The 54992-nt window shown below is 70.9% G+C and carries 55 protein-coding genes (1 of these 55 cut by a window edge); 35 read left to right on the top strand and 20 right to left on the bottom strand.

All coding sequences use genetic code 11. The annotated features are described in order from the left end of the window. Positions 1-710: 710 nt before the first annotated feature. The 7 genes from ACZ7M2_RS35770 (at position 711) to ACZ7M2_RS35740 (ending at position 10426) form a co-directional block, all read left to right on the top strand. The gene (locus ACZ7M2_RS35770; RefSeq protein WP_403694696.1) at positions 711-1568 is read left to right on the top strand and encodes a TrmH family RNA methyltransferase; all 858 of its coding nucleotides are present in this window, start codon (positions 711-713) and stop codon (positions 1566-1568) included. Positions 1569-1621: 53 nt separating this feature from the next. Further along, positions 1622-2842, top strand: coding sequence for a sensor histidine kinase (locus tag ACZ7M2_RS35765; protein WP_471598805.1), 1221 nt, complete (start codon positions 1622-1624; stop codon positions 2840-2842). Positions 2843-3022: 180 nt separating this feature from the next. Continuing rightward, on the top strand, positions 3023-4147 hold the full coding sequence (gene pheS / locus ACZ7M2_RS35760; protein WP_352047978.1) for a phenylalanine--tRNA ligase subunit alpha: 1125 nt from the start codon (positions 3023-3025) through the stop codon (positions 4145-4147). Beyond that, entirely contained in the window at positions 4147-6651 is a 2505-nt protein-coding gene (gene pheT / locus ACZ7M2_RS35755; RefSeq protein WP_471598804.1) for a phenylalanine--tRNA ligase subunit beta, read from the top strand. Before pheS ends, pheT begins: the two co-directional genes overlap by 1 nt. Positions 6652-7200: 549 nt before the next feature. Further along, positions 7201-8154 (top strand): PP2C family protein-serine/threonine phosphatase, encoded by a 954-nt coding sequence (locus ACZ7M2_RS35750; protein WP_471598830.1) that lies wholly within the window; start codon positions 7201-7203, stop codon positions 8152-8154. A gap of 248 nt (positions 8155-8402) precedes the next feature. Then, positions 8403-9743, top strand: a complete 1341-nt coding sequence (locus tag ACZ7M2_RS35745; protein ID WP_352047976.1) for a transcriptional regulator — start codon at positions 8403-8405, stop codon at positions 9741-9743. Between the two features lie 107 nt (positions 9744-9850). Next, positions 9851-10426, top strand: coding sequence for an NUDIX hydrolase (locus ACZ7M2_RS35740; protein WP_067365642.1), 576 nt, complete (start codon positions 9851-9853; stop codon positions 10424-10426). On the opposite strand, the gene ACZ7M2_RS35735 is transcribed toward ACZ7M2_RS35740, so the two are convergent. Continuing rightward, positions 10423-10680, bottom strand: coding sequence for a hypothetical protein (locus tag ACZ7M2_RS35735; protein ID WP_054236124.1), 258 nt, complete (start codon positions 10678-10680; stop codon positions 10423-10425). The two genes, ACZ7M2_RS35740 and ACZ7M2_RS35735, sit on opposite strands and share 4 nt — an antisense overlap. A 225-nt stretch (positions 10681-10905) precedes the next feature. After that, complete coding sequence (locus ACZ7M2_RS35730; RefSeq protein WP_352047975.1) at positions 10906-11766, bottom strand: 3-hydroxybutyryl-CoA dehydrogenase; 861 nt, start codon at positions 11764-11766, stop codon at positions 10906-10908. Between the two features lie 238 nt (positions 11767-12004). Here ACZ7M2_RS35730 and ACZ7M2_RS35725 point away from each other — a divergent pair, with 238 nt between their 5' ends. Continuing rightward, complete coding sequence (locus ACZ7M2_RS35725; protein ID WP_471598829.1) at positions 12005-13291, top strand: glycoside hydrolase family 10-like protein; 1287 nt, start codon at positions 12005-12007, stop codon at positions 13289-13291. 43 nt (positions 13292-13334) lie between these two features. Here the strand turns inward: ACZ7M2_RS35725 and ACZ7M2_RS35720 are convergent, their stop codons facing one another. Beyond that, the gene (locus tag ACZ7M2_RS35720) at positions 13335-13526 is read right to left on the bottom strand and encodes a DUF1918 domain-containing protein (RefSeq protein WP_067365648.1); all 192 of its coding nucleotides are present in this window, start codon (positions 13524-13526) and stop codon (positions 13335-13337) included. A gap of 44 nt (positions 13527-13570) precedes the next feature. After that, positions 13571-14509, bottom strand: coding sequence for a DMT family transporter (locus ACZ7M2_RS35715; RefSeq protein WP_471598803.1), 939 nt, complete (start codon positions 14507-14509; stop codon positions 13571-13573). Between ACZ7M2_RS35715 and ACZ7M2_RS35710 the strand changes: the two genes are divergently transcribed. The 3 genes from ACZ7M2_RS35710 to ACZ7M2_RS35700 all read left to right on the top strand — a co-directional run bounded on the left by ACZ7M2_RS35710 (position 14412) and on the right by ACZ7M2_RS35700 (position 16960). Continuing rightward, a complete protein-coding gene (locus ACZ7M2_RS35710; protein WP_471598802.1) occupies positions 14412-15944 on the top strand; it encodes an aminotransferase-like domain-containing protein in 1533 nt (510 codons plus the stop codon). The genes ACZ7M2_RS35715 and ACZ7M2_RS35710 overlap by 98 nt on opposite strands. Before the next feature lie 74 nt (positions 15945-16018). Next, positions 16019-16231, top strand: coding sequence for a carotenoid oxygenase family protein (locus tag ACZ7M2_RS35705; protein WP_471598801.1), 213 nt, complete (start codon positions 16019-16021; stop codon positions 16229-16231). Positions 16232-16375: 144 nt separating this feature from the next. Next, on the top strand, positions 16376-16960 hold the full coding sequence (locus ACZ7M2_RS35700; protein ID WP_471598800.1) for a histidine phosphatase family protein: 585 nt from the start codon (positions 16376-16378) through the stop codon (positions 16958-16960). On the opposite strand, the gene ACZ7M2_RS35695 is transcribed toward ACZ7M2_RS35700, so the two are convergent. Beyond that, complete coding sequence (locus ACZ7M2_RS35695) at positions 16957-17424, bottom strand: DUF6314 family protein (protein ID WP_471598799.1); 468 nt, start codon at positions 17422-17424, stop codon at positions 16957-16959. The genes ACZ7M2_RS35700 and ACZ7M2_RS35695 overlap by 4 nt on opposite strands. A 154-nt stretch (positions 17425-17578) precedes the next feature. Between ACZ7M2_RS35695 and ACZ7M2_RS35690 the strand changes: the two genes are divergently transcribed. Beyond that, the gene (locus ACZ7M2_RS35690; RefSeq protein WP_471598798.1) at positions 17579-20056 is read left to right on the top strand and encodes an alpha-L-arabinofuranosidase C-terminal domain-containing protein; all 2478 of its coding nucleotides are present in this window, start codon (positions 17579-17581) and stop codon (positions 20054-20056) included. Here ACZ7M2_RS35690 and ACZ7M2_RS35685 read toward each other — a convergent pair. The 3 genes from ACZ7M2_RS35685 to ACZ7M2_RS35675 form a co-directional block, all read right to left on the bottom strand. Continuing rightward, entirely contained in the window at positions 20043-20486 is a 444-nt protein-coding gene (locus ACZ7M2_RS35685; protein ID WP_067365679.1) for a carboxymuconolactone decarboxylase family protein, read from the bottom strand. The genes ACZ7M2_RS35690 and ACZ7M2_RS35685 overlap by 14 nt on opposite strands. Next, positions 20483-20896, bottom strand: a complete 414-nt coding sequence (locus ACZ7M2_RS35680; RefSeq protein WP_471598797.1) for a MerR family transcriptional regulator — start codon at positions 20894-20896, stop codon at positions 20483-20485. Before ACZ7M2_RS35680 ends, ACZ7M2_RS35685 begins: the two co-directional genes overlap by 4 nt. A gap of 113 nt (positions 20897-21009) precedes the next feature. Then, a complete protein-coding gene (locus ACZ7M2_RS35675) occupies positions 21010-21807 on the bottom strand; it encodes a LysR family substrate-binding domain-containing protein (protein ID WP_471598796.1) in 798 nt (265 codons plus the stop codon). Positions 21808-21864: 57 nt separating this feature from the next. Here ACZ7M2_RS35675 and ACZ7M2_RS35670 point away from each other — a divergent pair, with 57 nt between their 5' ends. After that, the gene (locus tag ACZ7M2_RS35670) at positions 21865-22293 is read left to right on the top strand and encodes a DUF5997 family protein (protein ID WP_471598795.1); all 429 of its coding nucleotides are present in this window, start codon (positions 21865-21867) and stop codon (positions 22291-22293) included. Between the two features lie 196 nt (positions 22294-22489). Here the strand turns inward: ACZ7M2_RS35670 and ACZ7M2_RS35665 are convergent, their stop codons facing one another. Next, complete coding sequence (locus tag ACZ7M2_RS35665; RefSeq protein WP_471598794.1) at positions 22490-23233, bottom strand: VOC family protein; 744 nt, start codon at positions 23231-23233, stop codon at positions 22490-22492. Between the two features lie 93 nt (positions 23234-23326). Here ACZ7M2_RS35665 and argC point away from each other — a divergent pair, with 93 nt between their 5' ends. The 5 genes from argC to ACZ7M2_RS35640 are packed head-to-tail and all read left to right on the top strand — an operon-like array spanning position 23327 to position 28169. Further along, on the top strand, positions 23327-24355 hold the full coding sequence (gene argC, locus ACZ7M2_RS35660) for an N-acetyl-gamma-glutamyl-phosphate reductase (protein ID WP_099923716.1): 1029 nt from the start codon (positions 23327-23329) through the stop codon (positions 24353-24355). Continuing rightward, complete coding sequence (gene argJ, locus ACZ7M2_RS35655) at positions 24352-25503, top strand: bifunctional glutamate N-acetyltransferase/amino-acid acetyltransferase ArgJ (protein WP_471598793.1); 1152 nt, start codon at positions 24352-24354, stop codon at positions 25501-25503. Before argC ends, argJ begins: the two co-directional genes overlap by 4 nt. After that, the gene (gene argB / locus ACZ7M2_RS35650; RefSeq protein WP_471598792.1) at positions 25500-26420 is read left to right on the top strand and encodes an acetylglutamate kinase; all 921 of its coding nucleotides are present in this window, start codon (positions 25500-25502) and stop codon (positions 26418-26420) included. The genes argJ and argB overlap by 4 nt, the downstream gene beginning before the upstream one ends. Continuing rightward, the gene (locus ACZ7M2_RS35645; protein WP_471598791.1) at positions 26417-27622 is read left to right on the top strand and encodes an acetylornithine transaminase; all 1206 of its coding nucleotides are present in this window, start codon (positions 26417-26419) and stop codon (positions 27620-27622) included. Before argB ends, ACZ7M2_RS35645 begins: the two co-directional genes overlap by 4 nt. A gap of 10 nt (positions 27623-27632) precedes the next feature. Continuing rightward, the gene (locus tag ACZ7M2_RS35640; protein ID WP_101406180.1) at positions 27633-28169 is read left to right on the top strand and encodes an arginine repressor; all 537 of its coding nucleotides are present in this window, start codon (positions 27633-27635) and stop codon (positions 28167-28169) included. A gap of 96 nt (positions 28170-28265) precedes the next feature. On the opposite strand, the gene ACZ7M2_RS35635 is transcribed toward ACZ7M2_RS35640, so the two are convergent. From ACZ7M2_RS35635 to ACZ7M2_RS35615, 5 genes are all read right to left on the bottom strand, one after another. Further along, positions 28266-29003, bottom strand: coding sequence for an FAD:protein FMN transferase (locus ACZ7M2_RS35635; protein ID WP_471598828.1), 738 nt, complete (start codon positions 29001-29003; stop codon positions 28266-28268). Between the two features lie 43 nt (positions 29004-29046). After that, positions 29047-29871 carry an FMN-binding protein gene (locus tag ACZ7M2_RS35630; protein ID WP_471598790.1) on the bottom strand — a complete coding sequence of 275 codons (825 nt, stop codon included), beginning with the start codon at positions 29869-29871 and terminating at the stop codon, positions 29047-29049. A 19-nt stretch (positions 29872-29890) separates the two neighbouring features. Further along, complete coding sequence (locus ACZ7M2_RS35625) at positions 29891-31270, bottom strand: ferredoxin reductase family protein (RefSeq protein ID WP_471598789.1); 1380 nt, start codon at positions 31268-31270, stop codon at positions 29891-29893. Between the two features lie 81 nt (positions 31271-31351). Continuing rightward, on the bottom strand, positions 31352-31855 hold the full coding sequence (locus ACZ7M2_RS35620) for an FMN-binding protein (RefSeq protein WP_471598788.1): 504 nt from the start codon (positions 31853-31855) through the stop codon (positions 31352-31354). Positions 31856-31862: 7 nt separating this feature from the next. Then, positions 31863-33233 (bottom strand): ferredoxin reductase family protein, encoded by a 1371-nt coding sequence (locus ACZ7M2_RS35615; RefSeq protein ID WP_471598787.1) that lies wholly within the window; start codon positions 33231-33233, stop codon positions 31863-31865. Between the two features lie 184 nt (positions 33234-33417). On the opposite strand from ACZ7M2_RS35615, the gene ACZ7M2_RS35610 reads away from it, so the two are divergent. After that, a complete protein-coding gene (locus tag ACZ7M2_RS35610) occupies positions 33418-34170 on the top strand; it encodes a response regulator transcription factor (protein ID WP_190169750.1) in 753 nt (250 codons plus the stop codon). Beyond that, complete coding sequence (locus ACZ7M2_RS35605; protein ID WP_471598786.1) at positions 34167-35687, top strand: sensor histidine kinase; 1521 nt, start codon at positions 34167-34169, stop codon at positions 35685-35687. Before ACZ7M2_RS35610 ends, ACZ7M2_RS35605 begins: the two co-directional genes overlap by 4 nt. On the opposite strand, the gene ACZ7M2_RS35600 is transcribed toward ACZ7M2_RS35605, so the two are convergent. The 3 genes from ACZ7M2_RS35600 to ACZ7M2_RS35590 all read right to left on the bottom strand — a co-directional run bounded on the left by ACZ7M2_RS35600 (position 35684) and on the right by ACZ7M2_RS35590 (position 37965). Beyond that, a complete protein-coding gene (locus ACZ7M2_RS35600) occupies positions 35684-36373 on the bottom strand; it encodes a L,D-transpeptidase family protein (RefSeq protein WP_471598785.1) in 690 nt (229 codons plus the stop codon). The genes ACZ7M2_RS35605 and ACZ7M2_RS35600 overlap by 4 nt on opposite strands. A 3-nt stretch (positions 36374-36376) precedes the next feature. Next, positions 36377-36964, bottom strand: a complete 588-nt coding sequence (locus ACZ7M2_RS35595) for a pyridoxamine 5'-phosphate oxidase family protein (protein ID WP_351429833.1) — start codon at positions 36962-36964, stop codon at positions 36377-36379. A 134-nt stretch (positions 36965-37098) separates the two neighbouring features. Further along, positions 37099-37965 carry a hypothetical protein gene (locus ACZ7M2_RS35590; RefSeq protein ID WP_471598784.1) on the bottom strand — a complete coding sequence of 289 codons (867 nt, stop codon included), beginning with the start codon at positions 37963-37965 and terminating at the stop codon, positions 37099-37101. 308 nt (positions 37966-38273) lie between these two features. Here ACZ7M2_RS35590 and ACZ7M2_RS35585 point away from each other — a divergent pair, with 308 nt between their 5' ends. The 5 genes from ACZ7M2_RS35585 to ACZ7M2_RS35565 all read left to right on the top strand — a co-directional run bounded on the left by ACZ7M2_RS35585 (position 38274) and on the right by ACZ7M2_RS35565 (position 44377). Further along, entirely contained in the window at positions 38274-39467 is a 1194-nt protein-coding gene (locus ACZ7M2_RS35585; RefSeq protein WP_471598783.1) for an argininosuccinate synthase, read from the top strand. A gap of 133 nt (positions 39468-39600) precedes the next feature. Then, entirely contained in the window at positions 39601-41034 is a 1434-nt protein-coding gene (gene argH, locus ACZ7M2_RS35580) for an argininosuccinate lyase (protein ID WP_471598782.1), read from the top strand. Positions 41035-41188: 154 nt separating this feature from the next. Then, positions 41189-42160 (top strand): aldo/keto reductase, encoded by a 972-nt coding sequence (locus tag ACZ7M2_RS35575; RefSeq protein WP_471598781.1) that lies wholly within the window; start codon positions 41189-41191, stop codon positions 42158-42160. Positions 42161-42290: 130 nt separating this feature from the next. Continuing rightward, positions 42291-42836 carry a TetR/AcrR family transcriptional regulator gene (locus ACZ7M2_RS35570; protein ID WP_180293076.1) on the top strand — a complete coding sequence of 182 codons (546 nt, stop codon included), beginning with the start codon at positions 42291-42293 and terminating at the stop codon, positions 42834-42836. Positions 42837-42838: 2 nt separating this feature from the next. After that, on the top strand, positions 42839-44377 hold the full coding sequence (locus tag ACZ7M2_RS35565) for an MFS transporter (protein ID WP_471598780.1): 1539 nt from the start codon (positions 42839-42841) through the stop codon (positions 44375-44377). Between the two features lie 69 nt (positions 44378-44446). Here ACZ7M2_RS35565 and ACZ7M2_RS35560 read toward each other — a convergent pair whose 3' ends face one another. Then, on the bottom strand, positions 44447-45118 hold the full coding sequence (locus ACZ7M2_RS35560) for a lysophospholipid acyltransferase family protein (protein ID WP_351698901.1): 672 nt from the start codon (positions 45116-45118) through the stop codon (positions 44447-44449). Between the two features lie 297 nt (positions 45119-45415). On the opposite strand from ACZ7M2_RS35560, the gene ACZ7M2_RS35555 reads away from it, so the two are divergent. The 4 genes from ACZ7M2_RS35555 (at position 45416) to ACZ7M2_RS35540 (ending at position 48171) form a co-directional block, all read left to right on the top strand. Continuing rightward, positions 45416-45640, top strand: coding sequence for a hypothetical protein (locus ACZ7M2_RS35555; protein WP_471598779.1), 225 nt, complete (start codon positions 45416-45418; stop codon positions 45638-45640). A gap of 198 nt (positions 45641-45838) precedes the next feature. Beyond that, positions 45839-47041, top strand: a complete 1203-nt coding sequence (locus ACZ7M2_RS35550) for a glycerophosphodiester phosphodiesterase (protein WP_471598778.1) — start codon at positions 45839-45841, stop codon at positions 47039-47041. A gap of 73 nt (positions 47042-47114) precedes the next feature. Continuing rightward, entirely contained in the window at positions 47115-47621 is a 507-nt protein-coding gene (locus ACZ7M2_RS35545) for a sigma-70 family RNA polymerase sigma factor (RefSeq protein ID WP_471598777.1), read from the top strand. A 46-nt stretch (positions 47622-47667) separates the two neighbouring features. Next, positions 47668-48171, top strand: a complete 504-nt coding sequence (locus tag ACZ7M2_RS35540) for a GNAT family N-acetyltransferase (protein ID WP_095855737.1) — start codon at positions 47668-47670, stop codon at positions 48169-48171. Positions 48172-48214: 43 nt separating this feature from the next. On the opposite strand, the gene ACZ7M2_RS35535 is transcribed toward ACZ7M2_RS35540, so the two are convergent. Both ACZ7M2_RS35535 and ACZ7M2_RS35530 read right to left on the bottom strand, forming a co-directional pair. Beyond that, complete coding sequence (locus ACZ7M2_RS35535) at positions 48215-48589, bottom strand: hypothetical protein (RefSeq protein ID WP_097288849.1); 375 nt, start codon at positions 48587-48589, stop codon at positions 48215-48217. Between the two features lie 100 nt (positions 48590-48689). Continuing rightward, complete coding sequence (locus tag ACZ7M2_RS35530) at positions 48690-49049, bottom strand: hypothetical protein (protein WP_471598776.1); 360 nt, start codon at positions 49047-49049, stop codon at positions 48690-48692. Between the two features lie 68 nt (positions 49050-49117). Between ACZ7M2_RS35530 and ACZ7M2_RS35525 the strand changes: the two genes are divergently transcribed. The 6 genes from ACZ7M2_RS35525 to cbiE form a co-directional block, all read left to right on the top strand. Next, positions 49118-49765, top strand: a complete 648-nt coding sequence (locus ACZ7M2_RS35525; protein WP_471598775.1) for an HAD family hydrolase — start codon at positions 49118-49120, stop codon at positions 49763-49765. A gap of 374 nt (positions 49766-50139) precedes the next feature. Further along, positions 50140-51183, top strand: coding sequence for a methionine ABC transporter ATP-binding protein (locus tag ACZ7M2_RS35520; protein ID WP_471598774.1), 1044 nt, complete (start codon positions 50140-50142; stop codon positions 51181-51183). Further along, positions 51180-51917, top strand: a complete 738-nt coding sequence (locus tag ACZ7M2_RS35515; protein WP_471598773.1) for a methionine ABC transporter permease — start codon at positions 51180-51182, stop codon at positions 51915-51917. The genes ACZ7M2_RS35520 and ACZ7M2_RS35515 overlap by 4 nt, the downstream gene beginning before the upstream one ends. Positions 51918-52017: 100 nt before the next feature. Then, entirely contained in the window at positions 52018-52848 is an 831-nt protein-coding gene (locus tag ACZ7M2_RS35510) for a MetQ/NlpA family ABC transporter substrate-binding protein (protein WP_099940355.1), read from the top strand. A 164-nt stretch (positions 52849-53012) separates the two neighbouring features. Then, positions 53013-53651 carry a GNAT family N-acetyltransferase gene (locus ACZ7M2_RS35505; protein ID WP_352047940.1) on the top strand — a complete coding sequence of 213 codons (639 nt, stop codon included), beginning with the start codon at positions 53013-53015 and terminating at the stop codon, positions 53649-53651. Between the two features lie 175 nt (positions 53652-53826). Then, a protein-coding gene (cbiE, locus tag ACZ7M2_RS35500; protein ID WP_099923739.1) for a precorrin-6y C5,15-methyltransferase (decarboxylating) subunit CbiE crosses the window boundary here: on the top strand, positions 53827-54992 show its 5' portion. Its footprint extends 46 nt past the window's final position; only the first 1166 of its 1212 coding nucleotides appear in the window; the start codon lies at positions 53827-53829; its stop codon lies off the right edge, out of view.

Raw genomic sequence — 54992 nt, 5'->3', positions numbered from 1 at the left:
TCGCAACGCCGAAGCCCTCCGGCCGGGCAGCCGGTCGGCGACGGGGTCGCGCCCCGACGGACGCCTGGCCTCCGTCCCGGCCGGCGCCCGGTCTCCGGCGGGACACCCAGCCGTTTGGTTCCGGGTCTGCTGGTGGGGCTCTGTCTCGGCGGACGCCCGGTCTCCGGCGGGACACCCGACCCGTCGGCCCTGGGCCCGGCGGTGGGGTTCCGTTTCGGCGGAATGTGGCCTTGGGTCTACGGCGGGGACTGCCAGCTGGTTGGTTCCGGGTCCGGTGGTGGGGTTTCGCCTCGGCCGGTGTCTGGTCTCCGGCGGGACACCCGACCCGTCGGCCCCGGGGCTCCGTTTCGGCGGATGTGGCCTTCGGCCTCCGGCGGGGACAAGCCGGTTGGTCCCGGGCCCGCTTCGTCCTGGTGGACGGGGTGTGCCGGGGATGGTGTGCTCTGTCGGCGCTCGGCTGGGCCGAGAGTCCGGCACCGCTCGTCGTACCTCGGCCGGACCGGGCGTCCGAGGCCGCCGGGATCGCGGTCAGCGGACGACGGCCGGTGACGGCAGGCGGCTCGTCGGCCCGGTTCCCGAAACCCGGACCCGGAATCAGGCCCGGCCGCGGTCGGCATGGACACACAGACCCCGTTCTCGTCGTCTTCTCCGAGGGGACCCGGCCCCGCCCCACCCCAAGCCGACCCTCCGCAACCCCCTGAGGTGACCCCATGCCCGCCGACCCCGAGCTGATCTCCCCGCGCTCGCCGCGCGTAGCCGCCGCGCGGCGGCTCGCCCGGCGGAACTTCCGCGGCAAGGAACGGCTGTTCCTCGCCGAGGGACCGCAGGCCGTGCGCGAGGCGGCGGCGCACCGCGTCGACGAGGCGGCCACGCTCGTCGAACTGTTCGCGACCGTCGAGGCCGCGGAGCGCTACGCCGACATCGTCGGGGACGCCCGGGCCGCCGGAGCCCGGGTGCACCTCGCCGACGAGGAGGTGATCGCCGACATCTCGACCACCGTCACTCCGCAGGGGCTCGTCGGGATCTGCCGGTTCCTCGACACCCCCTTCGAGGAGATCCTCGCGGCCCGCCCCAAGCTCGTCGCCGTGCTCGCGCACGTGCGCGACCCCGGGAACGCCGGCACGGTGCTGCGGTGCGCCGACGCCGCCGGCGCCGAGGCCGTCGTACTCACCGACGCGTCCGTCGACCTGTACAACCCCAAGGCCGTACGGGCCTCGGTCGGTTCCCTCTTTCACCTGCCGGTGGCCGTCGGTGTGCCCGTGGAGGCAGCCGTGCAGGGTCTCAAGGACGCCGGCGTACGGATCCTCGCCGCCGACGGAGCGGGTGAGGACGACCTCGACGACGAGCTCGACAAGGGGACCATGGGCGGCCCCACCGCCTGGGTGTTCGGCAATGAGGCCTGGGGGCTCCCGGAGGAGACGCGCGCGCTGGCGGACGCCGTCGTGCGCGTACCGATCCACGGAAAGGCCGAGAGTCTGAACCTCGCGACGGCCGCCGCCGTATGTCTCTACGCGTCCGCCCGTGCACAGCGCGCCTCCGGAGGGTGCCGCTCCGTCACCGACAGCTAGTAGGGTGACGGGCTCGGGGGCCCACTGCGCCAGACGAGAGGTGGGGTACGGGGATGGGTGTCGGCACGAGCGGTGCGAAGAGCGCACCGCGCGCACGGGACGTGCGCGACACACCCGCGCTCCCGCGCGCCGGTCAGCACGACGATCGACTCGACGCCGATCATGACGCCGATCACGGCGTCGGCCTCGGTTCGCAACCGGGGGACGAACTCGGCATCGACCCCGACGACCTGCCCGACGGACTCGTCATCGCCGACGAGAACGGCCGGGTCATCCGCTTCAACGCCGCCGCCGCCCGCATCACCGCCGTCCCCGCCGCCGCCGCCCTCGGACGCCACCTGGAGTCGGCCCTTCCCCTGGAGGACCTCGAAGGCCGTCGCTGGTGGCAGCTGACCGACCCGTACGGCGGCCTCGCGATCCGCGTCGGACAGCCCGAGCGGAATCTGCTGCTCCCCGGGGGACGTGAAGTGCTCGTCTCCGCGCGCTACGTACGCACCGCGCCCACCGGGCCCGTCCGCCGCGTCGTCGTCTCGCTGCGCGACACCGAGGCCCGCCGCCGCACCGAGCGCAGTCACGCCGAGCTGATCGCCACGGTCGCCCACGAGCTGCGCTCCCCGCTCACCTCGGTCAAGGGCTTCACCGCCACCCTGCTCGCCAAGTGGGAACGCTTCACCGACGACCAGAAGAAACTCATGCTGGAGACCGTCGACGCCGACGCCAACCGGGTCACCCGGCTCATCGCCGAACTGCTCGACATCTCCCGCATCGACTCCGGCCGACTGGAAGTGCGCCGCCAGCCCGTCGACATCGGCGCCGCCGTCGGCCGCCACATCCAGGCGTACGTCACCTCGGGCCAGCCCGCCGACCGCTTCCTGCTGCGCCTCGAACAGCCCCTGCCGCCCCTGTGGGCCGACCCGGACAAGATCGACCAGGTGCTGAGCAACCTGCTCGAAAACGCGGTGCGGCACGGCGAGGGAACCGTCACTATTGACGTCACGCCCTCGGCGTCCCCGCGCGAGCGTGAGGACGGCGAGAACGCGGCCACGTCGGTCACCGTGAGCGACGAGGGCACCGGCATCCCGGAGGAGTCCATGAACCGCGTCTTCACCCGCTTCTGGCGGGGCAGCAAGCGCGGCGGCACGGGCCTCGGGCTGTACATCGTCAAGGGCATCGTCGAGGCCCACGGCGGCACCATCACGGTCGGCCGCGCCCCCGGCGGCGGTGCCGAGTTCCGATTTACGTTGCCCGTGGGCACCCCGGCGTACCTGCTGTAACGCCGAAGAGGCCCCACGGGCGCGGTCGTACCGGAGCCACCCCTCGGACTGCGCGTCCGAGGTCGGCTCCCACCCCGTTAGACTCGGCCTTTGGCACCTTTGCGTCCCCGTTTCAGGGACCATGCGTCCCCCGAGTCGGGACGGGGACCATCCGCCAGCCAACCGGAAGCACGGGAAGAGATGTCGGCACCGAATAAGTCGTACGACCCTGTAGAGGTCGAGGCCTTGAAACCGGAAGAGATCGAGCGCATGCGGGACGAGGCGCTCGCCGCCTTCGCCGCCGCCGGTGACCTCGACGCGCTCCAGGAGGCCAAGGTCGCCCACACCGGCGGCACCTCGCCGCTGGCCCTCGCCAACCGCGAGATCGGCGCCCTGCCCCCGCATGCCAAGGCAGCCGCGGGCAAGCTCGTCGGCCAGGCCCGGGGCGCGGTGAACAAGGCCCTCGGCGCCCGCCAGGCCGAGCTGGAGGCCGAGCGCGACGCCCGGGTACTGGTCGAGGAGGCGGTGGACGTCACGCTGCCGTACGACCGCGTACCCGCCGGCGCCCGCCACCCGCTGACGACCATGATGGAGCGCGTCGCGGACGTCTTCGTGTCCATGGGATACGAGATCGCCGAGGGCCCCGAGGTCGAGGCGGAGTGGTTCAACTTCGACGCCCTGAACTTCACGCCCGACCACCCGGCCCGGCAGATGCAGGACACCTTCTTCGTCGAGGGCCCGACGGGCGATCACGGCGAGTCCGGTGTCGTGCTGCGCACCCACACCTCGCCCGTGCAGGCCCGCGCCATGCTGGACCGTGAGCCGCCCGTCTACGTCGTCTGTCCCGGCCGGGTGTTCCGCACGGACGAGCTGGACGCCACGCACACCCCGGTCTTCCACCAGATCGAGCTCCTCGCCGTGGACGAGGGCCTGACCATGGCCGACCTCAAGGGCACCCTGGACCACATGGTCCAGTCGCTCTTCGGCGCCGACATGAAGACCCGGCTGCGCCCGAACTACTTCCCCTTCACCGAGCCGTCCGCCGAGATGGACATGCTCTGCTACGTCTGCAAGGGCGAGTCCGTCGGCAACCCCGACCGCCCCTGCCGGACCTGCTCCTCCGAGGGCTGGATCGAGCTGGGCGGCTGCGGCATGGTCAACCCGCGGGTGCTGGTCGCCTGTGGCGTCGACCCGCAGAAGTACAGCGGATTCGCCTTCGGGTTCGGCATCGAGCGGATGCTGATGTTCCGCCACAACGTCGAAGACATGCGAGACATGGTCGAGGGTGACGTCCGGTTCACCCGGCCGTTCGGGATGGAGATCTGATGCGGGTCCCGCTTTCTTGGCTGCGGGAGTACGTCGACCTGCCGGCGACGGAGACCGGCCGCGACGTCCAGGCCAAGCTCATTTCGGCAGGCCTCGAGGTCGAGACCGTCGAGCAGCTCGGCGCCGACCTCAAGGGTCCCCTGGTCGTCGGCCAGGTGCAGTCCATCGAGGAGCTGGAGGGCTTCAAGAAGCCCATCCGCTTCTGCCTCGTCGACGTCGGCACCGCCAACGGCACCGGCGAGCTCCAGGAGATCGTCTGCGGTGCCCGCAACTTCGCCGTCGGTGACAAGGTCGTCGTGGTCCTGCCCGGCGCCGTGCTGCCCGGCAACTTCGCGATCGCCGCGCGCGAGACGTACGGCAAGACCTCGCACGGCATGATCTGCTCCGGCGACGAGCTGGGCATGGGCGACGACGGCAGCGGCGGCATCATCGTCCTGCCGCCGGAGGTCGAGGTCGCCACCGACGCGATCGAGCTGCTCCAGCTCGTCGACGAGGTCCTCGACATCGCCGTCACGCCCGACCGCGGCTACGCCCTGTCGCTGCGCGGTGTGGCCCGAGAGGCTGCCATCGCCTACGGCCTGCCGCTGCTCGACCCCGCGCTGCTCGACGTACCGGCCCCGAACGCGTTCGGCTACCCGGTCCGGGTCTCCGACCCGATGGGCTGCGACCGCTTCACCGCGCGGACGGTGACGGGCCTCGACCCCGAGACCCTCTCGCCGATCTGGCTGCGCCGCCGCCTCCAGAAGGCGGGCATGCGCCCGATCTCGCTCGCCGTCGACATCACCAACTACGTGATGCTGGAGCTCGGCCAGCCCCTGCACGCGTACGACCGCACCCGCGTCCAGGGCGCGATCGGTGTGCGCCGGGCCGAGCAGGGCGAGAGGCTCACCACCCTCGACGGCGTCACGCGCACGCTGGACGCCGAGGACCTGGTCATCACCGACGACCGTGGCGCCATCGGCCTCGCGGGCGTCATGGGCGGCGCGAACACGGAGATCGACGACACCGAGGGCACCACCACCGAGGTCGTCATCGAGGCCGCGCACTTCGACGCGCTCTCGATCGCCCGCACCGCCCGCCGTCACAAGCTGGCCTCCGAGGCGTCCAAGCGCTTCGAGCGCGGCGTCGACCCGCAGGCCGCCTCGGCCGCCGCCCAGCGCACGGTCGACCTCCTCGTCCTCCTCGCCGGCGGCACCGCCGACGCCGGGGTCACCGAGGTCATCGCGCCCTCCGCGCCGCACAGCATCACCATCCCGGCGAACCACCCGGACAAGGTGGCCGGTGTCGACTACGGCCGCGAGACCGTCGTCCGCCGCCTCCAGCAGGTCGGCTGCGACGTCTACGGGCAGGACGAGCTGATCGTCACCGTGCCGTCCTGGCGGCCCGACCTGACGGACCCGAACGACCTGGCCGAAGAGGTCATCCGGCTCGAGGGCTACGAGAACCTGCCCTCGACCCTGCCGAAGCCCCCCGCGGGCCTGGGTCTGACCGGCAGGCAGCGGCTGCAGCGCCGGATCGGCCGCGCGCTGGCCGGCGCCGGATACGTCGAGGCGCTGAACTACCCGTTCATCGGCGAGCACGTCTTCGACCAGCTCGGCCTGGCCGCCGACGACCCGAAGCGCAAGGTCGTCAAGCTGGTCAACCCGCTCTCCGACGAGGAGCCCGCACTCCGTACGACGCTGCTGCCGGGCCTGCTGCACGCCCTGCGCCGCAACGACGGCCGCGGCAGCCACGACCTGGCGCTCTTCGAGACCGGGCTCGTCTTCCAGCCGCAGGACGAACTGCGCGTCGCGGGCCGCCTGCCCGTCGACCGCCGTCCCACCGACGAGGAGATCGCGTCCCTCACGGCCGCGCTCCCCGTCCAGCCCCGGCACGCCGCCGTCGTCCTCGCGGGCGCCCGCGAGCAGGCCGGCTGGTGGGGCAAGGGCCGCCCGGCCGACTGGGCCGACGCGATCGAGGCCGCGCGCTCGCTGGCCCGCGAGGCGGGGGCCGAACTCCTCGTCCGTGCCGGGCAGTACGGGCCGTGGCACCCGGGTCGCTGCGCCGAACTGGCCGTCGCCGTCGACGGCCAGGAGAAGGTCATCGGGTACGCCGGTGAGCTGCACCCCGGTGTCCTGAAGACCCTGGGTCTGCCCGCGCGCACCTGTGCGATGGAGCTCGACCTGGACGCGCTGGAGCAGGCGAGCGCGGGCCTCCCCAAGGGCCCGAAGGTCTCGACCTTCCCGGTCGCCACCCAGGACGTGGCTCTGGTCGTCGACAAGACCGTCCCGCACGTGGACGTCGAGGCGGCGCTGCGTGAGGGCGCGGGTGAACTCCTTGAGTCCATCCGGCTGTTCGACGTCTATGAGAACAGTGAGCAGCTCGGCGAGGGCAAGAAGTCCCTGGCCTACGCGCTGCGGTTCCGCGCCGACGACCGGACGCTGACCGTCGACGAGGCCTCCGCGGCGCGTGACGTGGCCGTGGCGCTCGCCGCTGAGCGCACGGGAGCGGTGTTGCGGAGCTAGCTCCGCACGGCAGTGCCGGGGAACTGCGGGTCGTCCTTCGGCCGCGCGGATGGCGTGGCTGGGCGCGCAGTTCCCCGCGCCCCTTTGGGGCGCGCGTCCCCTGGCCCACCTGCATAAATGCGGTTGTCCGAAGCTGTGTCACTCATTCGGGTGGCAAGTCGGGGCGATCTGGCCCGATCGGGGCATACGGTCGACAGAATCGGACCGGCCTCTTGAAGGTCGTCTGCGCTGTCAGGGCCTATTGGGGGGCCAATCGGCATGATCCGTATCAAGGCTGGGGCTCCCCGCAGGGCGACGTCCCGGACGAATTCGCGGGGGCCGGCCCGAGTGGGCCTCCGGGCGCGACCCCGGGGGAGTGGTCTGCGGGCCGGGCTCGTCCGGGCGGTGAGCCGGGGCGGACCGCGCGTGCGACTGGCCCGGACGGTCCACGGCGGCGGTCCGCCGGACGGCCTCGACCGGACGGTGCGCCGGGCCGAGCGGCGGACCCTGCGGCGGGTACTGAGCCTGGGGCTGCCGACCGCCTGGGGTGCGATCGCCATCACGTACAGAATGACCTGCCCGCTCGCCCAGCGGGACGGCCTCGAGGCGCGGATCGTCACCAGCGCCGTCTTCTTCGCCGTCGGCACCGGGCTGATCCTCCACGTCAGACGGGCGCTGCTGCGGGAGCTGAGGCAGATCCGCAAGGTCGCGGGCGCCGCCCAGAGCGTGCTGCTGCGACCGCTGCCTCCGCGCATCGACGGCCTCAACATCGCCGCTGCCCAGCTCTCCGCCGACCATGGCGCGAACATCGGTGGTGACCTGTACGAGGTGATCGCCACCGAGCACGGTGTACGGGTCGTCATGGGCGACGTGCGCGGACACGGCCTCGGCGCCATCGCAACCGTCGCCGCCGTCCTCGGCAGCTTCCGCGAGGCCGTGCACGACGAACCCGAACTCGCCTGTGTGCTCCGGCGGCTGGAACGGGCCCTGGCCCGGCATCTGCGCGAGCGGGCGCGCGCCGAACACCCCTCGGCGGGCCCGGAACCCGACAGCCCGGTCGCCGAGGAGTTCGTCACCGTACTTCTTCTGGAGATCCGCGGTGACGGCGAGGTCTACGCCCTCAACTGCGGTCACCCGTCGCCGTACCGGCTCGCCGCCGGTCGCGTGGAACCACTCACGGGAGCCGAACCGCTGCCCCCGCTCGGCCCGTTCCCGCTCCCCGCCGAACTGGCGGCCAGCCTCTGCTGCCGACTCCTCCCCGGCGAGGCCCTGTTCCTGCACACCGATGGAGTGGAGGACGCCCGCGACGCCCACGGCTGCTTCTTCCCCTTGCCCGCCACGCTCGCCGAGGCCGTCCGTACCCAGCCCGTCTCCCCGCAGACCGTTCTCAGGGCGGTCTTCACCCGCCTGTTGCGCCACACCGGTGGCAGACCGTCGGACGACGTGGCCGTACTGATCCTCTGCAACGACCGCAGCCGAGTCCCGACACAGCAGGGCCGCACCGTTGCCCGGCACATCAGGTGAACGCCGGATCCCGCAGTGACGCCGCGCAACCGGCGGGGCCGAGCCGCCGCACTGTACGAGGGGGAGCCGGCGGCCCGGCCGGCCTCTTGCGAGGCATTTCAGTCAACCGGTAAGGAACTCTGCGCGACAGTGTGCACACGGTACGGATACGGGCATTCGGTTCACACCCCGTGTGAACGGGGACCCACAGGCACAGGGGACGGATTACTCTGACCGCACTGTCGCCACCGAGCCACCCGGGGGCCCGAATGCAGCCCAACACTCTGCTCGACGCGATACTCGACGAGGCCGGCATCTCGCACGCCGGACTCGCCGCGCATGTCAACCAGGCGGGGAGGGCACGCGGCCTCGCGCTCAGATACGAACACACAGCCGTGGCACGGTGGTTGAAGGGGCAGCGCCCGCGCGGCCAGGTACCCGACCTGATCTGCGAGGTGCTCGCGGTGCGCCTGCACCGGCCCGTCACCCTGGACGACATCGGCCTCGGCGTGCCCGGCGAGCCGTCCGCCCCGCACGGCTCCTCGCTCTCCGGCTTCGTGGAGCGCGCCACCGCCCTGTGGCGCTCCGACGAACAACAGCGCCCGCACCTCCTCGGCGCCCCGGCCGTCACCGGAACGCCCGCCGTGATGCCGGTGTGGGAGTGGGAGAACCCGCCCGAGGACGTGGACGTCTCGCGCGGCGGCCGCCACCACGTGAGCATGGCCGACATCGAGATGCTGCGCGCGGCCCGCGCCCACTACGAGCAGATGTACCGCAAGGCGGGCGGCGTGGCGACCCGCAGCCGGATCGTCGGTTTCCTCAACGCGGAGACCGCGCCCCTGCTGCGCGGCAGTTATCCCGACGCCACCGGCCGCCAGCTCCACCGTGCGACGGGCGGCCTCGTCGCCATCGCGGGGATCTGCGCCTACGACTCCGACGCGCACGGGCTCGCCCAGCGCTACTTCCACCAGGCGCTGCGGCTGGCGAAGGCCAGCGGGGACCGGGGACTCGGTGCCTATGTCATAGCCCTCCTCGTCAACCAGTCGCTGTTCATGCGCGAGCACCGGCAGGCCGTCGCCTTCGCGGAGGCCGCGCTGCGCGCCGCCGGGCGGCACATCACCCCGGCGCTCGCCTCGGACCTCTACGCCATGCAGGCGAAGGCGTACGCACACCTCGGCGACGGCAGCAGCGCGCTGTCCTGCATCCGGCGTGCCGAACAGGCCGCCGAGCGCATCCGGCGCGGTTACGAACCGGACGAGACCGGCTATGTCCAGCCCGGTCTGGTCAACGTACAGGTGGCGGAGGCACTGCTGAGCCTCGGTGACCTGGTGGCCGCCGCGGCGCACGCCGAGGCGGCCGTGGACACTCCGGCGCACGACCGGGGGCGCGTGCACCGTCTCGCGATGCTCAGTCAGATCGAGCTGCGGCAGGGGAATGCCGACAAGGCGGTGGCCACCGCCGTCCAGATGGCCGAGCAGGCCCGGGGGATGGAGTCCCAGCGGCTGCGCGACAGACTGCGCGCGGTACGCGAACACCTGGTGCGCAGCGGCTGTGCGGGCACGGCCGAGGCCGCCGAACTCATCGACGGAGCACTGCGCGTACCGCTGTAGACCACCGAGTCCCGCCGCCGCACCGTGCACTGTGCGCTGCTGTGCGCCTGCTGTCAGGACGCTCCTGCTGCGATATTGCCATCTACTCGGCGGAAGGTGGCAGAACCGTGCAGTGGACGAAACAGAACGAACAAACTGTGTACGCAAACCGCTGGTTCAGCGTCAATCTCGCAGATGTCGAGCTGCCGGACGGTCGGCACCTCGATCACTTTTTGATACGGCTGCGTCCCGTGGCCGTGGCCACGGTGGTGAACGAGGCCAATGAGGTGCTGCTCCTGTGGCGGCACCGCTTCATCACCGACAGCTGGGGCTGGGAACTCGCGGCGGGCGTCGTCGAGGACGGCGAGGACATCGCCGTAGCGGCGGCCCGCGAACTCGAGGAGGAGACCGGCTGGCGACCGGGACCCTTGCGCCATCTGATGAGCGTCGAGCCCTCCAACGGGCTCACCGACGCCCGGCACCACATCTTCTGGGCCGACGAAGGCGCGTACATCGGACACCCCGTGGACGACTTCGAGTCCGACCGTCGGGAATGGGTTCCCCTCAAGCTCGTTCCCGACATGGTCGCCCGCGGCGAGGTCCCGGCCGCCAATATGGCTGCCGCGCTACTCCTCCTGCATCACCTCAGGCTCGGGCAGGACGCGTTGCCCCGATCCATCCCCCCGCGGCGTCCTGAGCGTTAGCGCCCGAGAGCCTGCCAGACCGCCACGGCGAGTGCGCCCACGGCCGTGAGGGCCGCGATCGCGGGCAGTGGCCAGCGGGTGTGTTCCAGGGCGACGACCCGTGCGCTCAGGTCGTCGAGCTCCTTGGCGGTCTGTTCGGCGCGGTGACTGAGCAGGGCATGCCCTCCCTCGACGCGTGCGTATGCCACGTCGAGGCGACGGCGTAACTCTGCGAGTTCTCCATGGACCACGGGATGCTCCGGGTCGGCGGTCACGGGTCCGCTCCTTTCCGTAGTCGTCACATCCCTTGGATGCGCACGGAAAGTCAACTCGCCTGGTGGACACGTGGGGAGCGTGTGCGAGGGGCATATGCGAGCCCGGCGCGCACACGGTGTGTGAATGGTGCGGGCCCGGCGCCGAAAGGGGTGCCGGGCCCGCGCGTGCCTGAGTTTCACCGTACGTAATCAGGTGACGGTGCGAAAGGAAGCGACCGTACGTGATCAGGCGTAGGTGTAGAAGCCCGAGCCGGACTTCCGGCCGAGCCGGCCCGCGTCCACCATGCGCTGGAGCAGCGGGGGAGCGGCGTACAGCGGCTCCTTGTACTCCTCGTACATCGAATAGGCGACCGAGGCCACCGTGTCCAGGCCGATCAGGTCGGAGAGCTTGAGCGGGCCCATCGGGTGGGCGCAGCCCAGCTCCATGCCGTTGTCGATGTCCTCGCGGCTGGCGATGCCCGACTCGAACATCCGGATCGCGGAGAGCAGATACGGGATCAGCAGCGCGTTGACGACGAACCCGGAGCGGTCCTGGGCGCGGATCGCATGCTTGCCGAGGGCCTTCTCGGCGAACAGCTGAGCCCGGCTGAGGGTGCCCTCGGAGGTGGTGAGCGCCGGGATCAGTTCGACGAGCTGCTGCACCGGAGCCGGGTTGAAGAAGTGGATGCCGACGACCTGGTCGGGGCGCGAGGTGGCGACCGCGAGGCGCACCAGCGGGATGGAGGAGGTGTTGGAGGCGAGGATCGCGTCCTGCCGGGTCACCACCTGGTCGAGTACCTGGAAGATCTCGGTCTTCACCTGCTCGTTCTCGACGACCGCCTCGATCACCAGATCGCGGTCGGCGAACTCGCCGAGGTCGGTGGTGAAGCTGAGCCGCTCCTGGGTGGCGGTGAGCTCGTCCGCGGAGATCTTTCCGCGCTCGGCGGCCTTGGCGAGGGAGTTGAACAGCCGGGTACGGCCGATCTCCAGGGCCTCACCGGTGGTCTCGGCGACCTTGACGTCGAGACCCGCGCGAGCGCAGACCTCGGCGATGCCCGCTCCCATCTGGCCGCAGCCCACCACTCCGACGCGTTCGATGTCGGTCACATCGTCCCCTTCGCTGATCTACGGCTGTCGCAGGGCCCCCGTTGTTCGGTGCCTGCTCCGATCGTGCACGTCCCGTGCACGTTACTCCGAAGTATCGATGATCGATCGCCCGGGTGGGGCATGCTGGCCGAGGATACGATCCGTGATCGGACGGATCCGGAACGTGAAGGAGCGGGGTGCGGTGGGGCGGACGGCGGGGACGGGGCGGGGGTCACGGCGGGCGTTCACCGTGGCGGCGATGGCGGCGCTGACCGGTCTCGTCACGACGGGGGAGCCGGGCCTCACGGAGGGGGAGCCAGGTCCCGTCACGACGGCGGACCCGGGTCTCGGCTCGGCGGGGGACTCGGCTGCCGTACCCCGTTCCGGGGGAACCCGGGGGCCCGGTCGGCCACGGACGGCCTCCGAGCTGCGGGGCATGTGGCTGTCGACCGTCATCAACCGCGACTGGCCCTCGCGGGCCGGCCTGTCCGTCGCCCGGCAGCGCGCCGAACTCCTCGCCCACCTCGACAGGGCGGTCGACCGCCGCCTGAACGCCGTGTTCTTCCAGGTCCGCCCCACGGCCGACGCGTTCTGGCCCTCGTCGTACGAGCCGTGGTCGCAGTACCTCACCGGCGTCCAGGGCAGGCACCCCGGCTGGGACCCGCTCGGCACGGCGGTGCGGGAGGCCCACGCGCGCGGCCTCGAACTGCACGCCTGGTTCAACCCGTACCGCGTCGCGAACCACTCGGACCCCGGCAGACTCGTGGCGACCCACCCGGCCCGCAAGCACCCCGACTGGGTCGTCCCCTATGGCGGCAGGCTCTACTACAACCCCGGGCTGCCCGAGGTCCGCGCCTTCGTCCAGGACGCGATGCTCGACGCGGTGCGGTCGTACGCGATCGACGCCGTGCACTGGGACGACTACTTCTACCCCTACCCGGCCGAGGGCCAGGTCTTCGACGACGACGCCGCGTACCGGGCGCACGGCACGGGCTTCGCGGACCGGGCCGCCTGGCGGCGCGACAACATCGACAGACTGGTGCGGGAGACGGCCGGCCGCATCCCGCTGATCCGGCCCGGTACCCGCTTCGGGATCAGTCCGTTCGGGGTGTGGCGCAACAGTGCGACCGACCCGCGGGGCTCGGACACGCGGGCCGCCGTGCAGACGTACGACGATCTGTACGCCGACACCAGGAAATGGGTCCGCGAGCGATGGATCGACTACGTCGTCCCGCAGGTCTACTGGAACCTCGGCTTCGCCGCCGCCGACTACGCGAGGCTCGTGCCGTGGTGGGCGGCGGTCACCCAGGGCACGGGCGTGCAGCTGTATATCGGGGAAGCGCTCTACAAGGCCGGTGACCCCGCGCAGCCCGCGGCCTGGCAGGACCCGGCCGAACTCTCCCGGCACCTCACCTTCGCACGCGAACACACTCAAGTGCGCGGACACGTCTTCTTCTCCGCCAAGGAGGTCGACGGCGACCGCGTCGGAGCGATGGCGCGGGTCGTGACCGACCACTACCAGCGGCCGGCGCGACCCGCGCCCTGAATCTCTGCCCGCATGTCTACAGCGGGTCCTCGTGCCCGAATGTCTACAGCGGGTCCTTGTGACGGATTTCCGAGTCGGGGCCCGGTGAGCAGACCGCCTCGTGCCCGTCCGTGAAGCGCACGCGGTACGGGGGCGTGCCCTCCGTTCCTATTACTTCGGTGATCTCCGCGACCTTGTCGTGCTGTCCGACAACCCTGCCGTGCTGCACGAGCTTGTCGCCCACGTCTGCATGCATCTGAAGGGTCTCCTCGTCATCTGCGGGAGTAACGGTCCTGGGGCTCAGCCCCGCGCTCGCTGGGTGAGCGCGATGCAGATCAGCACGGCCGCGGCCGTCAGCGGCGCGGCCGGTGTGAGCTGCTCGCCGAGGAGCAGTACCGACCACACCAGTGTGAGCAGCGGCTGCGCCAGCTGCAACTGGCTGGCCTTGGGAATTCCGATCGCCGCCATCCCGCGGTACCAGACGACCAGACCCAGGAACTGCGATCCGACGGCCACCCACAGCAGCCCCGCCACGCTGTGCGCCGACAGATGGACCGGCTCGTACGACAGCGCCACCAGCGCGCCGGGCACCGACAGCGGCAGACACAGGACCAGCGCCCAGCCGATGACCTGCCACCCCGGCATGGTCCGGGCGAGCCGGCCGCCCTCCGTATAGCCGGCGGCGCAGATCAGCAGCGCCCCGAAGAGATAGGCGTCCGCGCTGCTCAGCGCCCCACCGCTCTGCTGCACGGTGAACGCGATCACCGCGGCCGCGCCCGCGAGGGCGGCGCCCCAGAACATCCGTGAGGGCCGCGCGCCGGTCCGCAGCGCCGACAGCAGCGCGGTCGTCAGCGGCAGCAGCCCGACGACCACGGCCGCGTGGGCGGTGGTGGACGTCTGCAGCGCGAGCGTCGTCAGCAGGGGGAAGCCGAGCACGACACCGGCGGCCACCACGGCGAGCCCCGCCCAGTGCCGGCGGGCCGGTACGGGCACGCGCAGCGCCAGCAGACAGCCGCCCGCGATGACGGCGGCGAGCACGCTGCGCACGGCCACCAGCGACCAGGGGCCGAATCCCTCCAGGCCCCAGGCGGTGGCGGGGAAGGTGAGGGAGAAGGCGGTGACGCCGAGGGCGGCCTGGAGGGTGCCGGAGCGGCGGTCCGCCGAGGGCTCCGGCTCGGGCGTCCTGGGCGCGCTGACCGCTATCCCGATCTGGTCGATAGCGCTACTCTGTACTGTCATGCAAGAGCGTAGCAGTGTCGGAGATCTGGCGAATCAGCTGCGGCGGGAGCTGAAGCGCTACTCGCCAGGTGGAAAGCTGCCATCGAGCCGGGCACTCGTCGAGCGGTTCCGGGTCAGCCCGGTGACGGTGTCACGGGCACTGGCTCAGCTCGCCGCCGAGGGGCTGGTGGTGACCCGGCCGGGCGCCGGTGCGTTCCGCGCGCGCCCGCGTACGGCCGCCGCGCCCGCCGGGGACACCTCCTGGCAGGAGGTCACGCTGAGCGCGGACGCCGCGACGGAACTCGTCCCGCGCACGGTGGACGCCTCCGGGGTCCTCGCCTCGCTCGCCGCCCCGCCGCCCGGCGTCGTCGAGTTCAACGGCGGCTATCTGCACCCCTCGCTCCAGCCCGAGCGGGCCATGGGTGCGGCCCTGTCGCGGGCGGGCCGGCGTCCCGGCGCCTGGTCGCGGCCGCCGATGGAGGGGCTGACGGAGCTGCGTGAGTGGTTCGCGCGAGGGATCGGCGGTGCGATCACCGCCGCGGAGGTGCTCGTCACGGCCGGCGGCCAGTCCGCGCTGACCACCGCGCTCAGGGCACTCGCCCCGCCGGGGGCACCGGTCCTGGTCGAGTCGCCCACCTACCCGGGCATGCTGGCGATCGCCCGCGCGGCGGGCCTGCGGCCGGTACCCGTACCGGTCGACGCGGACGGGGTGAAACCGGACCTGCTCGCCGACGCCTTCAGGGCGACCGGCGCCCGGGTGTTCGTCTGCCAGCCGCTGTTCCAGAACCCGACCGGCGCCGTGCTCGCCCCCGACCGGCGCGCCGAGGTGGTGCGGATCGCGCGCGAGGCGGGCGCGTTCGTCATCGAGGACGACTTCGTACGACGACTGGTGCACGAGGACGCGGGGCCGCTGCCGCGTCCGCTGGCCGCGGAGGACCCTGACGGGGTCGTCGTGCACGTCTCCTCCCTGACCAAGGCGACCTCTCCGAGCTTCCGGGTCAGTGCGTTGGCCGCGCGGGGTCCGGTCCTCGATCGACTGCGTGCCATCCAGGTCGTGGACACCTTCTTCGTGCCGCGTCCCCTTCAGGAGGCCGCGCTCGAACTGGTCGGCTCGCCCGCCTGGCCCCGTCATCTGCGGGCCGTGTCCGCCGAGTTGAGGAATCGCCGCGACACGATGACGACCGCGCTCCGGCTGACGCTCCCCGAACTCGCCCTGCCCCACATCCCCTCCGGCGGTTACCACCTTTGGCTCCGCCTGCCCGACGGCACCGACGAGTCCGCCCTGGTCTCCGCGGCCCTCCGCGAGGGCGTGGCCGTCGCGCCCGGCCGCCCCTACTTCAGCGCGGAGCCCCCTGCGGGGCACCTCCGGCTGAGTTTCGCGGCGGTCGGGGGGACGGGGGAGATCACGGAGGGGGTACGACGGCTGAGGGCGGCGTGCGACGGGGTACTGCGGTGACTGGCGCCGACGCGGATGCGCCGGCACCCAAGAGTGTGAGTGGTTGAGTACTCAGCCATCGGCGCCTTCGCGGCGTGTGGCTACTGGGGCACCACCACGACCGAGGTGGCGAAGACGGCCGGCATCTCACCGTCGTCTCCGACCTCGAGCAAGACGCCTCCCAGCTCCTGGTCCTGGATGCCTCAGGCCTCGACCGGATCGCGACGGTCCACCTCCCGCGCCGGGTCACCGGCGGCATCCACGGCTCCTGGATCCCCGACCCCGGCCTCGACACCTCCGCCGGCTGACCGCCAGTGGCCCCTGGGGGATCCCCCGGGGGCCCGGCCCCGCCCCGCCGATGGGTCCGCTTCGGCAAGCACATTCCGCCAAGCCTGCGTATACCTTGCGTAACGCCTCTTGACCTGCGGAGTCCCGCGCTCCACGATCGCCGCATGCATCTTCGGGTCACTTTCGTCGCCGCCGCTCGCAGCACCTCGCTGCTGGCCGAACGCTTCGAGGACGACCGGCCGCTTGACCAGGCCGGCTGGGACGAAGTGCAGCGTGCCGCCCCGGAACTGGTGCCACTGGCGGCGGCCGAGCTGCGCTACTGCTCGCCGACCCCGCGCAGCCGCGCCACCGGCGACGCCCTCGGGTACGCGCCGCTGGCGCAGCCCGCGCTGCGCGACTGCGACATGGGCCGCTGGCGCGGCTTCACGCTGGGGGAGGCGATGGCCCGCGAGCCGTCGGCGGTCGACGCCTGGCTCGCCGATCCGCGCTCCGCCCCGCACGGCGGCGAGTCCCTGACGTCCTTCATCTCCCGCGTCGGCGGCTGGCTCGACACCCGCCCGGCGGACGACGGCAGCCGGATCGTCGCGGTGGCCGAACCCTCGGTGGTGCGGGCCGCGCTCGTCTACGCGCTCAAGGCCCAGCCCTCGACGTACTGGAACATCGACGTCCGCCCCCTGTCGACGATCACCCTCACCGGCGTCAACGGCCGCTGGAACCTGCGCCTGGAAGGCGTGCCGCAGCACGCCTAGGGCAGCCGTGTGTAGTCGGTCGTGAGGACCAGGTCCTTGGCGGGGCCGCCCACCCGCCACACCGTGCGCCAGTGGTTCTCGTCCCGCACCGTGAACTCGCCCCGGTAGAGGTCCGCCGCGCACGGGTGGTCGGCGACGTACCGGCCGGTGCTCAGATCCAGGTCGTGGAAGGGGCGGCCGTCGGAGAACTGGACGAGGGCTGCCGCCGGGCTCGGCCCCGGCAGGAACCGCAGCGTGCGTTCGGCGGGCCGAGGTGTGCCCTGCCACACGAACGTGCCGGATTCCTGGTGCAGAAGTCCGTGCGGAGCTCCCGGTCCCTCCAGCGGTCCCTCCAGCGGGCCGAAAACCGTCGTCCCCGTGAACCGCCCCTCCGCACCGCTCACGAGATCCCGCACCGAGCGCTCCACCCGCCAGCTCCCGCCCAGGTGGGCGAGCACGTCCGTCACTGGCCAGAACTCGCCCATACCGTTCCGCTCTCCGTCCCATGCGATGCTGCGCGACCCATTGACGCGCTCTGACCCCCTCCCTATCTTGCCGTTCGAAGTATTGATCGCTGTCCGGAATATCGAACAAATCAAGACCTCGAACAACTCAACACCACAGAGCCGCGGAGCATCCATGTCACGCACTCGCACCCGTTGGAGACTCGGACTCACGGCCACCGCACTCCTGGTGGCCTCAGCCGTCGTTCCCGGGCCCGCCCACGCCGCCGCCGACGTCACCGACTACGCGATCACCGTCGACCCGAAGGGCTCGGGCGCGAAGATCGACGACTCCATGTACGGCGTCTTCTTCGAGGACATCAACCGCGCCGCGGACGGCGGACTGTACGCGGAGCTCGTACAGAACCGGTCGTTCGAGTACAGCACTGCCGACAACAGGTCCTATACGCCGCTCACCTCCTGGGCCACCACGGGCACCGCGACGACCGCGGACGACGACGGGCGCCTGAACGCCCGCAACCGCACCTACCTCGCCCTGGGCGCAGGCTCGTCCGTCACCAACTCCGGGTACAACACCGGGATCAGGGTCGAGAGCGGCAAGACGTACGACTTCTCGGTCTGGGCCCGCGCGGAGGCGAGGGCGCCGCTCACCGTGACCCTGCACGACGCCGACGGCGCGCTCGCCGAGGCCCGGCAGGTCACCGCGCGCGGCGGCTGGGCCAAGTACCGGGCCAGGTTCACCGCCACCCGCGACAGCGCCACCGGGAGCCTCACCGTCGCCGCCGACGCTCCCGTCGCGCTCGACATGATCTCGCTGATCCCCCGGGACACGTACAAGGGCCACGGCCTGCGCAAGGACCTCGCCGAGAAGATCGCCGCCCTGCACCCCGGCTTCGTGCGCTTCCCCGGCGGCTGCCTGGTCAACACCGGCAGCATGCAGGGCTACGACGAGGCCTCGGGCTACCAGCGCCAGCGCTCGTACCAGTGGAAGGACACCATCGGCCCGGTCGAGCAGCGCGCCACCAACTCCAACTTCTGGGGCTACAACCAGAGTTACGGGCTCGGCTACTACGAGTACTTCCAGTTCGCCGAGGACATCGGCGCGATGCCGCTGCCCGTGGTGCCCGCGCTCGTCACCGGCTGCGGCCAGAACAAGGCCACCGACGACGACGCGCTCCTCAAGCGCCACATCCAGGACACCCTCGATCTCATCGAGTTCGCCAACGGGCCGGTGACCAGCGAATGGGGCAGCAAGCGGGCGGCGATGGGCCACCCGAAGCCCTTCCACCTCACCCACCTCGAAGTCGGCAACGAGGAGAACCTCCCCGACGAGTTCTTCGCCCGCTTCAAGCAGTTCCGGGCCGCCATCCAGGCCAAGTACCCGAACATCAAGGTGATCTCGAACGCCGGACCCGACGACTCCGGCACCACTTTCGACACCGCCTGGAAGCTCAACAAGGAAGCGAACGTCGACATGGTCGACGAGCACTACTACAACAGCACCCAGTGGTTCCTGCAGAACAACGACCGCTACGACTCCTACGACAGGAACGGCCCCAAGGTCTTCCTCGGCGAGTACGCCTCCGGTGGCAACACCTTCAAGAACGCCCTCGCCGAGGCCGCGTACATGACCGGTCTGGAGCGCAACGCGGACGTCGTCAAGCTCGCCTCGTACGCCCCGCTGCTCGCCAACGAGGACTACGTGCAGTGGCGGCCCGACATGATCTGGTTCAACAACCACGCCTCGTGGGGCTCGGCCGACTACGAGGTGCAGAAGCTGTTCATGAACAACGTCGGCGACCGGGTGGTGCCGTCGACGGCCACCACCACGCCCTCGCTGAGCGCGCCCATCTCCGGCGCCGTCGGCCTGTCGACCTGGGCGACCACGGCGGCGTACGACGAGGTGAAGGTGACCGGCGCCGACGGCACCACGCTGCTCAGCGACGACTTCAGCGGTGACGCCTCCCGGTGGACCCACACGGGCGGCGGGAGCTGGAGCGTGCAGGACGGCCAGTACGTGCAGACCGACGTGGGCGCCGAGAACACCATGGTGTCGGCGGGCGACCCGGCCTGGCACGACTACGACCTGCACGTGAAGGCCACCAAGAAATCCGGCAAGGAGGGCTTCCTCGTCGCCTTCGGCGTCAAGGACACCGGTAACTACTACTGGTGGAACCTCGGCGGCTGGAACAACACCACCACCGCGGTCGAACAGGCCGTGGACGGCGGCAAGTCGACCCTGATCTCCAAGCCCGGCACGATCGAGACGGGCAAGGCGTACGACGTCGACATCAAGGTCCGTGGCCGGCAGGTGACCCTCTACCTGGACGGCCAGGAGTGGGGGAGCTTCAAGGACGACAAGCCCGCGGAGCCGTTCCGTCAGGTCGTCACGCGGGACGCGCGGACCGGCGATCTGATCGTCAAGGTCGTCAACGCGCAGGCGGCGGACGCCCGTACCGCGATCGACCTGGGCGGGGCGAAGGCGGCCCGCAAGGCCGCCGTCACCACCCTCCAGGCCACGCCGGAGGCGGTGAACTCGGAGACGGTGACCGCGGTCGCCCCCGTGAAGTCCACCTTCGACGGCGTCGCGGACAAGTTCACCTACACCTTCCCGGCGAACTCCGTGACCTTCCTGCGGATCAGGCAGCGGTAGCCGGAGGCGTGGGCTGCTGTCCGGCGGGCAGCAGCCCACGCTCGGCGAAGACCTTCTTCGCGACCAGGCTCGCGTTCATCGCCTTCGGTATGCCGCAGTAGACGGCCGAGTGCAGCAGCGACTCCACGATCTCGTCCGGGGAAAGACCCACGTTGAGGGCCGCGTTGACGTGCACCTCCAACTGGATCTCACAGCCGCCGAGCGCGGTGAGCATGCCGAGCGTCACCAACTGGCGGTCGCGTGGGGCCAGTCCGGGCCGGTCGTAGATGTCGCCGAAAGCCCAGGAGACGATCTGGTGGCCGAGTTCGGGATTGATGTCGCCGAGCGCGTCGACGACGCGCTGTCCCGCCTCGCCGTCGACGCGCTTGAGGACCTCCAGGCCGTGCTCGAAACGCTCCTCGCGTGTGGTGGCGGTGTTCGTGAGCGTCATGAGAGTTCGTCCGATCCCGGCTGGTCGAGCAGCCGTTCGTAGTGATCGATCTTGTCGTCGAGGGAGGCCGCGTTGCGGCGCAGCGCCCGGATACGGTCCGCGAGGCCGGCGCGGTGCTCCCGGAGCATCGCGAGCCGGTCGGGAACCGTGGCGTCGCCGCGCGCCCGCAACTCGGCGAACCGCTGCATGTCCGCGATCGACATGCCCGTCTCGCGCAGCCGGATGAGGAACTCCAGCCAGGCCAGGTCGGCCGCCTCGTAGCGCCGCTGGTTCCCGGTGGTCCGGCCGACCCGTTGGATCAGGCCGGCCTTCTCGTAGTACCGCAGCGTGTCGTGCGAGAGTCCGGTGTGCTCGACGACCTGGGCGATCGTGAGCGTCGGCTCCTGCGGGAGGGGCTGTTCGCTGGTCATGGAGAAACCGTAGAACCTGGAGTGTGCTCCAGGTCAAGCTTCCTCTGTCACGCGATCCTGGGCTTCATCAGCCGGGCAATCCCGGAGAGGGGCCGACCGCGTTTCGGCCCAGGTCAGGAACGACGGCGGGGCTTGCCCCGCTTGGCGCCGCCCTTGGCGCCTCCGGAACCGCCGCCGCGGGGGTTGCGGCCGGTCGTCGACTTGCCGGACGACGTGCCCGCGGCGGGCTTGCGCCGTGCGCCGCCGCCCGTCTCGGGACGCTTGGCCTTCGTCGGGGCGGCGGGCGTCGCCGGTGCCTGGGCGCGTCCCCGTGAGCTGTTGACGGTCCGGCCGCGGACGATCCCGATGAAGTCCTCGACCAGGTCGGTGGTCGCGTCCTGTGGCCAGGACAGCGCGACGCGTGACTCCGGGGCGTCCGTGACCGGCCGGTAGGTGAGGTCTTTGCGGTGGTGCAGGCGGGCGAGGGACTGGGGGACGACGAGGAGCCCGATGCCCGCCGCCACGAGTTCGACGGCGTCCGCCGTGGTGGCGGGGCGCTCGAACGCGGGCTGCCCCGGCGGACGCTCCCAGTCGAGCGTGTCGTCGAGGGGGTGCAGCACGATCTCGTCGGCGAGATCCTCGGAGGTCACCTCGTCGACCGCCGCCACGATGTGGTCCTTGGGGACCACGACCACCGTCGTCTCGGTGTAGAGGGGGATCGCGCTGAGGTCCTCCCGGTCGACCGGCAGCCGGACGAATCCGGCGTCGGCGCCGCGGCCCCGCAGCAGGTCGAACGCCTCGTCGGTGGAGACCGCGACGAGCGTGAGGGGGATGTCGGGCAGCCGCTCGTTCCAGATCCGCACCCACTTCGTGGGCGTCACTCCCGGGACATAGGCGAGCCGGAACGAAGGGGGTACTTCCGAGCCTGTCACCTCGCCAGGCTATCGGTCGTGGTCGGAGGTCGCGCACACGCTCGATACCCTTGACGCATGACGTCGCACCAGACCACCCAGACCATGAAGCCCGCCACCGCGGCGAAGAAGCTGGGTGTGTACCTCGAGGCCACCCCCGCCGAGTTCCAGGAGGGCGTCGTCTCGCGCGCCGAGCTGAACGCCCTGCAGGCCGATCCGCCCGCGTGGCTCCAGGAGCTGCGACGCAACGGCCCGCACCCCCGGCCCGTGGTCGCCGCGCGGCTGGGCATCTCCATCGCCGGGCTCGCCCGCGGCGGGGTCACCGAGGCGCTCACCACGGAGCAGATCGACGCCCTGAAGCAGGAGGACCCGGGATGGCTGCGCCGGGAGCGCAGCACCCAGGCCGAGGTCCGCAAGGAAGAGGTCCGCATCAAGGAGAAGCGCGCGGAGCAGCACGCTGAGCGGAGCACGGAGCGCGCCGCTCAGCCCCGCACCTCCCGCTCCTGACCCCGCCCCGCGCGCGTCCGCGGCCCGGCGCCACCCACCGCTCACTGTCCCGCCACCGACCCGAAGGCGTCGTCCGCCCGCACCCCGCTCCGCGGTGGATCCAGCCGCCCGGGTGGCGACCCCTCGGGTGCCGGCCGATCGTTCCTCCCGGCCGGCGGCCCTGCCCCCGATCCTGCTGAGTCGTTGAGGCTCCCTGTCAGGACCGGCCGAGGACGCAGAACTCGTGGCCCTCGGGGTCGGTCAGGCACGTCCACGGGACATCGCCCTGGCCGAGGTCGAGGTCGGTGGCGCCGAGGGCCCGCAGCCGGGCCACCTCCGCTGCTTTGTCGTCACCGGGGTAGGGCAGCAGGTCGAGATGGACGCGGTCCGGCACGGTCTTCACGCCGGGCCTGCGGAGGAACTCGAGATACGGGCCGACCCCCTTGGCGGAGCGCAGCACCGCATGGTCGTCGGTCACGTCATGCAGGGTCCAGTCCGTCGCCTCACCCCAGAACCGGGCCATGGCCCGCGGATCCACGCAGTCGACCACCACCGCGGCGATCGGTCCGGTGTCCCGGTAGATCTCCCGGGGCTCCAGTACGCAGAACTCGTTGCCCTCCGGGTCGGCGAGGACCGTCCACGGCACGTCGCCCTGGCCCACATGGGCGGGCGTCGCACCGAGAGCTCTCAGGCGTGCGACCAACTCCGCCTGATGGGCCGCGGAGGTGGTGGCGAGATCGAGGTGCACACGGTTCTTGGTCGTTGTCTTGGGTTCCGGGACGGTGACGACGTCGATGCAGACGGCGACCGGGTCCGGCCAGACGAAGCCGCCGCCGGGTTCCACATTGGTCACGCCGGGGCCTTCGCTGGAAACACCCCAGCCGAGCGCCTCCGCCCAGAACCGGCCGACCGCCGCGTCATCAAGAGCCTTTATGTTCACCTGAACAGGTCTCAGTGCCATGCCGGCGATCCTATGCGCCCGCTCCTCACGCGCGGATGGATTGCATAAACGTGCAGCGAAACGTATAGTCATGCCATCTAGGAGGAGGGTTCCATGGTGGTACGCGCAGCAGTGGCGGGAGCGAGTGGGTACGCGGGCGGCGAAGCCCTGCGTCTGCTTCTGGCGCACCCCGAGGTCGAGATCGGCGCCCTGACGGGCAACTCCAACGCGGGCCAGCGCCTCGGCGCACTGCAGCCGCACCTGCTGCCGCTGGCCGACCGAGTCCTCCAGGAGACCACCCCGGACGTCCTCGCCGGCCACGACGTCGTCTTCCTCGCGCTGCCCCACGGGCAGTCCGCCGCCGTCGCCGAGCAGCTCGGCCCGGACGTCCTCGTCGTCGACATGGGCGCCGACTTCCGGCTCAAGGACCCGGCGGACTGGGAGAAGTTCTACGGCTCCGCGCACGCCGGCACCTGGCCCTACGGCCTTCCCGAACTGCCGGGCGCCCGCGCCGCGCTGGAGGGGTCCAAGCGCATCGCGGTGCCCGGTTGCTACCCGACGGCCGTCTCCCTCGCCCTCTTCCCGGCGTACGCGGCCGCACTCGCCGAACCCGAGGCCGTGATCGTCGCCGCGTCCGGGACCTCCGGCGCGGGCAAGGCGGCCAAGCCCCATCTGCTCGGCAGCGAGGTCATGGGCTCCATGTCCCCGTACGGAGTCGGTGGCGTCCACCGGCACACCCCCGAGATGATCCAGAACCTCGGCGCGGCGGCGGGGGAGCCGGTCACCGTCTCCTTCACACCCACCCTCGCGCCGATGCCCCGGGGCATCCTCGCCACATGCAGCGCGAAGGCGCGTGAAGGGGTCACCGGCGAGTCCCTGCGCGCCGCCTACGAGAAGGCGTTCGCCGACGAACCCTTCGTCCACCTGCTGCCCGAGGGGCAGTGGCCCGCCACCGCGTCCGTCTACGGTTCCAACGCCGTTCAGGTCCAGGTCGCGTACGACGAAGCGACGCACCGCATCATCGCGATCAGCGCCATCGACAACCTGACCAAGGGCACGGCCGGCGGGGCCGTGCAGAGCATGAACATCGCCCTCGGGCTTCCCGAGGAAACGGGTCTTTCCACGATCGGAGTCGCACCGTGAGCGTCACCGCTGCCAAGGGCTTCACCGCCTCCGGCATCGCAGCAGGCATCAAGGAGAACGGCAACCCGGACCTGGCCCTCGTGGTCAACAACGGGCCCCGCCTCGCCGCTGCGGGCGTCTTCACCTCCAACCGCGTGAAGGCCGCGCCGGTCCTCTGGTCCGAGCAGGTCCTCAAGAGCGGTCAGGTCTCCGCCGTGATCCTCAATTCCGGCGGTGCCAACGCCTGCACGGGCCCCAAGGGCTTCCAGGACACGCACGCGACCGCCGAGAAGGTCGCCGCGGTCCTCGATGTCAACGCGGGCGAGGTCGCCGTCGCGTCGACCGGGCTCATCGGCGTACTCCTGCCGATGGACAAGCTGCTGCCCGGGGTCGAGACAGCCGCCGCCCAGCTCTCCGCGCACGGCGGCGAGAAGGCCGCCATCGCCATCAAGACCACCGACACCGTGCACAAGACCGCGGTGCGCACGGGCGACGGCTGGACCGTCGGCGGCATGGCCAAGGGCGCGGGCATGCTCGCCCCCGGCCTCGCCACCATGCTCGTCGTGCTGACGACGGACGCGGACCTCGACTCCGAGACCCTCGACAAGGCGCTGCGCGCCGCCACCCGCACCACCTTCGACCGCGTCGACTCCGACGGCTGCATGTCGACCAACGACACCGTGCTGCTGCTCGCCTCCGGCGCCGCCGAGGCCACCCCGGAGTACGCGGAGTTCGCCGAGGCCGTACGGAAGGTCTGCGACGACCTCGGCCAGCAGCTCATCCGGGACGCCGAGGGCGCAAGCAAGGACATCAAGATCGAGGTCGTGAACGCCGCGAGCGAGGACGACGCCGTCGAGGTGGGCCGCTCCATCGCCCGCAACAACCTCCTCAAGTGCGCGATCCATGGCGAGGACCCCAACTGGGGACGCGTGCTGTCCGCGATCGGCACGACCGGCGCCGCCTTCGAGCCCGACCAGCTCAACGTCGCCATCAACGGCGTCTGGGTCTGCAAGAACGGTGGCGTCGGCGAGGACCGCGAGCTCGTCGACATGCGCTACCGCGAGGTCCACATCGTCGCCGACCTCGCCGCGGGCTCCCAGGCCGCCACGATCTGGACCAACGACCTCACCGCGGACTACGTCCACGAGAACAGCGCCTACGCGTCATGAGCAATGTGACGCGGAAGCACACCGCACTGCCCAAGGCCCGGATCCTCATCGAGGCACTCCCGTGGCTGACCCGCCACAACGGCAAGACGGTCGTCATCAAGTTCGGCGGAAACGCCATGGTGAACGAGGAGCTGAAGGCCGCCTTCGCCCAGGACGTGGTGTTCCTGCGGCAGGCCGGCCTCAAGCCCGTCGTCGTGCACGGCGGCGGTCCGCAGATCAGCGCCGCCCTCGACCGGCACGGCATCGTCAGCGAGTTCAAGGCGGGCCTGCGCGTCACCACCGAGGACGCCATGGACGTCGTACGCATGGTCCTGGCCGGTCAGGTGCAGCGTGAGCTGGTCGGACTGCTCAACCAGCACGGGCCGCTCGCCGTCGGCATGACCGGCGAGGACGCGCACACCATCACCGCCATCAAGCACCAGCCCGAGATCGACGGGGAGTTGGTCGACATCGGGCGGGTGGGTGAGATCACCGCGATCGACACGGGCGCGATCGAGGCACTGCTCGCCGACGGCCGGATCCCGGTCGTCTCCTCGATCGCCCGGAGCCAGGACGACGGACATGTCTACAACGTCAATGCTGATACGGCGGCTGCGGCTCTCGCTGCGGCACTGGGCGCCGAAACCCTCATGGTCCTCACGGACGTCGAGGGCCTCTACGAGGACTGGCCCGACAGCGACGAGGTGATCAGCCGCCTGACCGCCTCCGAACTGGAGAAGCTGCTGCCCGAGCTGGCCAGCGGCATGGTGCCGAAGATGGAGGGCTGTCTGCACGCCGTGCGCAACGGCGTCACCACGGCTCGCGTCATCGACGGCCGGGTCCAGCACTCGATCCTGCTGGAGATCTTCACCGACGAGGGGATCGGCACGATGGTCGTGCCGGACGCACGCCCCGATGAACAGGGGGACGCCGAATGACCGGGAGCAACGCGGAGCTCACCCAGCGGTGGCAGGGCGCGCTCATGGACAACTACGGCACCCCGCGGCTGCCGCTCGTCCGCGGCGAGGGCACCCGGCTGTGGGACGCCGACGGCAAGGAGTACCTCGACTTCGTCGGCGGTATCGCGGTCAACGCGCTCGGCCACGCCCACCCTGCGATCGTCGAGGCCGTGAGCCGGCAGATCGCCTCCCTCGGCCATGTCTCCAACCTCTTCGTCGCCGAGCCGCCCGTCGCGCTCGCCGAACGGCTGCTCCAGCTCTTCGGGCGCGAGGGCCGGGTCTACTTCTGCAACTCGGGCGCCGAGGCCAACGAGGGCGCCTTCAAGATCGGCCGGCTCACCGGCCGGGGCCACATGGTGGCGACCCACGGCGGTTTCCACGGCCGCACCATGGGCGCCCTCACGCTCACCGGCCAGCCCGGCAAGCAGGAGCCGTTCCTGCCGCTGCCCGGTGACGTCACGCACGTGCCCTACGGGGACGCGCAGGCGCTGGCCGCGGCGGTCACCGAGGACACCGCCCTGGTGATCATCGAGCCGATCCAGGGCGAGAACGGCGTGGTCGTACCCCCGCCCGGCTACCTCAAGGCCGCCCGCGCGATCACCGCCGCCACCGGCAGCCTCCTCGTCCTCGACGAGGTGCAGACCGGCATCGGCCGCACCGGACCCTGGTTCGCCTACCAGGACCACGAAGGTGTCCTGCCGGACGTCGTCACCCTCGCGAAGGGGCTCGGCGGCGGACTCCCGCTCGGCGCGACCGTCGCCTTCGGCCGGGCCGCCGAGCTGCTGAAGCCCGGCCACCACGGTTCGACCTTCGGCGGCAACCCGGTCGTCTGCGCCGCAGGACTCGCCGTCCTCGACACGATCGCGTCCGAGGGGCTCCTCGAGAACGTGAAGGCCGCGAGCGAGAAACTGCGGGGCGGAATCGAGTCACTCGGCAACCCGTTGATCGACCATGTCCGGGGTGCGGGCCTGCTCCTGGGTATCGTGCTCACCGAGCCGCTCGCGCCCCAGGTGCAGCAGGCGGCTCAGGACGCCGGTCTCCTGGTCAACGCGCCCGCCCCCGATGTCGTACGGCTGATGCCCCCGCTGAACCTGAGCGACGACGAGGTGGACGCGTTCCTCCAGGCCCTTCCCGGTGTCCTCGACGCGGTAGCCAACGGGGACGGACGAGCCAAAGAATGAGACGACGACGATGAGTCAGGCGCAGGATCACGAGCACGTCGGGCCTGCCGTGCCGCAGACCCGCACCGCACGCCACCGCCGGATCGTGGACATCCTCAACCGGCAACCGGTGCGCTCCCAGAGCCAGTTGGCGAAGCTCCTCGCCGACGACGGGCTGAGTGTCACGCAGGCGACGCTCTCCCGGGACCTGGACGAGCTGAACGCGGTGAAGATCCGCAACAACGACGGCGACCTCATCTACGCGGTGCCGAGCGAGGGCGGTTTCCGCACCCCGCGCGCACCGCTGGGGGAGTCGGCGAAGGAGGAGCGGATGCGGCGGCTCTCGGCGGAGCTGCTGATCTCCGCGGAGGCGTCCGCGAACCTCGTGGTTCTCCGTACCCCGCCGGGGGCGGCGCAGTTTCTCGCCTCCGCCATCGACCAGGCCGAGCTGCAGGACATTCTCGGGACGATCGCGGGTGACGACACGCTGCTGTTGATCAGCCGGAATCCCACCGGGGGCCAGGCTCTGGCCGATCACTTGTTGCGGCTGGCCCAGAACAATCACTGAGCGGTACGACGGTGGAGGCGCACCCCGGGTCGGGGCGCGCCTCCACCGTCGTTCTCGGGTGCGGGCCGTGTGTGGTTCCTCGCGCCCCTGAAAGCCTCACCCCAGGCGTTGAGCCAAGCCCCCCGTGCACCGCACCTCGTCTCCCGCCGTGATCAGTAAGGCCTCGATGTCGGGGAGGGACTCCAGCCAGGCCAGGCCCTCCCTGGAGCCCATCGCGAAAGCTGCTGTCGCCCAGGCGTCCACCCAGGTCAGGCAGGGACCCACCACGGTCACGGCGACCAGGTCGGTGACCGCGGAGCGGCCGGTGCGGGGGTCGACGATGTGCGCGCCGCGCTCGGCGGTGCCGGAGGTGGCCACCGACAGTTCGTCGACACCGGCCGCGGAGACCACGGCCGCGAGTGAACCGGGACGCAGCGGGTCCGAGACGCCGACCCGCCACGGGCGGTGCGTGCCGGGCGAGCCGAGCAGCTGGACGTCGCCGCCGCCGTTCACACTGACTCCGATCGCGCCGGCCGCCGCGAGGTGACGGGCCACGCGCTCGGTCGACCAGCCCTTCACGATCCCGGTCGGATCGAGCGCGCCCTCGTACGTCGAGCTGAACCAGCCGTCGCTGACCCGCTCCGCCTCGGCACACAGGCCGAGCACCTCGGCGACCTCCGGATCGCACTCCTCGACCGTCAGCTCCCCACGCGCGACGCGCGAGATCTGGCTGTCCTCCCGATAGGTGCTGAACACCTCGTCCACCCGGTGGAGTTGGGTGACCGCCTCCTCCAACGCGGCCCGCACGGCCTCGGGTTCGCCGCCGCGCACGTCGAAGGAGAAGACGGTGCCCATGACCTCTTCCGCGTGCCGCAGGGCGGGCGGCTCCTGGTCCGGGTCAGCCACCGGCCTTGTCCAGGGCCGACTGCAGGGACTGCTTGTAACCGGTGCTGGTGTAGGTGGCACCGGAGACGGCGTCGATCTTCGCGTTCCCGGCCGCGACCGCCTCCTGGTTGAGCTTGGGCACGGCCATCGCGGTCTTCTGGTCGCTCAGCCCGCCCTTGGGCGCCTGCACGGCCTCCGACTTGGTGATCTTTCCGCCGCTGACGGTGATACGGACCTGGACCGCCCCGTACTGGGTCTGGGCGACGCTTCCGGTGACCGTCTTGGCCTGTGCGGCGGGCGCCTGGGACGAGGAGCCGGCGGAACCGGCACCCGCGGACCCGGTCGATCCCGCGGCTCCCGAGGAACCGCCGCCGCTCGCCTTGGCCTTGTCGAGGGCCGACTGCAGCGACTTCTTGTATCCGGCGCTCGTGTAGCTGGCACCCGACACCGCGTCGATGTTCGCGCTGCCCGCGGCGACGGCCTCCTGGTTCAGCTTGGGCACGGAGGCGTTGCTGACCTCGGTGCTGCGTCCGCCGCTGGGAATCTGGACGACCTCGGACTTGGTGATCTTTCCGCCGCTGACGGTGATACGGACCTGGACCGGCCCGTACTGGGTCTGCGCGACATCGCCGGTGACCGTCTGGGCCCCCGTGGACGACTGCTGCGCGCTGCCGCCCTGGGGCGACTCCTGACCCGCCACCGACTGCTGGGGCGCGGCACCCTGTGCCGACGCGGACGCCGGATCGGAGGCGGGCTTCAGCGACAGCAGCAGGACGATTCCGGACACGGTGGCGGCGCCGGCCAGCACGACACGCCGCAAGGGGTGGCTCTTCTTCATCGCTCCTGACTCCCGTCGCTCACATCTCGAACGACTCGTGATGGATGCGGCGGGCGGGGACCCCCGCGCCGCGCAGTGCTTCGTAGACCTGCTGCGCGAAGCCGGGCGGCCCGCACATGAAGACGTCGTGGTGGTCGATGTCCGGCAGCTTGCGGCTCAGCGTCTCCGCCGAGATGTCCGGGCGCTCGCCCTCGGGGCTGTTCACCGCGTACATCAGCCGGGCCCCGCGCTCCTCGGCGATCGCCGCCAGCTCGTCCCACAGGGCCAGGTCCTGGGTGGTGTTGGCCCGGTACAGCAGCGTCAGGTCGCCCGCCGCGCCGGGCAGCGTCTCGAACAGCGCGCGCATCGGAGTGATGCCGACCCCGCCCGCCACCAGCAGCACCTTGCCGCGGCTGCGCTTGCCCGCGGTGAGCGCCCCGTACGGGCCCTCGGCCCAGACCCGGGTGCCGGGCCGCAGGTCGCGCAGCGCCGAGCTGTGGTCGCCGATCGCCTTCACCGTGATGCGCAGCATGTTGGGGCGGGGCGCCGCCGACAGCGAGTACGGGTGCGAGCTGAGCCGCATGCCCGGTGCCAGGAAGCGCCAGCGGAAGAACTGTCCGGCCTCGGCACCCATGCGGTGCAGCTTGCGCCCGCTGATCAGCACCGAGACGATCCCGGGGGTCTCCTCGATCACGGCCTCGACCCGCATCCGGTGCTTCAGGTTCAGCCGGATCGGCGAGAGGATGCGGTACCAGATCACCAGGGCCGTCACCGACCCGTACAGCCCGTACCAGACCGTCTTGGCGGTCGGCTCGACGGCGAACTCGTTGCCCGTGGACAGTTGGTGCCAGAACGTCAGGAAGACGGCGGCGTAGGTGAGCAGGTGGATGTGGTACCAGGTGTCGTAGCCCATCCTGCGGCGCACCGGGCCCATGGAGAGCAGGCCGATCAGGAACAGCAGACCGGTGCCGATCGCCGCCTTGCCCATGTCGGGCAGCTGGTTGATCGAGTCGATGGTCTGCTGGACGATGTCGCCGAAGCTCTTGCCGGCCTGCAGCGCGTAGCCCCACATGATCAGCACGAGGTGCGCAAGCACCAGACAGATCGTGTACCGGCCGCTCATGGCGTGCCAGCGCGCCACCCGGTCCGAGCCCACCCGGCGCTCCAGGGCGGGCACCCGGGCCATCTGCAGCACCACCAGCGCCATCAGATACCCCGCGAGCAGCCCGGTGATCCGGCCGGCGTTGAGGATCTTGCTGTTGTCGTCGGCGATGGACGGGGTGTTGCTCCACCACAGCCAGATGACCCCGGCCGCGCCCGCCCCGACGGCGAGCAGCAGTGGGACGGCGGGGGAGCGTCGTGGGCGAATACGGCGCAAGGTCTGGCGCCGCGCGGCGCGGCCACCGGCGATCGTGGACACGGTTCCTCCGTGGTCGTCCGTGGGGACGGGGCTAGGGGAGAGGCCCCTGGCCCAGAGATACGGCGCCCGACGGCCGTGCGTTCAGAGGCCTGCCGAGTCCAGTGCCGATTGGAGGGACTGCTTGTATCCGTCGCTGGTGTACGAGGCCCCCGAGACGGAGTCGATTCGGGCGCTCTGGGCGGCCAGCGCCTCCCTCCTGAGCTGGGGAATGGCGTAACTGTTGATCTCCTGGTCCCGTGGGTTGTCCGTGGGGTAGGAGACCGCGGTCACATCGGTGATCTTGCCGTTCTTCAGCGTGACGCGCACCTGGACGGGGCCCCAGCGGGTCTGGACCGTGTCACCGGTGACGGTCTTGGTGCCCGTGCTCTTCGTGCTCCCGGACGAGCCTTCCGAGGAGCTGCCGGAAGAGCTTCCGGGGGCAGGTGACCGGGACGGCGACGGTGACTGTCCGGCGGAGGACGACGCCTGCGCCACGGTCGGCGGGGTGTGCGGCTTGAGCGACAGCAGCAGGACGAAACCGGTGACGGTGGTGGCGGCCGCCAGTGTCACCCGGCGCAGCGGACGGTGCTTCTTCAGGGCGTGCACGGTGACCTCACAGCTCGAACGACTCGTGGTGGATACGGCGGTCGGGGACCCCGGCCGCGCGCAGCGCCCCGTACAGGTCCCGCGCCATGGCGGGCGGACCGCACAGATAGACGTCGTGCCCGGCGAGACCGGGCACGCAGGCCCGCAGGGAATCGGCGGTGAACCGCGGACGTGTCCCGTCGGCGCCGTTGACCGCGTACAGGACGCGCGCCCCGCGCCACCGCGCTATCGCCTCCAATTCGGCGCCGAGCGCGAGGTCCTCGGCCGTGCTCGCCCGGTAGAGCAGCGTCACCTCGCCGGGCCCGCCGGGCAGCGTCTCGAACAGGGCGCGCAGCGGTGTGATGCCGACGCCGCCGGCGATCAGCAGCGCCTTGCGTCCGGTGTGCCGCTCGGCGGTCAGCGCGCCGTAGGGGCCCTCCGCCCACACCCGGGTACCGGGCCGCAGCAGCCCCACGGCGGCACTGTGGTCGCCGAGCGCCTTCACGGTGATCCGCATCCGGTCGGGGCGCGGGGGCGCCGACAGCGAGTACGGCGTCGAGGTCCACCGCATCCCCTCCGAGAGGAACCGCCAGCGGAAGAACTGCCCTGCCTGGGCGTTCAGCTCGTCCAGCCGTTCCCCGCGTACGACGACGGAGAAGACGCCCGGCGTCTCGCGGTGCACGGACTCCACGCGCAGTTTGTGGCGCAGGTTGAGCCGCACCGGGACGAGCAGCCTGAACCACACCACCAGCGCTGCCGTCCCCAGGTAGAGCACGTACCAGGCGGCCTGGGCGGCGGTGTCGCCGACGAGGTCCGAGCCCAGCGCGAGCTGGTGGAAGAAGGTGAGGAACACGGCCACGTACGTCAGCAGGTGCAGGTAGTACCAGAAGTCGTGGCTGATCCGGCGGCGGGCCGCGCGCGCCGAGGTGATCCCGACCGCGAAGAGGATGAGCGTGCCGGTCGTGGCCTTGAGCATGTCCGGATAGTCGAACACCACGCTCAGCGTCTCGTGCACGATGCCCGCCCCGTCCTGGGCGGCGTACCCGAACAGGATCAGCGTGACATGCGCCACCAGCAGGCTGACCGTGTACCGGCCGGCCATGGCGTGCCAGCGGGCCACCCGGTCGGAGCCGATCCGCCGCTCCAACAGGGGCACCCGGGCCATCAGCGCCACGAGCACCGCGCAGCTGTAGCCGCACAGCAGCCCGGCGATCCGCCCGGCGTCCGTCAGCCACCCGGCGAGGCCCACCACCGACCGCGTGTCGTACCACCACAGGGCGACGACCGCGCCGGCCCCGGCCCACAGCAGGGCCAGCAGAGGCCCGGCGGGCGAGGGGCGCGGCCGTCCGCGTCCGCGAGACGGGCGAGGGACCGCTGTCCGCTCGTACACCGTGGTCATATGTCCGTCCTTCCGGCTGTCCGGGAGGAAACTGTGCTTCGGCAACTTCTGAGCCGCCTCTGAATGGGCGCCCTCGTCGCGGATTCACAGGAAACGCAGAGCGGCGCACGCGGCCCACTCAGAGGAAACTCAGAGGCGGGAGGGGTGCTGCCGGCTCCGGCGAGGGGCGATCCTGGAAGACGACATGAACACTCCCCGCTCCCGAGGCACCGGCCTGCCCGCGCTCACCCGCCCCGACGGCACCCCCGTACGCGTCCTCGTCGTCGACGACGATCCCGACCTGGCCGAGGTGCTCTCCGGCGCCCTGCGCTACGAGGGCTGGGAGGTCCGGACGGCGGGCGACGGGGCCTCGGCCGTCACCGAGGCACGCGAGCTGATGCCGGACGCCGTCGTCCTCGACGTGATGCTCCCGGACACCGACGGCTTCGCCGTGCTGCGCACCCTGCACACCGTGCACCCCGAGGTCTGTGTGCTCTTCCTCACCGCGCGGGACGCCGTCGAGGACCGCATCGCGGGCATCACCGCGGGCGGCGACGACTACGTGACCAAGCCGTTCAGCCTGGAGGAGGTCGTCGCTCGGCTGCGCGGCCTGCTGCGCCGCGCGGGCATGGCCCGGCAACTGGACGAGGGCCCGCGCCTGACCGTCGGCGACCTCGTGATGGACGAGGAGGCCCGCGAGGTGACCCGGGGCGGCGAACTGGTCGAGCTGTCGCCGACCGAGTTCGAACTGCTGCGCTTCCTGATGCGCAACCCGCGCCGGGTGCTCAGCAAGGCGCAGATCCTCGACCGCGTCTGGTCCTACGACTTCGGCGGCCAGGCCCATGTCGTGGAGCTGTACATCTCCTACCTGCGCAAAAAGGTGGACGCGGGCCGCGAGCCCATGATCCACACGGTGCGGGGCGCCGGGTACGTGATCAAGCCGGTGGCCGGACGATGAGCCGGCGCCGGTGGTCACGGGCGCGGGCGGTCGTACGTCGGCTGCCGCTCCCGCGCACGATGCGGGCCCGCCTCACCGCCGGGCTCCTGGTGCTGCTGGCCGTCAGCTGCGCCGCCGTCGGGGGGGCCGCGGTGTACGAACTGAACGGCTTCCTCACCGGCCGCCTCGACCAGCAGCTGCACGACGTGGGGGTACGGTTCCCCGCGAGCCTGGAGCACGGCACCGTCAAACCGTCGGACCATGACGGCGACGAGAACGGCGACACCCGGCGGCAGAGCACCGGCACGTTCGGCGCGCGGCTGGTCGGCCGGGACGTCACCAACGCGGCCGTCGTGCCCTCCGGCCAGAACATCACCGACCTGAACGTGTCCCTGACCACCTCCGACCGGCAGACCCTGGCCGGGATCCCCACCGACGGCCGCGCCCACACCGTCTGCCTGTCGGCACTCGGCGACTACCGCGTGCTGGCGGCGCGCGGACGGGACGGCGACGTCCTGGTCACCGGGCTGCCGAGGGAACCGGTCCGGGCCGCCGTGCACCGCCTGGAACTGGTCGCGGGCTGCGTCTTCGGCCTGGCCCTCGTGGTCGCCGGAATCGCCGGAGCCCTGTGGGTGCGCTGGTCGCTGCGCCCACTGAGCCGGGTCGCCGCGACCGCGACCCGCGTCAGCGAGCTGCCGCTCGCCAGCGGTGAGGTGGCGCTGCCGCCGCGTGCGCCGGAGCAGGACCCGCGCAGCGAGGTGGGCCGCCTCGCGGGCGCCTTCAACCGGATGCTCGGCCATGTCGAGGACGCCCTGACCAAGCGGCACGCGAGCGAGGAACGGCTGCGCAGCTTCGCGGCCGACGCCAGCCATGAGCTGCGCACGCCGGTCGCCTCGGTCCGCGGCCACGCCGAGCTGGCGCTGCTGCACCCGGACCCGGTGCCGCCCAAGGTCACCCGGGCCCTCGAACGCATCGCCGCCGAGTCGGCGCGGATGGGCGAGATGGTCGACGACCTGCTCCTGCTCGCCCGCCTCGACGCGGGCCGCCCGCTGGAGCGCCTTCCCGTCGACCTCACCCACCTGGTCCTCGACGCGGTCACCGACGCCCGCGCCGCGGGGCCCGACCATCGCTGGACGCTGGAACTCCCGGAGGAACCGGTCACGGTGACGGGCGACGCCCACCGCCTCCAACAGGTGTTGGCCAACCTGTTGGCCAACGCCCGTTGGCACACGCCCGTCGGTACCAAGGTCACGGTGTCCCTGGAGACCGACGCCGAAACGGCCGTCCTGACGGTCCACGACGACGGCCCGGGAGTCCCGCAGGACGTCCAGCCCGGCGTCTTCGAACGCTTCACCCGAGCCGATCGCCGCCGCACCGGTGGAGCGGGCGGTGGCGCGGGACTCGGCCTGTCCATCGTGGCGGCCGTGGTGGAGGCCCACGGCGGCACGGTCGGGCTGGACAGCCGTCCGGGGGCGACCACGTTCACGGTCCGACTGGGCGCCCCGCGTCCGCGGCGTGATCGGCCGGACAGGCCCTAGTAACGGGTGATCGCAGTCGCCCCACTCTCCGTCCCGATCGCGATACGCGGCCCCCGCGCGGGATCGACCCACGCGAGAATCCGCCGCATCGCGTCCTCCGGCACCGACACACAGCCGGCCGTCGCCCCGGCCCCGTCGACGTGCAGGAAGATTCCCGCCCCGCGCCCCCGCACGGGCCGCTCGTAGTTGAACCCCACGACCAGCGCGTACGCGTACTGCGTCTTGTACGCGATCAGATGCTCGGACTCGGACGCACGGCAGTCGGCCGGCCGCGGCTCGGTCCACCGGTTGTAGGAACGGGAGTCGTTGTCCTCGCACCACCAGGACTCCTCCCGCACCCGCCGGTAGGCAACCGCGGTCCCGGCCGACGCGGCCTTGATCCCGAAGGCGAACGGAAGGTCGTACAGCCCCGTGGGTGTGGTGTTCGATGCCTGCTTGCGTGAGCCCCCCTCCGCCAGCCCCTTCGTCCCGAAGCGCGCCGCCGCCGAACCGGCCTTCGCCCAGCGCCCGTCCCGCCGGTCCCACCAGGTGAGCGTGCCCGAAGTCGAGCCCTCGCGGGGCGCCTGAGCCGTGATCAGCTGGCTGCCACCACCGGTGTCCGCCATCTGCTCGGGGAGGCTGGGCGGATCGCTCGGGGCCAGGGCGAGCAGGGACGCGGACGCGAGGGCGGCGGCTGCGAGGCGCATGGCTCAGACCGTACGGGGAGGCAGCGGGAGCGGCAGCCCGGGCAGGCCGTCCAGGCTGGTCGCCACGTGGTCCTTCTTGGTGAAGTACTCGCTCAGCGAGGCGTCGTCCTCGCGCGCGAAGCGCTTGCCGTGCAGGTCGCGGTCCGCTTCGTACGACATGAAGGGCACCGCGTAGCCGCAGGTGTCCCGGACGAGTTCGGCGGTGACGACGATGATCGCGCGCAGGCCGTGCGGGGTCGGGTCGATGCCCGGGAAGTGCGTGAGCAGTTCCCCGAAGCGGGGGTCGTCGCGGAAGACGGGCTCGCCGTGGCCGTGCACCCGGACGATGTTCGGCGGGCCCTGGAAGGCGCACCACATGAGGGTGATCCGGCCGTTCTCCCGGAGATGCGCGATCGTCTCCGCGTTGCTGCCGGCGAAGTCCAGGTAGGCGACGGTGAGTTCGTCGAGGACGACGAACGAGCCCGTGAGGCCCTTGGGCGAGAGGTTGACCGTGCCGTCCCCTGACAGGGGTGCGGTCGCGGTGAAGAAGAGGGGCTGCGCCTCGATGAACGAACGCAGCCTGCCGTCTATGCGCTCATAAGTCTTTCCCATGTCTAATGATTATTGGGCAAGACCATTCGCCTGTCTAAGGAATTCACCCATCCGGGGCATGGGTTCATGCGGTGGACGGATCCGTGACCGCCGCGCCCCGGTCGGCGGACGGGGCGCGGCGGTCACGGAAGACGTCACTTGTTGAGCGTGCAGGTCGCGAGGGAGTCCAGACCCGTGGGCTTGGCCGCGGTACGGCCGATGGAGATGGCGATGCGGTCGATGGTCGACTTCCGCTTGTCCGCGAGGGGGCCGAGGATCGCGTTCTGCACGAAGTTCGGTCCGCCCTGGCCGACGGTGTTCGCGAGGCGGGTGTTCGCCTCGGTGATCTGGGTGTTCAGGAGGGTCAGGTTGCGGGTGACCTCGGCCTGCGCGGAGGCGGGGATCGCGGGCAGCTTCGACGCGACGTCCGGGCAGGTGATGGTGCCGGCGGCGGTGGTACTGCCGGTGTTACCCGTGGCGCCCGTGTTTCCGGTGTTCCCCGCGTTGCCGGCCTGCTGGGTGGCCGTCGCGCTCGGGGCCGCGGTGGCCGCGGCGCCGCCCGCGTTCACGCCGTTCGCGTTCAGGGTGCAGGGCGCGAGCGAGTCGAGACCCGTGGGCTTGGCCGCGGTGCGGCCGATCGCGGTGGCGATGCGGTTGATCGTCGCCACCCGCTTGTCCTTGAGGGGGCCGAGGATCGCGTTCTGGACGAAGTTGGGGCCGCCCTGGCCGACGGTGTCGACGAGCCGCTTGTTGGCCTCGGCGATCTGGGTGTCCAGAAGGGTGAGGTTGCGGGTGACCTCGGCCTGCGCGGAGGCGGGGATCGCGGGCAGGCTCGGCGCGACGGCCGGGCAGTTCACCGTGCCCGGGGAGGTCGCGGCCTTGGTGGTGGCGTTCGTGCTGCTCTTGGACGTCTCCCCGGCCAAGGCGTTGCCGGCGATCACGGCTCCGGAGAGCACCACCGCGGCGGTGCCGCCGATCATCAGGACGCGGCGCTTGTTGTACTTCGGAAGGGCCCTGGACATGCGGAAGCCTCACTCGGTTCGGGGGTGGGGGACCGTCCGGTGGTCGTCCGGGCGGTCCGTTGCTCGTCGCGCCTCGGTCCGCGAAGACCTCGGCGGCAAAACCTCTGCGTACAAAAACCTCGGTGTACAAAAACGCGGCGCCTGCGTTCGGGGAGAGGTACGAGAAAGCGCGTTCCGTCGTTCAAACACCCTCAGACATTTTCGATCAGGGTTCTCCATGACCCCTTCGAGGGCGACCCGAGATTGACGAATCATGCGAAGCACTGCATACTCATGCATAACAGCGCATGCAGTGTGAGGAGAAACCCGTGACCGAGCGCGTCGTACTCGCCTACTCAGGCGGTCTGGACACCTCCGTCGCCATCGGCTGGATCGCCGAGGAGACGGGCGCCGAGGTCATCGCCGTCGCGGTCGACGTCGGTCAGGGCGGCGAGGACCTGGACGTCATCCGCAAGCGCGCCCTCGCCTGCGGTGCCGTCGAGGCCGAGGTCGCGGATGCCAAGGACGAGTTCGCCGAGGAGTACTGCCTCCCGGCGATCAAGGCCAACGCCCTCTACATGGACCGCTATCCGCTGGTGTCGGCCCTCTCCCGGCCGACCATCGTCAAGCACCTCGTCGCCGCCGCCCAGAAGCACGGCGCCACCACGGTCGCCCACGGCTGCACCGGCAAGGGCAACGACCAGGTGCGGTTCGAGGCCGGCATCGTTGCCCTCGCCCCCGGCCTCAAGTGCATCGCCCCGGTCCGCGACTACGCGATGACCCGCGACAAGGCGATCGCCTTCTGCGAGCAGAAGAACCTCCCGATCGCCACCACCAAGAAGTCCCCGTACTCCATCGACCAGAACGTCTTCGGGCGCGCGGTCGAGACGGGCTTCCTGGAGGACATCTGGAACGCGCCGATCGAGGACATCTACGAGTACACCTCGAACCCGGCCGAGGCCCGCGAGGCCGACGAGGTCGTCATCTCCTTCAAGGAGGGCGTCCCGGTCGCCGTCGACGGCAGGCCCGTCACCGTCCTGCAGGCCATCCAGCAGCTCAACGAGCGCGCCGGCGGCCAGGGCGTCGGCCGGATCGACATGGTCGAGGACCGGCTCGTGGGCATCAAGTCCCGCGAGGTGTACGAGGCCCCGGGTGCGATCGCGCTCATCACGGCCCACCAGGAGCTGGAGAACGTCACCGTCGAGCGTGAACTCGCCCGCTACAAGCGGCAGGTCGAGCAGCGCTGGGGCGAACTGGTCTACGACGGCCAGTGGTTCTCCCCGCTCAAGCGCGCCCTGGACGGCTTCATCGACGAGGCCAACCAGCACGTCAACGGTGACATCCGGATGACCCTGCACGGCGGCCGCGCGGTCGTCACCGGACGGCGCTCCGACACCTCGCTCTACGACTTCGACCTGGCGACATACGACACGGGCGACACGTTCGACCAGGCCGCCGCCAAGGGCTTCATCGACATCTACAGCCTGTCGTCGAAGATCGCCGCGAAGCGGGACCTCGGGTAACGGCTCGCACAACGGCTCGCGTAGCGGTTCGCGTTCGACGAGTTTCACCCCTCACGCACTAGCCTGACAGCCGCCTCCTCACTCACGGGTGGGGAGGCGTCGGCACATCCAGACCTTCCGAGGAGCAACGCAAGTGAGCAGCAACAGCGGTGACGTACGGCTCTGGGGCGGCCGTTTCGCCGACGGTCCCGCCGAGGCCCTGGCGAAGCTGTCCGCGTCCGTCCACTTCGACTGGCGGCTCGCGCCGTACGACATCGCCGGTTCGCGCGCCCACGCGCGCGTGCTGCACAAGGCGCACCTCCTTGACGACGACGAGCTGACCCGGATGCTCGCGGGCCTGGACCAACTCGAAGCGAACGTCGCCGACGGCTCCCTCGTCGGCACGATCGCCGACGAGGACGTCCACACGGCCCTGGAACGCGGCCTGTTGGAGATCCTCGGCCCCGACCTCGGCGGCAAGCTGCGCGCGGGCCGCTCCCGCAACGACCAGGTCGCGACCCTCTTCCGCATGTACCTGCGCGACCACGCCCGTACGATCGGCGGCCTGATCGCCGACCTCCAGGACGCGCTGATCGGCCTCGCGGAGGCCCACCCGGACGTGGCGATGCCCGGCCGCACCCACCTCCAGCACGCCCAGCCGGTCCTGTTCGCCCATCATGTCCTGGCCCACGTCCAGCCCCTGTGCCGGGACGCGGAACGCCTGCGTCAGTGGGACGAGCGCACGGCGGTCTCGCCGTACGGCTCCGGCGCGCTCGCGGGCAGCAGCCTCGGCCTGGACCCGGAGGCGGTGGCGAGGGACCTCGGCTTCGAACACGGCTCCGTCGCGAACTCCATCGACGGCACGGCCTCCCGCGACTTCGTGGCGGAGTTCGCCTTCATCACCGCGATGATCGGCGTGAACCTCTCCCGGATCGCCGAGGAGGTCATCATCTGGAACACGAAGGAGTTCTCCTTCGTCACCCTGCACGACGCCTTCTCCACCGGCTCGTCGATCATGCCGCAGAAGAAGAACCCGGACATCGCGGAGCTGGCGCGCGGCAAGTCGGGCCGTCTGATCGGCAACCTGACGGGCCTGATGGCGACACTCAAGGCGCTTCCGCTCGCGTACAACCGCGACCTCCAGGAGGACAAGGAGCCGGTCTTCGACTCCATCGACCAGCTCGAGGTCCTGCTCCCGGCCTTCACCGGCATGATGGCCACGCTGACCGTGCACCGGGAGCGCATGGAGGAGCTGGCCCCGGCCGGTTTCTCGCTCGCTACGGACATCGCCGAGTGGCTGGTCAAGCAGGGCGTGCCGTTCCGTGTCGCCCACGAGGTCGCCGGCGAGTGCGTCAAGGTCGCGGAGGCCGACGGCAAGGAGCTGAACGACCTCACCGACGAGCAGTTCGCGAAGATCTCGGCCCATCTCACCCCCGAGGTGCGCTCCGTCCTGAACGTCCCGGGTGCCCTCGCCTCCCGCGACGGCCGCGGCGGTACGGCACCCAGCGCGGTCGCCGTCCAGCTGGCCGAGGTGAAGACGGACGTGGCGGCCCAGCACGCGTGGGCCACGGCCAAAGAGAAGCGGTAGGGGAAGCGCCCCGAAAGGGGCGTGGGGAACTGCGTGAGCAACCCCCGCAATCCCGAACGCGCCCCATCACCGCGCCGGCGGAGCTCTGAGGCGAAGGTCATCGCGGGTTACGTTGGTCAGAAGCCGCACCGGAGCCGACCGAACGGAGCCCGCGATGCCCTTCGCCCGTCTCGCGACCGCCACGACGCCCACCTGCCACATCGGCCTGGGCCTCGCCGCCGTAGGCCGCCCGGGTTACATCAACCTCGGCCGAGACCATGACCTCGGAGAGGATCGCAGCGTCGAAACGCTGCGCGCCCGCACCCACGAACTCCTGGACGCCGCCTACGCGCAGGGCGTGCGCTACTTCGACGCGGCCCGCTCCTACGGCCGTTCGGAGGAGTTCCTCGCCGACTGGCTGAAGAGCCGGCCGGACGTCGACGACGTGGTCATCGGCAGCAAGTGGGGCTACACCTACACCGCGGACTGGACCACGGACGCCGAGAAGCACGAGGTCAAGGACCACACCCTCGCCACGTACGAGCGACAGCGCGCCGAGACCGCCGCGCTGCTCGGTGACCGGCTCGACCTCTACCAGATCCACTCGGTGACCCCGGACAGCCCGGCCCTCACCGACAAGGAACTCCACGCGAAACTCGCCGAGGCGGCCGCTCAGGGCCTTTCGGTCGGCTTCTCCACGAGCGGACCCGCCCAGGCCGAGGCCATCCGCGCCGCGCTGGCCGTGACGGTCGACGGCGAGCCCCTCTTCCGTACCGTCCAGTCCACGTACAACGTCCTGGAGACCTCGGCGGCTCGCGCCCTCGCCGAGGCGCACGACGCCGGGCTCACGGTGATCGTCAAGGAGGGCATGGCCAACGGCCGCCTGGCCGCCGAGCACGCGCCGGACGCGGTGCGGGCGATCGCCGAGGAGACCGGCCTCGGCGCCGACGCCGTCGCCCTCGCGCTGATCCTGCGGCAGCCCTGGGCCGGAGTCGTCCTCTCGGGTGCGGCCACCTCCGCCCAGCTCGCCTCGAACCTGCACGCGGCGGTCGTCGACCTGGACGAGGACCAGCTGACCCGCCTCGCGGCACTCGCGGAGGACCCGGACGTGTACTGGGAGCGGCGCGGGCAGCTGCCCTGGCACTGACCGCAGCGGAAATCCGGCGCGCCGCGAAAGCTGACATAGTCGCGCCGCAAAAGTTGACATAGCGGGGCACGGGTGAGACTCACGCGCTCCTGATGAGACAAATATGTCTCACATGGGGTACAGTTGTCTCATGGCCGTCGACCGTGACCACGTGCTGCGCAGCGCAGCCGCCCTGCTCACCCGTAAATCCACCGCCACCATGGACGAGGTCGCCCGGGCGGCCGGGATCAGCCGGGCCACGCTGCACCGCCAGTTCGCCGGACGGGACGCGCTCGTCCGGGCGCTGGAGGCCCTCGGTATCGAGGAGTGCGAGGCGGCACTCGATGCCACCCGCCTCGACGAGGGCACCGCGCAGGAGGCCCTGCGCCGCCTGGTGAAAGAGCTCGAACGCGTGGCCGGGCTGCTCGCCTTCCTCTACACCGAGAACCAGCTGTTCGAGGGCGAGGGGCAGAACGAGGGCTGGGCCCGGCTCGATGCCCGGATGGCCGCCCTGTTCCGGCGCGGCCAGGAGGGCGGCGAGTTCCGCATCGACCTCAGTCCCGCCTGGCTCACCGAGGCGCTCTACGGGCTGATGGCCTCGGGCGCGTGGGCCGTGACCGAGGGCCGCGTCGCCGCCAAGGACTTCCACTACATGATCGTCGAGCTGCTGCTCGGCGGCGCACTACGGAGAGAGTGATCATGACCAGCACCCTGCAGCCGGCCTTGACGGCGGAGGTGGAGAAGCGTCCGGGCCGTTGGCTCGCGCTCTGCGTCCTCGTCCTCGCCGTGCTGTTGGTGGCCGTCGACGCGACCGTGCTCGGTCTCGCGACCCCTTACATCAGCGAGGACCTCAAGCCCTCCGGCACCCAACTCCTGTGGATCGGTGACGTCTACTCGTTCGTCATCGCCGGTCTGCTCGTCTCGATGGGCAGCCTCGGCGACCGCATCGGCCGCAAGAAACTGCTGCTGATGGGCGCCACGGCGTTCGGCGCGATATCGGTGCTCAACGCGTACGCGACGACCCCGGAGATGATGATCCTGGCGCGGGCGCTGCTCGGAGTCGCGGGCGCGACCCTGATGCCCGCCACGCTCGCCCTCATCCGCAACCTCTTCCACGACCCGCGCGAACGCAGCCTCGCCATCGGCATCTGGGGCGCCACGGCCTCCGCCGGTACGGCGGTCGGGCCCGTCGTCGGTGGCTTCCTGCTCGAACACTTCTGGTGGGGTTCGGTCTTCCTCATCAACGTGCCCGTGATGCTGATCCTCGTCCCCGTCGGCATCAAGCTGCTGCCCGAGTCCCGCAACCCGAACCCCGGCCCCTGGGACCTGGCCAGCGTCGTGCTCTCCCTCGTCGGGATGATCGGCATCGTGTACGCGGTGAAGGAGGCCGCCACACACGGATTCACCTGGGAGCCGATGGCCGTCGGCGTGCTCGGCGCCGGGGCCCTCTACGGCTTCGTACGCCGTCAACTCGCGATGCCCGTACCGCTGCTGGACATGCGGCTGTTCCGCAACCGGGGCTTCTCGGCGGCGGTGCTCGCCGATCTGCTGACCGTCTTCGGCCTGTCCGGACTGGTCTTCTTCCTGTCCCAGTACCTGCAACTCGTCCAGGGCAGGCCGCCGTTCCAGGCGGGGCTCGCCGAACTGCCCGCCGCCATCGGCGCGGTGGGAGCGGGTCTGATCGCGGGCTCGGCCGCGCGCCGCTATTCGGTCCGTGCCGTGGTCTCCGGTGGTCTCGCCGCCGTGGGCCTCGCGCTCGGTGTGCTCACCCTGTTGAACCAGTCCACCGGCTACTCGGTGCTCGGCTCGGCGCTTCTGATCGTCGGCGTCGGCGCGGGCTTCTCGTTCACCGTCACCGCCGACGTGATCCTCTCCAGCGTGCCCAAGGAGCAGGCCGGCGCCGCGTCCGCGGTCTCCGAGACGGCGTACGAGCTCGGCGCCGCCCTCGGCATCGCCCTGCTCGGCTCCATCGTCACCGGCGTCTACGCGGGCTTCACCGGCCCCGCGGGCACCCCGGCAGGGGCCCACGAGTCCCTGGGCGGCGCGGTGGAGGCGGCGGCAACCCTGCCCACCCACACCGCGGAGGCCCTGCTGACCGCGGCGCGCGCATCCTTCGTGGACGGCCTGGCACTGGCGTCCGGCATCGGAGCGGCGGTACTGCTCGCCACGGCGGCAGCGGCATGGTTCCTGCTGAAGGGCCAGAAGCTCGAAAACGCAGGTGAGGAGATGCCCCGATAGGGGCGCGGGGAACTGCGCGACCAGCCACACTCCACCCGCACCCGAGGCACGGTCGAACCGCCGGAGGCGCTACGCGGCCTTCGCCTTCGTGGCGTACATGTCCACGTACTCCTGACCCGACAACCGCATGACCTCGGTCATCACGGAGTCGGTCACGGCCCGCAGCACATACCGGTCACGGTCCATGCCTTCGTACCGCGAGAACTCCATCGCCTCACCGAAGCGGACCGTGACGCGGCCCGGGCGCGGCATCCCCGCACCGCCGGGCTGCAGCTTGTCCGTGCCGATCATCGCGAACGGGACGACCGGGGCGCCGGTCATCAGGGTGAGGCGGGCGATACCGGTGCGGCCGCGGTAGAGCCGGCCGTCGGGGGAGCGGGTGCCCTCCGGATAGATGCCGAAGACCTTGCCCTCCTCCAGAACGCGACGGCCGGTCATCAGCGCCGCGACACCACCGTTGGCGCCGTCCCGGTCCACCGGGATCATGCCGACGCCGGTGAAGAACCAGGCCATGAGGCGGCCCTTGAACCCCTTGCCGGTGACGTACTCGTCCTTGCCGATGAAGAGCACCTGCCGGTCGCAGACCAGGGGCAGGATCATCGAGTCGATGAACGTGAGGTGGTTGCCGGCCAGGATGACGGGGCCGTCGCCCGGGATGTGCTCCACGCCTTCCACCCGTGGGCGGAACATCAGGCGCATGATCGGTCCGAGCACTGCCTTGATGAGCGCGAAGCGGGACAACGGGCCCTCCGGTGTCAAGGGATCGGTATGAAGTATGTGCAGGTGAGGACGATACTCGCGGCCCCCCGGTGATTGCACATCGGGTTCACCGACTGGATACGGACTGTTGACCAATGTTTACCTGAGGTGGCGGGCTGTTGCGCGTTCGTCACACGGACGGAAGCATGTGACGTATCTCGCGACGGCTTCGGCCGCCACGCCGGACGAGTTGCACAGGTTCGCCGGACGAGTCGCACAGTTCGACCGGGTCGCACGCCTTGCCCGGGTCGAACGTGGGAACGGGGGATTGTGGGATACATGATCGTGGCGCTCGCCGCCTCGGTCCTGATCTTCGGGAGTGCCGCGGTGGTCCTGATCCGCAGGGACCGCCGCCGCGTCTACGACGGCCCCGACTCGGCGCGGATCGAGGCGCAGGCGACCAGGGGCCTGTGCGACGCCCGCCGCCGCGCCCACGCGGCCCAGCACGTCAGCGACTCCGGGGCCGTCAGTGCCGCCCGGGACCCCGGAATCGGGAACCTCTGACCGCGTACCCGGACCGCGTACCCACCACCGTCACCCCGAAACTGATGGACCGCCAGCCCCCTTGTTCCGTACAGCTGTTCCGTACGCCATTCAGTGGCACCCACGTGTTCCGCCGCAGGTCTCCCTCCCGTCACGGAAGGGAACCTACGATCGACCCGCTTTGACAGGTACGGGGCGGTTACGGCGGGAGGAGCGCTCATGGGGACGCAGGAGACGCAGGGGACACCGGAGTCGCGGGAGCTGAACGGGCAGGACCGGGGCACGGCGCGACGCGCGCTGCTCGGGGCCGCGGTGCTCGGCGCGGGCGGAGCGGTCCTCGGGCTGCCGGGTGCGGCGAGAGCCGACGAGCGGCACGGGAGCGGCGGGCACGGCGGCGGCTACAAGAGCCTGCCGAAGCCGACCGTCATCGGTCACCGGGGCGCCAGCGGGTACCGGCCCGAGCACACCTTCGGCTCGTACCAGCTGGCCCTCGACCTGGGCGCCGACGTCGTCGAGGCTGGTGACCTGGTGCCCACCAAGGACGGCCACCTCGTCTGCCGGCACGAGCCGGAGATCGGCGGCACCACCGACGTGTCGGCGCACCCCGAGTTCGCCGACCGCAAGACCACCAAGACCCTCGACGGCGTCCCCACCACGGGCTGGTTCACCGAGGACTTCACCCTCGCCGAGCTGAAGACCCTGCGGGCCGTCGAGCGCATCCCCGCCAACCGCCCGCACAACACGCTCTACAACGGCCGCTGGGAGATCCCCACCTTCGAAGAGGTGCTCCACTGGCAGGACGAGCAGACCCGCAAGCGCGGCAAGCAGGTCTGGATCTACCCCGAGACCAAGCACCCCACCTACTTCCGGGCGCTGGGCCTCGGTCTGGAGGAGCGCCTGGCCAAGGTGCTCCGCAAGCACGGCAAGGACAAGAAGAACTCGCCGGTCATCATCCAGTCCTTCGAGCCGACCAGCATCCAGCGCCTCGACAAGCTGGTCGACAACCCGCTCGTCGTGCTGCTCTCGGCCGCCAACACCCGCCCCTGGGACTTCGTCACGACGGGCGACCCGCGCACCGTCGCCGACCTCGTCAAGCCCGAGGGCCTGAAGTGGATCGGCTCGTACGCGCAGGGCATCGGACCCACGCTCGACCTGGTCATCCCCAAGGACGCGAACGGCGCCCTCACCTCGCCGACCACGCTGGTCGCCGACGCGCACCGCGCGGGCCTGATCCTGCACCCGTACACCATGCGCAACGAGAACACCTTCCTGCCCGCGAACTTCCGGCAGGGCACCGACCCGAACGCCTACGGCGACGCGTTCGGCGCCTTCAAGACCTACTTCGGCACCGGCATCGACGGCGTTTTCTCGGACAACGCGGACACCGCGCTGCTCGCCCGCGAGGACTTCGTCAACGGCTGATCCACTCGCCCCGATGGGGTGACAGTCCCCCGCCCCGGCAACCCTGTGCCGGGGCGGCGGCGTCCCGCCGCATATGACCCACGAGATGGTTTCCACGCTGCGTCCGCTGCTCGCCGCCGAGGCCTCGGCGGAAGGCCTTGCGTCCGGGACCGAACCGGGCGACCTCGAACAGGCCGTCTGGCTGCGCCTCCTGGAGCGCCTCGACTCGGACGGGCCGCCCGTCGACCCGCAGAGCTGGTTGCGCCGCGCCGTGCGCTCCGAGGTCCGCCGCACCCGCCGCAGGGCCCGGTACGAACGGCCGTACGTCTCCGAGCCCGCCGACGAGAGCGGGCCGGACCCCGAACAGCAGGTGTTGACCGCCGACAGCCGGCGCGCCCTGCACGACGCGGTCCGCCGGCTGCCGGGCCGCTGCCCCAGCCTGATGGCGGCGCTGCTCTCCCCGAAGGACCTCACCTATCGGGAGATCGCAGGCGAGTTGGGTATCTCACAGGGCAGTCTGGGTCCGGAACGTTCCAGATGCCTGGGATGTCTGCGTCGATTGCTCTCCCCGGTGGTTGCGGCCCGCGCACCACGGGGATAGGAGTGGGGGACGACCGGTGGAACAGGTGAGCGGGAGGCATGCACACATGGGCATGAGCGTGACCATCTCGGCGGCGACCGAGCAGGACGCAGAGCAGATCCTCAAGCTGCAGTACCTCTGCTACCAGAGCGAGGCTGAGCTGTACGGGGACTACGGCATCGAGCCGCTCACTCAGCCGCTCGACTCCCTCAGGGCGGAGTTGGCGGACGGTACGGTCCTGGTGGCCAGGCTGGGCGAAGAGGTGGTGGCCTCGGTGCGAGGGGCCGTGGACCCGGACGGCACGGCCCGCATCAACAAGCTCATCGTCCATCCGCGCATGCAGCGCCACGGCCTGGGCGGGCGGCTGCTCGCCGCGATCGAGGCCAAGCTCGCGACGGACGGCGCGGCCAAGTCCTTCCAGCTCTTCACCGGCCACCGCAGCGACCGCAACCTGCGGATGTACCGCAAGCACGGCTACGCGCAGGTCTCCACGGAGCGCGTCGACGAGCGGCTCACCCTGGTGACCCTGCAGAAGGGCGCCGACACGGGCGCGTTCGTGACCAGCGCCTGACCAGCACCCGTGTTCCGGGCCCGAGCGACGGCTACGGCCCGAGCTACGCCGACCGGTCGGCCGTACGCGCCTTGCGCAGCCAGTACATGGCCGACAGCGGCAGCAGCACCGGGATGAACAGATAGCCGATCCCGTAGTCCGACCACACGGTGGCGTCGGGGAAGGCGGACGGCTCGACCAGCGTCCAGGTCCCGACGGTCAGCACGCCCACGAGCTCGGCGGCGCAGCACACCAGCGCCGCCCTGCGGGCCGTTTCGCCGCCGCGCACGAGAGAGTACGTGATGAAGCCGTAGACGAGGCCCGCGACCGCCGACAGCGAGTAGGCGAGCGGGGCCTTGTCGAACTCCGTCGAGATCTGGACGGCGGAGCGCGACACGGCGCCGACGACCATCACGCCGTACAGCCAGAGCAGCAGCATGCCGGGGCCGCTGATCAGCCGGGTGCGCTTCTTCCCCGGAATCTCCCGGCTCTCCTCATTCTCCTGAGGCGCGGTCCCGTTCTCCTCCGTGGCCGTCATCTCAGCCTCCCCAGATGTCATAGAGCCGCACCTCCAGTACGGCGAGGACGACACCGCCGGCCGCCACCGTGATCGATCCCCAGCGGGTGCGCTCCGCCAGCGACATGAAGCCCGCGGCCGGAATGCACGCGAAGGTACCGAGTAGATACGCCACGAAGATCGTCGTGCCCTGGTCGGGCTTCTCGCCGCGCGCCAGCTGGACGATGCCGACCACCAACTGGATCACGGCGAGCAGGGTCACCACGGCCATGCCGATGAAGTGCCAGTCCTTGGTGGGCTGATCACGGTAGGCGGCCCAGCCGCACCAGGCGGCGAGCGCGAGCGCGGCGACGGCGGTCGCGACCGTCAGGGCATCAAGCATGCCGTGACCCTATTACGGGCCAAAAGGCCCGATGCCCTCGCCCCCGGGCTGCCCGTAGGGTCGAGGGCATGAAGATCCACGCTGATGCCCTGCTGTTCGACAACGACGGGACGCTCGTCTCATCCCTCGAGTCGGTGAACCGGTGCTGGACACGATGGGCGCGCGAGTACGGGATCACCGCGGACGACTTCGCCCGGATCGAACTGCACGGCCGCCCCGCCGTCGAGATAGCCGCCGACCTGCTGCCCGCCGACCTCGTTCCCGAGGCGCTCGCGCGCATCGAACTGCTGGAGGTCGAGGACGTCCCCGGCGGCGTCCTTCTGCTCCCCGGCACCGCGGCGTTCCTCGACTCGCTGCCGGCCGACCGCTGGGCCGTCGTCACCTCCGCCACCCGGCGTCTGGCCGAGGCCCGGCTCGTCGAGGTCGGTATCCGGCCCAAGATGCTGATCTCCGCCGACGACATCACCCGCGGCAAGCCCGACCCCGAGCCCTACCTCCTCGCCGCCCGTGAACTGGGCGTCGACCCGGCCCGCTGCGTCGTCTTCGAGGACGCCCCGGCGGGCCTGCAGGCAGGCCGCGCCGCCGGGATGACCACCGTGGCGTTGGCCACAACCCACGAGGCGTCCGAGCTGGACGCGGACCTCGTGGTGAAGGACCTCTCGGCCCTGTCCGCACTGGTCATCGACGGGGGAGTGGAGATCTCCACCCGCGGCTGAGAGGTGTCCACCGCTGTCCGCCATGCGGACAGCGGTTCCGGGCCCCGCCTGTACGTCTGCTTTACTTGATCCCATGACCACGACGAGCAGCCGCATCCTTGCGACCGAGGCGACCATGACGCCCGGTGCTCGTTGTATGTGTCGAATGTGCGCCTTCTAGAGGGCCCCCGCACCACCGCCCCGTCTCGCGCCCCGAAGCGAGACCGCCGCGCCCTGTCCGTACCCCGTACGTGAGTGGCGCCGCCCCGCGCGCATGTTCTCCCCGGATTCATCCGGTTCCATCGCCACCGCGAGAACCGTGTCGCGTTCCCGACCGAATGCACCCGTGCCGGCGCACACCCGCGCCCCGCACTCGACAGTGACGGAAACCCCCAGTGATCACGACAACGGGCCTCACCAAAATTTATCGGGCTCACCGCTCGCGCGGCCGTGAAGTGACCGCCCTCGACGGCGTCGACCTGCACGTCCGTGAAGGCGAGGTGTACGGCGTCATCGGCCAGTCCGGCGCCGGCAAGTCCTCCCTCATCCGCTGCGTCAACCTCCTGGAGCGTCCCACCGCAGGCACGGTCACCGTCGCCGGCCAGGACCTCACCGCGCTCGTCGGCCGCGGCCCGCGCGCGGGCAAGGAGCTCCGCCAGGCCCGCAGCCGTATCGGCATGGTCTTCCAGCACTTCAATCTGCTGTCCTCGCGCACCGTCCAGGACAACGTCGAGCTGCCGCTCGAAATCCTTGGCCTGTCGGGGAAGGAACGATCCTCCAAAGCGCTCGGGCTGCTCGACCTGGTCGGTCTCTCCGATAAGGCCAAGGCCTACCCCGCCCAACTGTCCGGCGGCCAGAAGCAGCGCGTCGGCATCGCCCGCGCCCTGGCCGGCGACCCCAAGGTGCTGCTCTCCGACGAGGCCACCAGCGCCCTCGACCCGGAGACCACCCGCTCCATCCTCCAGCTGCTGCGCGACCTGAACCGGCAGCTGGGCCTGACGGTCCTGCTCATCACCCACGAGATGGACGTAGTCAAGACGATCTGCGACTCGGCCGCGCTCATGGAGCAGGGCCGCATCGTCGAGTCCGGCACCGTCAGCGAGCTGCTCGCGACCCCCGGCTCCGAACTCGCCGGTGCGCTCTTCCCGGTGAGCGGCGAGCCGTCCGGCGACGACCGCACCGTCATCGACGTCACCTTCCACGGCGACGCCGCCACCCAGCCCGTCATCTCGCAGCTCTCGCGCACGTACAACATCGACATCTCGATCCTCGGCGCCGCGATGGACACCGTCGCCGGCAAGCAGGTCGGCCGGATGCGCATCGAACTGCCCGGCCGCTACGAGGAGAACGTCGTGCCGATCGGATTCCTGCGCGAGCAGGGCCTGCAGATCGACATCCAGGGCCGGCAGCCCGTGCTCGTGAAGGACGGTGCCAAGTGACCTGGTCGGAGATGCAGCCCCTGCTGTCCCAGGCGTGTTGGGACACGCTCTACATGGTCGGCTGGTCGACGCTGATCGCGGTCGTCGGCGGTCTGCCGCTCGGCGTTCTGCTCGTCCTGACCGACCGCGGCGGACTCCTGCAGAACGTCGTCGTGAACAAGGTCATCGGGCAGGTCGTGAACATCGCCCGCTCGCTGCCTTTCATCATCCTGATGGTCGCGCTGATGAACTTCACGCGCACGATCACGGGAACGACCATCGGACGCGAGGCGGCGATCGTGCCGCTCGCCGTCGGCGCGATCCCCTTCTTCGCGCGCCTGGTCGAGACGGCGGTCCGCGAAGTGGACGGCGGTCTCGTCGAGGCCGTGCAGTCGATGGGCGGCAACACCTGGACCGTCGTGCGCAAGGTGCTCGTACCGGAGTCGCTGCCGTCGCTGATCTCCTCCGCGACCACCACGATCGTCGCCCTCATCGGCTACTCCGCGATGGCCGGCACCGTCGGCGCCGGCGGGCTCGGCGACATCGCCATCCGCTACGGCTACCAGCGCTTCGAGACCGGACTCATGTGGATCACCGTGGCGATCCTCGCGGTCGTCATCTCCCTCATCCAGTTCGCGGGCGACTACGCGGCCCGCACGCTGCACCGGCGCGGCGGCCACTCCGGCGCCGCCCCGAAGCTACGGCTGCTGAAGGCCAAGGAGCCCGCCACCGCGGAGGCCGGCAAGGTCGCCTGAGGCCGCCCGTACACCCTCTCCGGTTCTCTCGCCCCACCCGCAGATTTCCCCGTAACCACCCACCGCGGGGTCGCTCCACCCTTAAGGAAAGGCACTTTTCGTGCGTAACACCGCCAAGATCACCACCGCAGTCCTCGCCGCCGGAGCCCTCACCCTCGGCCTCTCCGCCTGCGGCTCGGACAAGAGCAGCAGCGCCTCCGACACCAGCGGTCCGCTGGTCGTGGCCGCGAGCCCCACCCCGCACGCCGAGATCCTCGACTACATCAAGGACAACCTGGCGAAGAAGGCCGGCCTCGACCTGCAGGTCAAGGAGTTCACGGACTACGTCACGCCGAACACGGCGACCGAGGACGGGTCCGTCGGCGCCAACTACTTCCAGAACCAGCCGTACCTCGACGACTTCAACAAGAAGAACGGCACCCACATCGTGCCCGTCGTCACGGTCCACCTGGAACCGCTCGGTCTCTACTCCCACAAGGTCAAGAAGACCGACGAGCTCAAGAGCGGTGCGACGGTGGCCGTCCCGAACGACACCGTCAACGAGGCGCGGGCGCTCAAGCTGCTGGCCTCCAAGGGACTCATCACGCTCAAGGACGGCGCGGGCAACAGCGCGACCACTCAGGACATCGCGAAGAACCCGAAGAACCTCAAGTTCAAGGAGCTGGAGGCGGCCCAGACCCCGCGCTCCCTCGACGATGTCGACGCCGCGGTGATCAACGGCAACTACGCCATCTCGTCCGGCCTCAAGCCGGCCAAGGACGCGCTCTTCCTGGAGTCCGCGACGAACAACCCCTACGGCAACTTCCTGGCCGTCAAGAAGGGCAACGAGAGCGACCCGCGGGTGAAGAAGCTCGCCAAGCTCCTGACCTCGCCCGAGGTCAAGAAGTTCATCGAGGACAAGTACGCCGGTTCGGTCATCCCGTCGTTCTAGTTCCGGTCATCCCGTCGTTCCGGCCGGGTCACCGTACGGGGTCCACTCCATCACTCGGAGTGGACCCCGTGGTGCAGTTCGGTGGCCTCATGCTGCATGCTGGGCAGTTCAGCGGGCCCGAAGGATCCGAGGGCCCGACGTCCCCGACGGTTACGGAGCGGCGCATGACCAGCACCTTCCCCGACATCTCCATCAGCACGGAGCGGTTGGTCCTGCGTGCGCTCGACGAGGACGACATCCCCTCCCTGGCCGCGATGATGAACGACGAGCAGGTCGGGGCCTGGACCGACGTGCCCCAGCCCTACACCGAGGACGCGGCCCGCACCTGGATCACCGAGTACGCGCCCACCGAACGCACGGCGGGCCGGGGTCTCGACCTCGCCGTCACCGAGTTCCTCACCCAGCGCCTGGTCGGCATCGTGCAGCTCGCCAAGACCAACTGGCATGTGCGCTCCACCGAACTGTCGTACGTCATCGCCCCCTGGGCCCGCGGCGAGGGCTACGCCTCCGAGGCGGCGCTCGCCACCGCCCAATGGCTCTTCCGCGACCAGAAGTTCGAGCGCATCGAACTGCGCACGGCGGCCGACAACACCGCCTCCCAGCAGGTCGCGCAGAAGATCGGCTGCATCAGCGAGGGCGTCCTGCGCAACGCCTGTATAGCGCACACCCGCACCGAGGACGGCCGCTGGGTGGACGTGCGCACCGACTTCATCATCTGGAGCCTCCTTCCGGAGGACCTCGACGGAGTCGGCGACCAGCTCGCCGACACGGGTGGTTTCACGTCGTTCTCCGACTGGAACTGAACCCGCGGGATTCCCCGCGCCGCATCCGGGGGACGTCCCGCACCGCGTTCGGAAGAACCGCTCCCACCCGGCAGAGATCTGTGCGCCCGCACCCAGCAACACCAGGTACCCTCACGGAGCCCGCCCGCGGGCTGCCCACCGACGACCTGCGAAAACCTTCTGGAGACTGACGACGATGGCCGACCGGGTCACGGTGATCGGCTGGGACGGCTCGCCCTTGACCGCCGCGGCGCGCTCCGCCCTCGGCGCGGCCACGCTGGTGGCCGGAGCGGCGCACCACCTGGCGCTCCCTGAGGTCCCCCGGGCCGCCGAACGCATCCGCCTCGGCAGCGTCTCCCTCGCCGCCCGCCGCATCGCGGGCCACCGCGGCAGCGCCGTCGTCCTCGCCGACGGCGACCCCGGCTTCTTCGGAGTCGTACGCACCCTGCGGGCCCCCGAGTTCGGCCTGGAGGTCGAAGTCGTGCCCGCCGTCTCCTCGGTCGCCGCCGCCTTCGCCCGCGCCGGCATGCCCTGGGACGACGCACAGGTGGTCGTGGCACACCGCCGCACCCTGCGCCGCGCGGTGAACGTCTGCCGCGCCCACACCAAGGTCGCCGTCCTCACCTCGCCCGGCGCCGGCCCCGCCGAACTCGGCCTGCTCCTCGAAGGAGTCCACCGCACCTTCGTCATCTGCGAGGAACTCGGCACCGCGAGCGAGCGGGTCACCATCCTCACCTCCGACAAGGCCGCCGACCACACCTGGCGCGACCCCAACGTCGTCATCGTCATCGGCGGTTTCGTGGCCGCGGCCGAGGACGGCGGCTGGATCGCCGGACGCGACCCGGGCACCGGACCGCGCGGCTGGGCGCTGCCCGCACAGGCGTACGGCGGCGCACTGGGAGAAGGCGAAACGGATCTGCTGCGCGCCGCCCAACTCGCCCGGCTGGGCCCGCGCGTCGGTGACCTCGTGTGGGACATCGGCTCCGGCAGCGGCGCCTTCGCCACCGAGGCGGCGCGCACCGGCGCGGCGGTCATCGCCGTCGACCGCAACCCCGGCTCCTGCGCCCGCACCGAGGACTCCGCGCGCCGCTACGGCGTCCAGATGCAGATCGTGCACGGCACCGCGCCGCACGTCCTGGAGAACCTCCCCGAACCCGATGTCGTACGTGTCGGCGGCGGGGGAGTGCAGGTCGTCTCGGCCGTCGCCGACCGCCGTCCGCAGCGCATCGTGACGCACGCGGCGACCCGCGACGCGGCCGAACTCGTGGGACGTGATCTCAGCGAGCACGGATATCAGGTCGAATGCGCCCTCATTCAGTCCGTCGAACTCGACACAAGGGCCTGGACGGAGACCGAGCGGAG

The organism is Streptomyces sp. NPDC111507, from assembly GCF_055638955.1.
Note: the sequence above shows the minus strand (reverse complement) of the source record. Positions and strands in the feature narration are given on the sequence as shown.

What these genes read in the sequence shown, in the direction of transcription:
- ACZ7M2_RS35610 (WP_190169750.1), top strand. Translation starts at nt 33,418, where the DNA reads ATGAACACTCCCCGCTCCCGAGGCACCGGCCTGCCCGCGCTCACCCGC.
- ACZ7M2_RS35645 (WP_471598791.1), top strand. Translation starts at nt 26,417, where the DNA reads ATGACCGGGAGCAACGCGGAGCTCACCCAGCGGTGGCAGGGCGCGCTC.
- argC (WP_099923716.1), top strand. Translation starts at nt 23,327, where the DNA reads ATGGTGGTACGCGCAGCAGTGGCGGGAGCGAGTGGGTACGCGGGCGGC.
- ACZ7M2_RS35570 (WP_180293076.1), top strand. Translation starts at nt 42,291, where the DNA reads ATGGCCGTCGACCGTGACCACGTGCTGCGCAGCGCAGCCGCCCTGCTC.
- ACZ7M2_RS35695 (WP_471598799.1), bottom strand. Translation starts at nt 17,424, where the DNA reads ATGGGCGAGTTCTGGCCAGTGACGGACGTGCTCGCCCACCTGGGCGGG.
- ACZ7M2_RS35670 (WP_471598795.1), top strand. Translation starts at nt 21,865, where the DNA reads ATGACGTCGCACCAGACCACCCAGACCATGAAGCCCGCCACCGCGGCG.
- ACZ7M2_RS35555 (WP_471598779.1), top strand. Translation starts at nt 45,416, where the DNA reads ATGATCGTGGCGCTCGCCGCCTCGGTCCTGATCTTCGGGAGTGCCGCG.
- ACZ7M2_RS35685 (WP_067365679.1), bottom strand. Translation starts at nt 20,486, where the DNA reads ATGACGCTCACGAACACCGCCACCACACGCGAGGAGCGTTTCGAGCAC.
- ACZ7M2_RS35715 (WP_471598803.1), bottom strand. Translation starts at nt 14,509, where the DNA reads ATGACAGTACAGAGTAGCGCTATCGACCAGATCGGGATAGCGGTCAGC.
- ACZ7M2_RS35525 (WP_471598775.1), top strand. Translation starts at nt 49,118, where the DNA reads ATGAAGATCCACGCTGATGCCCTGCTGTTCGACAACGACGGGACGCTC.
- ACZ7M2_RS35505 (WP_352047940.1), top strand. Translation starts at nt 53,013, where the DNA reads ATGACCAGCACCTTCCCCGACATCTCCATCAGCACGGAGCGGTTGGTC.
- ACZ7M2_RS35540 (WP_095855737.1), top strand. Translation starts at nt 47,668, where the DNA reads ATGGGCATGAGCGTGACCATCTCGGCGGCGACCGAGCAGGACGCAGAG.
- ACZ7M2_RS35595 (WP_351429833.1), bottom strand. Translation starts at nt 36,964, where the DNA reads ATGGGAAAGACTTATGAGCGCATAGACGGCAGGCTGCGTTCGTTCATC.
- ACZ7M2_RS35575 (WP_471598781.1), top strand. Translation starts at nt 41,189, where the DNA reads ATGCCCTTCGCCCGTCTCGCGACCGCCACGACGCCCACCTGCCACATC.
- ACZ7M2_RS35550 (WP_471598778.1), top strand. Translation starts at nt 45,839, where the DNA reads ATGGGGACGCAGGAGACGCAGGGGACACCGGAGTCGCGGGAGCTGAAC.
- ACZ7M2_RS35640 (WP_101406180.1), top strand. Translation starts at nt 27,633, where the DNA reads ATGAGTCAGGCGCAGGATCACGAGCACGTCGGGCCTGCCGTGCCGCAG.
- ACZ7M2_RS35535 (WP_097288849.1), bottom strand. Translation starts at nt 48,589, where the DNA reads ATGCTGCTGCTCTGGCTGTACGGCGTGATGGTCGTCGGCGCCGTGTCG.
- ACZ7M2_RS35615 (WP_471598787.1), bottom strand. Translation starts at nt 33,233, where the DNA reads ATGACCACGGTGTACGAGCGGACAGCGGTCCCTCGCCCGTCTCGCGGA.
- pheS (WP_352047978.1), top strand. Translation starts at nt 3,023, where the DNA reads ATGTCGGCACCGAATAAGTCGTACGACCCTGTAGAGGTCGAGGCCTTG.
- ACZ7M2_RS35720 (WP_067365648.1), bottom strand. Translation starts at nt 13,526, where the DNA reads ATGCATGCAGACGTGGGCGACAAGCTCGTGCAGCACGGCAGGGTTGTC.
- ACZ7M2_RS35725 (WP_471598829.1), top strand. Translation starts at nt 12,005, where the DNA reads ATGGCGGCGCTGACCGGTCTCGTCACGACGGGGGAGCCGGGCCTCACG.
- ACZ7M2_RS35665 (WP_471598794.1), bottom strand. Translation starts at nt 23,233, where the DNA reads ATGGCACTGAGACCTGTTCAGGTGAACATAAAGGCTCTTGATGACGCG.
- ACZ7M2_RS35690 (WP_471598798.1), top strand. Translation starts at nt 17,579, where the DNA reads ATGTCACGCACTCGCACCCGTTGGAGACTCGGACTCACGGCCACCGCA.
- ACZ7M2_RS35700 (WP_471598800.1), top strand. Translation starts at nt 16,376, where the DNA reads ATGCATCTTCGGGTCACTTTCGTCGCCGCCGCTCGCAGCACCTCGCTG.
- ACZ7M2_RS35750 (WP_471598830.1), top strand. Translation starts at nt 7,201, where the DNA reads ATGACCTGCCCGCTCGCCCAGCGGGACGGCCTCGAGGCGCGGATCGTC.
- pheT (WP_471598804.1), top strand. Translation starts at nt 4,147, where the DNA reads ATGCGGGTCCCGCTTTCTTGGCTGCGGGAGTACGTCGACCTGCCGGCG.
- ACZ7M2_RS35635 (WP_471598828.1), bottom strand. Translation starts at nt 29,003, where the DNA reads ATGGGCACCGTCTTCTCCTTCGACGTGCGCGGCGGCGAACCCGAGGCC.
- ACZ7M2_RS35770 (WP_403694696.1), top strand. Translation starts at nt 711, where the DNA reads ATGCCCGCCGACCCCGAGCTGATCTCCCCGCGCTCGCCGCGCGTAGCC.
- ACZ7M2_RS35765 (WP_471598805.1), top strand. Translation starts at nt 1,622, where the DNA reads ATGGGTGTCGGCACGAGCGGTGCGAAGAGCGCACCGCGCGCACGGGAC.
- ACZ7M2_RS35590 (WP_471598784.1), bottom strand. Translation starts at nt 37,965, where the DNA reads ATGTCCAGGGCCCTTCCGAAGTACAACAAGCGCCGCGTCCTGATGATC.
- ACZ7M2_RS35565 (WP_471598780.1), top strand. Translation starts at nt 42,839, where the DNA reads ATGACCAGCACCCTGCAGCCGGCCTTGACGGCGGAGGTGGAGAAGCGT.
- ACZ7M2_RS35600 (WP_471598785.1), bottom strand. Translation starts at nt 36,373, where the DNA reads ATGCGCCTCGCAGCCGCCGCCCTCGCGTCCGCGTCCCTGCTCGCCCTG.
- ACZ7M2_RS35630 (WP_471598790.1), bottom strand. Translation starts at nt 29,871, where the DNA reads ATGAAGAAGAGCCACCCCTTGCGGCGTGTCGTGCTGGCCGGCGCCGCC.
- ACZ7M2_RS35605 (WP_471598786.1), top strand. Translation starts at nt 34,167, where the DNA reads ATGAGCCGGCGCCGGTGGTCACGGGCGCGGGCGGTCGTACGTCGGCTG.
- argB (WP_471598792.1), top strand. Translation starts at nt 25,500, where the DNA reads ATGAGCAATGTGACGCGGAAGCACACCGCACTGCCCAAGGCCCGGATC.
- ACZ7M2_RS35680 (WP_471598797.1), bottom strand. Translation starts at nt 20,896, where the DNA reads ATGACCAGCGAACAGCCCCTCCCGCAGGAGCCGACGCTCACGATCGCC.
- ACZ7M2_RS35530 (WP_471598776.1), bottom strand. Translation starts at nt 49,049, where the DNA reads ATGCTTGATGCCCTGACGGTCGCGACCGCCGTCGCCGCGCTCGCGCTC.
- ACZ7M2_RS35745 (WP_352047976.1), top strand. Translation starts at nt 8,403, where the DNA reads ATGCAGCCCAACACTCTGCTCGACGCGATACTCGACGAGGCCGGCATC.
- ACZ7M2_RS35545 (WP_471598777.1), top strand. Translation starts at nt 47,115, where the DNA reads ATGACCCACGAGATGGTTTCCACGCTGCGTCCGCTGCTCGCCGCCGAG.